This window comes from Bradyrhizobium sp. USDA 3262 (assembly GCF_054060035.1).
Genome location: NZ_JBSSCT010000001.1, coordinates 7,703,919 through 7,757,989, shown reverse-complemented (window position 1 = coordinate 7,757,989; position 54,071 = coordinate 7,703,919). Strand labels below are relative to the sequence as shown.

General features: G+C 65.5%; 57 protein-coding genes, 1 tRNA gene and 1 pseudogene (2 of these 59 cut by a window edge). 30 read left to right on the top strand and 29 right to left on the bottom strand.

The features are described from left to right. Window positions 1-176: the 3' portion of a hypothetical protein gene (locus ACVWYP_RS36665; protein ID WP_304496742.1), read on the top strand. The gene continues 37 nt to the left of window position 1, outside the view; the window shows 176 of its 213 coding nt (coding positions 38-213); the start codon falls outside the window, past its left edge; the stop codon is at window positions 174-176. 112 nt (window positions 177-288) lie between these two features. Continuing rightward, the gene (locus tag ACVWYP_RS36660) at window positions 289-801 is read left to right on the top strand and encodes a lipocalin-like domain-containing protein (RefSeq protein ID WP_304496741.1); all 513 of its coding nucleotides are present in this window, start codon (window positions 289-291) and stop codon (window positions 799-801) included. A gap of 137 nt (window positions 802-938) precedes the next feature. On the opposite strand, the gene ACVWYP_RS36655 is transcribed toward ACVWYP_RS36660, so the two are convergent. From ACVWYP_RS36655 to ACVWYP_RS36640, 4 genes are all read right to left on the bottom strand, one after another. Further along, window positions 939-1,934, bottom strand: a complete 996-nt coding sequence (locus ACVWYP_RS36655; protein WP_304496740.1) for a LysR family transcriptional regulator — start codon at window positions 1,932-1,934, stop codon at window positions 939-941. An 87-nt stretch (window positions 1,935-2,021) separates the two neighbouring features. After that, window positions 2,022-3,053, bottom strand: coding sequence for a MerR family transcriptional regulator (locus ACVWYP_RS36650; protein ID WP_453945894.1), 1,032 nt, complete (start codon window positions 3,051-3,053; stop codon window positions 2,022-2,024). 583 nt (window positions 3,054-3,636) lie between these two features. Continuing rightward, entirely contained in the window at window positions 3,637-4,437 is an 801-nt protein-coding gene (locus ACVWYP_RS36645) for a DUF2927 domain-containing protein (RefSeq protein WP_304496738.1), read from the bottom strand. A 107-nt stretch (window positions 4,438-4,544) separates the two neighbouring features. Further along, window positions 4,545-5,120 (bottom strand): L,D-transpeptidase, encoded by a 576-nt coding sequence (locus tag ACVWYP_RS36640; protein ID WP_035633276.1) that lies wholly within the window; start codon window positions 5,118-5,120, stop codon window positions 4,545-4,547. 140 nt (window positions 5,121-5,260) lie between these two features. Between ACVWYP_RS36640 and ACVWYP_RS36635 the strand changes: the two genes are divergently transcribed. The 3 genes from ACVWYP_RS36635 (at window position 5,261) to ACVWYP_RS36625 (ending at window position 7,705) form a co-directional block, all read left to right on the top strand. Further along, window positions 5,261-5,503: a hypothetical protein gene (locus ACVWYP_RS36635; protein WP_304496737.1), complete on the top strand. Its 243-nt coding sequence runs from the start codon at window positions 5,261-5,263 to the stop codon at window positions 5,501-5,503. Window positions 5,504-5,570: 67 nt separating this feature from the next. Further along, window positions 5,571-7,118: an acetolactate synthase large subunit gene (locus ACVWYP_RS36630; protein ID WP_304496736.1), complete on the top strand. Its 1,548-nt coding sequence runs from the start codon at window positions 5,571-5,573 to the stop codon at window positions 7,116-7,118. Window positions 7,119-7,168: 50 nt separating this feature from the next. Next, window positions 7,169-7,705 carry a hypothetical protein gene (locus ACVWYP_RS36625; RefSeq protein ID WP_304496735.1) on the top strand — a complete coding sequence of 179 codons (537 nt, stop codon included), beginning with the start codon at window positions 7,169-7,171 and terminating at the stop codon, window positions 7,703-7,705. A gap of 438 nt (window positions 7,706-8,143) precedes the next feature. On the opposite strand, the gene ACVWYP_RS36620 is transcribed toward ACVWYP_RS36625, so the two are convergent. Continuing rightward, complete coding sequence (locus ACVWYP_RS36620) at window positions 8,144-8,383, bottom strand: hypothetical protein (protein ID WP_245288896.1); 240 nt, start codon at window positions 8,381-8,383, stop codon at window positions 8,144-8,146. A gap of 180 nt (window positions 8,384-8,563) precedes the next feature. Here ACVWYP_RS36620 and ACVWYP_RS36615 point away from each other — a divergent pair, with 180 nt between their 5' ends. After that, a complete protein-coding gene (locus ACVWYP_RS36615; RefSeq protein ID WP_304496734.1) occupies window positions 8,564-8,704 on the top strand; it encodes a hypothetical protein in 141 nt (46 codons plus the stop codon). A gap of 69 nt (window positions 8,705-8,773) precedes the next feature. Here ACVWYP_RS36615 and ACVWYP_RS36610 read toward each other — a convergent pair whose 3' ends face one another. Then, entirely contained in the window at window positions 8,774-9,145 is a 372-nt protein-coding gene (locus tag ACVWYP_RS36610) for a DUF4118 domain-containing protein (RefSeq protein WP_016843685.1), read from the bottom strand. Between the two features lie 179 nt (window positions 9,146-9,324). On the opposite strand from ACVWYP_RS36610, the gene ACVWYP_RS36605 reads away from it, so the two are divergent. Continuing rightward, window positions 9,325-9,630: a hypothetical protein gene (locus ACVWYP_RS36605; protein WP_304496733.1), complete on the top strand. Its 306-nt coding sequence runs from the start codon at window positions 9,325-9,327 to the stop codon at window positions 9,628-9,630. A 91-nt stretch (window positions 9,631-9,721) separates the two neighbouring features. On the opposite strand, the gene ACVWYP_RS36600 is transcribed toward ACVWYP_RS36605, so the two are convergent. The 3 genes from ACVWYP_RS36600 to ACVWYP_RS36590 all read right to left on the bottom strand — a co-directional run bounded on the left by ACVWYP_RS36600 (window position 9,722) and on the right by ACVWYP_RS36590 (window position 12,036). After that, window positions 9,722-9,796 (bottom strand) — tRNA-Val (locus ACVWYP_RS36600). Between the two features lie 113 nt (window positions 9,797-9,909). Further along, window positions 9,910-11,193 carry a coiled-coil domain-containing protein gene (locus ACVWYP_RS36595; protein ID WP_304496732.1) on the bottom strand — a complete coding sequence of 428 codons (1,284 nt, stop codon included), beginning with the start codon at window positions 11,191-11,193 and terminating at the stop codon, window positions 9,910-9,912. A gap of 237 nt (window positions 11,194-11,430) precedes the next feature. Beyond that, window positions 11,431-12,036, bottom strand: a complete 606-nt coding sequence (locus ACVWYP_RS36590; RefSeq protein WP_016843676.1) for a DUF1134 domain-containing protein — start codon at window positions 12,034-12,036, stop codon at window positions 11,431-11,433. A gap of 153 nt (window positions 12,037-12,189) precedes the next feature. On the opposite strand from ACVWYP_RS36590, the gene ACVWYP_RS36585 reads away from it, so the two are divergent. Then, window positions 12,190-12,654: a YHS domain-containing (seleno)protein gene (locus ACVWYP_RS36585; protein ID WP_028344112.1), complete on the top strand. Its 465-nt coding sequence runs from the start codon at window positions 12,190-12,192 to the stop codon at window positions 12,652-12,654. On the opposite strand, the gene cysQ is transcribed toward ACVWYP_RS36585, so the two are convergent. Continuing rightward, on the bottom strand, window positions 12,655-13,482 hold the full coding sequence (gene cysQ, locus ACVWYP_RS36580; protein ID WP_304496731.1) for a 3'(2'),5'-bisphosphate nucleotidase CysQ: 828 nt from the start codon (window positions 13,480-13,482) through the stop codon (window positions 12,655-12,657). Between the two features lie 155 nt (window positions 13,483-13,637). Between cysQ and chpT the strand changes: the two genes are divergently transcribed. The 6 genes from chpT to ACVWYP_RS36550 all read left to right on the top strand — a co-directional run bounded on the left by chpT (window position 13,638) and on the right by ACVWYP_RS36550 (window position 20,309). After that, window positions 13,638-14,285, top strand: coding sequence for a histidine phosphotransferase ChpT (chpT, locus tag ACVWYP_RS36575; protein WP_304496730.1), 648 nt, complete (start codon window positions 13,638-13,640; stop codon window positions 14,283-14,285). A 202-nt stretch (window positions 14,286-14,487) separates the two neighbouring features. Further along, window positions 14,488-17,196: a hybrid sensor histidine kinase/response regulator gene (locus ACVWYP_RS36570; RefSeq protein ID WP_304496729.1), complete on the top strand. Its 2,709-nt coding sequence runs from the start codon at window positions 14,488-14,490 to the stop codon at window positions 17,194-17,196. Window positions 17,197-17,219: 23 nt separating this feature from the next. After that, window positions 17,220-17,690 carry a chemotaxis protein CheW gene (locus tag ACVWYP_RS36565; protein WP_155262142.1) on the top strand — a complete coding sequence of 157 codons (471 nt, stop codon included), beginning with the start codon at window positions 17,220-17,222 and terminating at the stop codon, window positions 17,688-17,690. Window positions 17,691-17,753: 63 nt separating this feature from the next. Continuing rightward, on the top strand, window positions 17,754-18,119 hold the full coding sequence (locus ACVWYP_RS36560; RefSeq protein ID WP_018273268.1) for a response regulator: 366 nt from the start codon (window positions 17,754-17,756) through the stop codon (window positions 18,117-18,119). Between the two features lie 154 nt (window positions 18,120-18,273). After that, the gene (locus ACVWYP_RS36555) at window positions 18,274-19,440 is read left to right on the top strand and encodes a protein-glutamate methylesterase/protein-glutamine glutaminase (protein WP_304496728.1); all 1,167 of its coding nucleotides are present in this window, start codon (window positions 18,274-18,276) and stop codon (window positions 19,438-19,440) included. Continuing rightward, window positions 19,437-20,309: a CheR family methyltransferase gene (locus ACVWYP_RS36550; protein WP_304496727.1), complete on the top strand. Its 873-nt coding sequence runs from the start codon at window positions 19,437-19,439 to the stop codon at window positions 20,307-20,309. The genes ACVWYP_RS36555 and ACVWYP_RS36550 overlap by 4 nt, the downstream gene beginning before the upstream one ends. A 150-nt stretch (window positions 20,310-20,459) precedes the next feature. Here the strand turns inward: ACVWYP_RS36550 and ACVWYP_RS36545 are convergent, their stop codons facing one another. From ACVWYP_RS36545 to ctrA, 5 genes are all read right to left on the bottom strand, one after another. Then, the gene (locus ACVWYP_RS36545; protein ID WP_304496726.1) at window positions 20,460-21,617 is read right to left on the bottom strand and encodes a glutathionylspermidine synthase family protein; all 1,158 of its coding nucleotides are present in this window, start codon (window positions 21,615-21,617) and stop codon (window positions 20,460-20,462) included. 32 nt (window positions 21,618-21,649) lie between these two features. Beyond that, window positions 21,650-21,871 carry a hypothetical protein gene (locus ACVWYP_RS36540; RefSeq protein WP_304496725.1) on the bottom strand — a complete coding sequence of 74 codons (222 nt, stop codon included), beginning with the start codon at window positions 21,869-21,871 and terminating at the stop codon, window positions 21,650-21,652. Between the two features lie 108 nt (window positions 21,872-21,979). Continuing rightward, complete coding sequence (locus tag ACVWYP_RS36535; RefSeq protein ID WP_304496724.1) at window positions 21,980-22,411, bottom strand: hypothetical protein; 432 nt, start codon at window positions 22,409-22,411, stop codon at window positions 21,980-21,982. A gap of 16 nt (window positions 22,412-22,427) precedes the next feature. Beyond that, on the bottom strand, window positions 22,428-22,832 hold the full coding sequence (locus tag ACVWYP_RS36530) for a DUF350 domain-containing protein (RefSeq protein WP_016848561.1): 405 nt from the start codon (window positions 22,830-22,832) through the stop codon (window positions 22,428-22,430). Between the two features lie 167 nt (window positions 22,833-22,999). Beyond that, window positions 23,000-23,701 carry a response regulator transcription factor CtrA gene (gene ctrA, locus ACVWYP_RS36525; protein ID WP_016848562.1) on the bottom strand — a complete coding sequence of 234 codons (702 nt, stop codon included), beginning with the start codon at window positions 23,699-23,701 and terminating at the stop codon, window positions 23,000-23,002. Between the two features lie 367 nt (window positions 23,702-24,068). Here ctrA and fliI point away from each other — a divergent pair, with 367 nt between their 5' ends. The 4 genes from fliI (at window position 24,069) to ACVWYP_RS36505 (ending at window position 27,644) form a co-directional block, all read left to right on the top strand. Further along, window positions 24,069-25,394 (top strand): flagellar protein export ATPase FliI, encoded by a 1,326-nt coding sequence (gene fliI / locus ACVWYP_RS36520; RefSeq protein ID WP_028341263.1) that lies wholly within the window; start codon window positions 24,069-24,071, stop codon window positions 25,392-25,394. Between the two features lie 108 nt (window positions 25,395-25,502). Further along, window positions 25,503-25,922: a flagellar export protein FliJ gene (gene fliJ, locus ACVWYP_RS36515; RefSeq protein ID WP_016848565.1), complete on the top strand. Its 420-nt coding sequence runs from the start codon at window positions 25,503-25,505 to the stop codon at window positions 25,920-25,922. 201 nt (window positions 25,923-26,123) lie between these two features. Continuing rightward, entirely contained in the window at window positions 26,124-26,669 is a 546-nt protein-coding gene (locus ACVWYP_RS36510) for a sigma-70 family RNA polymerase sigma factor (RefSeq protein WP_038382814.1), read from the top strand. A gap of 3 nt (window positions 26,670-26,672) precedes the next feature. After that, window positions 26,673-27,644 (top strand): anti-sigma factor, encoded by a 972-nt coding sequence (locus tag ACVWYP_RS36505; protein ID WP_304496723.1) that lies wholly within the window; start codon window positions 26,673-26,675, stop codon window positions 27,642-27,644. 204 nt (window positions 27,645-27,848) lie between these two features. Here the strand turns inward: ACVWYP_RS36505 and ACVWYP_RS36500 are convergent, their stop codons facing one another. The 6 genes and pseudogenes from ACVWYP_RS36500 to ACVWYP_RS36475 form a co-directional block, all read right to left on the bottom strand. Next, window positions 27,849-28,049, bottom strand: coding sequence for a hypothetical protein (locus ACVWYP_RS36500; RefSeq protein WP_092090232.1), 201 nt, complete (start codon window positions 28,047-28,049; stop codon window positions 27,849-27,851). Between the two features lie 385 nt (window positions 28,050-28,434). After that, a complete protein-coding gene (gene flhA / locus ACVWYP_RS36495; protein ID WP_304496722.1) occupies window positions 28,435-30,567 on the bottom strand; it encodes a flagellar biosynthesis protein FlhA in 2,133 nt (710 codons plus the stop codon). Between the two features lie 418 nt (window positions 30,568-30,985). Further along, entirely contained in the window at window positions 30,986-31,282 is a 297-nt protein-coding gene (locus ACVWYP_RS36490) for a hypothetical protein (protein ID WP_304496721.1), read from the bottom strand. Between the two features lie 657 nt (window positions 31,283-31,939). Next, window positions 31,940-32,713, bottom strand: a complete 774-nt coding sequence (locus ACVWYP_RS36485; protein WP_304496720.1) for a DUF2182 domain-containing protein — start codon at window positions 32,711-32,713, stop codon at window positions 31,940-31,942. 44 nt (window positions 32,714-32,757) lie between these two features. Further along, complete coding sequence (locus tag ACVWYP_RS36480) at window positions 32,758-33,168, bottom strand: DUF1326 domain-containing protein (protein WP_456684274.1); 411 nt, start codon at window positions 33,166-33,168, stop codon at window positions 32,758-32,760. 94 nt (window positions 33,169-33,262) lie between these two features. Then, window positions 33,263-33,388, bottom strand: a pseudogene (locus ACVWYP_RS36475) (DUF1326 domain-containing protein); the annotation flags it as partial. 266 nt (window positions 33,389-33,654) lie between these two features. Between ACVWYP_RS36475 and ACVWYP_RS36470 the strand changes: the two are divergent. Both ACVWYP_RS36470 and ACVWYP_RS36465 read left to right on the top strand, forming a co-directional pair. Further along, the gene (locus tag ACVWYP_RS36470) at window positions 33,655-34,122 is read left to right on the top strand and encodes a hypothetical protein (protein WP_304496719.1); all 468 of its coding nucleotides are present in this window, start codon (window positions 33,655-33,657) and stop codon (window positions 34,120-34,122) included. A gap of 210 nt (window positions 34,123-34,332) precedes the next feature. After that, the gene (locus ACVWYP_RS36465; protein WP_439711115.1) at window positions 34,333-35,490 is read left to right on the top strand and encodes an MFS transporter; all 1,158 of its coding nucleotides are present in this window, start codon (window positions 34,333-34,335) and stop codon (window positions 35,488-35,490) included. Window positions 35,491-35,497: 7 nt separating this feature from the next. Here the strand turns inward: ACVWYP_RS36465 and ACVWYP_RS36460 are convergent, their stop codons facing one another. Both ACVWYP_RS36460 and ACVWYP_RS36455 read right to left on the bottom strand, forming a co-directional pair. Beyond that, entirely contained in the window at window positions 35,498-35,902 is a 405-nt protein-coding gene (locus tag ACVWYP_RS36460) for a DUF4864 domain-containing protein (protein ID WP_304496717.1), read from the bottom strand. 119 nt (window positions 35,903-36,021) lie between these two features. Further along, the gene (locus tag ACVWYP_RS36455) at window positions 36,022-36,453 is read right to left on the bottom strand and encodes a hypothetical protein (protein WP_051447905.1); all 432 of its coding nucleotides are present in this window, start codon (window positions 36,451-36,453) and stop codon (window positions 36,022-36,024) included. Window positions 36,454-36,592: 139 nt separating this feature from the next. Here ACVWYP_RS36455 and ACVWYP_RS36450 point away from each other — a divergent pair, with 139 nt between their 5' ends. After that, window positions 36,593-37,345, top strand: coding sequence for a helix-turn-helix domain-containing protein (locus tag ACVWYP_RS36450; protein ID WP_439711217.1), 753 nt, complete (start codon window positions 36,593-36,595; stop codon window positions 37,343-37,345). 301 nt (window positions 37,346-37,646) lie between these two features. Here the strand turns inward: ACVWYP_RS36450 and ACVWYP_RS36445 are convergent, their stop codons facing one another. Beyond that, a complete protein-coding gene (locus ACVWYP_RS36445) occupies window positions 37,647-39,179 on the bottom strand; it encodes a lysozyme inhibitor LprI family protein (RefSeq protein ID WP_304496715.1) in 1,533 nt (510 codons plus the stop codon). Between the two features lie 67 nt (window positions 39,180-39,246). Beyond that, window positions 39,247-39,795, bottom strand: a complete 549-nt coding sequence (locus tag ACVWYP_RS36440; RefSeq protein WP_018273259.1) for a cupin domain-containing protein — start codon at window positions 39,793-39,795, stop codon at window positions 39,247-39,249. A gap of 160 nt (window positions 39,796-39,955) precedes the next feature. On the opposite strand from ACVWYP_RS36440, the gene ACVWYP_RS36435 reads away from it, so the two are divergent. The 3 genes from ACVWYP_RS36435 to ACVWYP_RS36425 all read left to right on the top strand — a co-directional run bounded on the left by ACVWYP_RS36435 (window position 39,956) and on the right by ACVWYP_RS36425 (window position 43,258). Further along, complete coding sequence (locus tag ACVWYP_RS36435; RefSeq protein ID WP_304496714.1) at window positions 39,956-41,284, top strand: aspartate aminotransferase family protein; 1,329 nt, start codon at window positions 39,956-39,958, stop codon at window positions 41,282-41,284. A 106-nt stretch (window positions 41,285-41,390) separates the two neighbouring features. After that, window positions 41,391-42,656, top strand: coding sequence for a D-amino acid dehydrogenase (locus tag ACVWYP_RS36430; RefSeq protein WP_304496713.1), 1,266 nt, complete (start codon window positions 41,391-41,393; stop codon window positions 42,654-42,656). Window positions 42,657-42,811: 155 nt separating this feature from the next. Then, window positions 42,812-43,258 carry a GNAT family N-acetyltransferase gene (locus ACVWYP_RS36425; RefSeq protein WP_304496712.1) on the top strand — a complete coding sequence of 149 codons (447 nt, stop codon included), beginning with the start codon at window positions 42,812-42,814 and terminating at the stop codon, window positions 43,256-43,258. Window positions 43,259-43,306: 48 nt separating this feature from the next. Here the strand turns inward: ACVWYP_RS36425 and ACVWYP_RS36420 are convergent, their stop codons facing one another. Both ACVWYP_RS36420 and ACVWYP_RS36415 read right to left on the bottom strand, forming a co-directional pair. After that, window positions 43,307-46,438: a multidrug efflux RND transporter permease subunit gene (locus ACVWYP_RS36420; RefSeq protein ID WP_304496711.1), complete on the bottom strand. Its 3,132-nt coding sequence runs from the start codon at window positions 46,436-46,438 to the stop codon at window positions 43,307-43,309. Between the two features lie 390 nt (window positions 46,439-46,828). Further along, window positions 46,829-47,032, bottom strand: a complete 204-nt coding sequence (locus ACVWYP_RS36415) for a hypothetical protein (RefSeq protein ID WP_038382835.1) — start codon at window positions 47,030-47,032, stop codon at window positions 46,829-46,831. A 158-nt stretch (window positions 47,033-47,190) separates the two neighbouring features. Between ACVWYP_RS36415 and ACVWYP_RS36410 the strand changes: the two genes are divergently transcribed. The 3 genes from ACVWYP_RS36410 to ACVWYP_RS36400 all read left to right on the top strand — a co-directional run bounded on the left by ACVWYP_RS36410 (window position 47,191) and on the right by ACVWYP_RS36400 (window position 48,580). Next, the gene (locus tag ACVWYP_RS36410) at window positions 47,191-47,532 is read left to right on the top strand and encodes a hypothetical protein (protein WP_304496710.1); all 342 of its coding nucleotides are present in this window, start codon (window positions 47,191-47,193) and stop codon (window positions 47,530-47,532) included. Window positions 47,533-47,911: 379 nt separating this feature from the next. After that, a complete protein-coding gene (locus ACVWYP_RS36405; RefSeq protein ID WP_304496709.1) occupies window positions 47,912-48,355 on the top strand; it encodes a hypothetical protein in 444 nt (147 codons plus the stop codon). Between the two features lie 36 nt (window positions 48,356-48,391). Continuing rightward, window positions 48,392-48,580 carry a hypothetical protein gene (locus tag ACVWYP_RS36400; RefSeq protein ID WP_304496708.1) on the top strand — a complete coding sequence of 63 codons (189 nt, stop codon included), beginning with the start codon at window positions 48,392-48,394 and terminating at the stop codon, window positions 48,578-48,580. 44 nt (window positions 48,581-48,624) lie between these two features. Here the strand turns inward: ACVWYP_RS36400 and ACVWYP_RS36395 are convergent, their stop codons facing one another. Next, entirely contained in the window at window positions 48,625-49,269 is a 645-nt protein-coding gene (locus tag ACVWYP_RS36395) for a TetR/AcrR family transcriptional regulator (protein WP_304496707.1), read from the bottom strand. A gap of 153 nt (window positions 49,270-49,422) precedes the next feature. Between ACVWYP_RS36395 and ACVWYP_RS36390 the strand changes: the two genes are divergently transcribed. Genes ACVWYP_RS36390 through ACVWYP_RS36380 form a run of 3 tightly spaced genes read left to right on the top strand, consistent with a single transcriptional unit; the run spans window position 49,423 to window position 53,234 of the window. Further along, window positions 49,423-49,920 carry a (2Fe-2S)-binding protein gene (locus tag ACVWYP_RS36390; RefSeq protein ID WP_304496706.1) on the top strand — a complete coding sequence of 166 codons (498 nt, stop codon included), beginning with the start codon at window positions 49,423-49,425 and terminating at the stop codon, window positions 49,918-49,920. Further along, entirely contained in the window at window positions 49,917-50,963 is a 1,047-nt protein-coding gene (locus ACVWYP_RS36385) for an FAD binding domain-containing protein (RefSeq protein ID WP_304496705.1), read from the top strand. The genes ACVWYP_RS36390 and ACVWYP_RS36385 overlap by 4 nt, the downstream gene beginning before the upstream one ends. A gap of 3 nt (window positions 50,964-50,966) precedes the next feature. Continuing rightward, on the top strand, window positions 50,967-53,234 hold the full coding sequence (locus ACVWYP_RS36380; RefSeq protein WP_304496704.1) for a xanthine dehydrogenase family protein molybdopterin-binding subunit: 2,268 nt from the start codon (window positions 50,967-50,969) through the stop codon (window positions 53,232-53,234). Window positions 53,235-53,435: 201 nt separating this feature from the next. Here the strand turns inward: ACVWYP_RS36380 and ACVWYP_RS36375 are convergent, their stop codons facing one another. After that, window positions 53,436-54,071: the 3' portion of a cupin domain-containing protein gene (locus ACVWYP_RS36375; RefSeq protein WP_304496703.1), read on the bottom strand. It continues 12 nt past the right edge of the window; only the last 636 of its 648 coding nucleotides appear in the window; its start codon lies beyond the right edge, outside the window — the gene reads right to left on this strand; it ends in the stop codon at window positions 53,436-53,438.

Here is a 54,071-nt window from a genome sequence, read left to right as displayed (position 1 = left end):
GCGCCATCTGCGAAGAGATTGGCGAGCGGCTGCGCCACGCCCTGCGCGGCGATTACGCCGATCTGCCGCCAAGGCTGCGCGAGCTGGTCGACGAGCTCGCGCTGCAGGATTGCGAGGCGCCGTCGCTGGTGCCGACAATGGCCGAGATGACGAGGCCGCTGGTCGTCGCGGCCTAGGTCTTGGTTCGTTGATGAGGTGGCATCTTTCGTCACGTCGCCTTTTTGATCCATTGCTGACAATTGGAACGCCGACTAATGTTGCCCGCATTGCCAGAGCAGGGGGCGTCTCATGAACAGACGTTATGCACTTGGACTTTGTGCGGCCGCGTTGATTTCGATTGTAGCATTCCCGAACGATAGTATTTCCCAAAGAAAGTCTCTCAAGGATCAGTTGGTCGGCACTTGGATTTACGTATCCAGCACCGGGACACGTGAGGATGGCGGTGCCGTGGAGCGACCGAAGTTGCAAGGCGCTGTCACCTATACCGCCGATGGCCGCTTCCATTTCATCACTGTGCGCTCCGACGCTCCAAAGTATGTATCAGGCGATTCCGCACGTCCTTCCCCCGAGGAGGCCATGGCTATCGCGTCAGGTGTCGTTGCCTACACCGGAACATACACAGTGGACGAGAGCACTAAAACGATCCACGTCAACATCGAGGCGAGTTCGTTTCCCAACTTGGTCGGAGCGCCAAATCAACGCCGCATCGTGACATCGATCACCGACGATGAATTGAAACTAACAAATCCACGCACGCCGGCCGGCATCACGCTGGAGTTGGTGTTCAAGCGAGCGAAATGACAATCAAAGCGTCCGGCTGTCGCGACCTTTGTCTGCTTCTGGCCCAAAGCCGACCTGCCGCACTCCGTCGCTGCCAGTCTAATCCGCGAGATCGAAGTAAACAGAACCGTTTCCTGATCCGCGCCTCCGTGCGCCGCTCACACGTTCTTCGCGACCTTCCGTGTCCGCGTCGGTCCGGCGCCGGCGATCGCCGGCTTGATATTCCACACCGCGCGCACGCTTGCGAAGGCGTGGGCGATCACCGGCTCCTGGCGGCGAGCGGCGAGGCTGGCGAAGGAGAGATCGCAGGTCAGCTTCACCCTGTCGGCGACCACGAACTGATGCGGCCGCGCCATCCGCGGCGCCAGCACGTTGTCGCGCGCGAGGCTGAGGCAGAGGCCGGATTCGACGAAGTCGATCATCGCCTCTTCCTGGTCGGTGTAGCCGATCCGCTTCGGCAATGCGCCGAGCGGGCGGAAGATGTCGTCGAGCAGCCGCCGGTGGCCGGAGTGCGGCGGTGTCGCCAGCCAGGGCAGCTCGGCGAGCTCGGCCCAGCCCTTGCCCATCACCCGGTCGCGCCAGGCGATCGGTGCGATCACCCGGTAGTCGTAGCAAAGCAGCGGGGCGAGCTGGTAGCGGCCGTCGGCGATGGTCCGTTCGGTGAAGCTGTGATGGGCCAGCTGGTCCTGAGGCGTGGCGTCGACATAGTAGCCGACGTCGAGTTCGCCGCGGCCGATCTGCGCCAGCACGTCGTCGCTCACGCCATGGCGCAGGAAGACTTCGGTGCGCTGCGAGGACATCGCAAGGCTGCGCACGAACGGTCCGAGCCGGGTGAATTCGGGGTCGAGGATGGTGCCGACGCGCAGCGTGCCGCGCTGTGCCTCGTTCAGCGAGTCCGCCATCGCCTTGAAGTCGGAGGCGGCCGCCACCGCCCGGTGCGCCAGCGGCAGCAGCGCGGCGCCGGCCTCGGTCAGGGTGAAGCCGGCAGGGGTGCGGTTGAACAGCTGCAGCCCGGTGCTTTCCTCGAGTGCCTTCAGTTGCAGGCTGACCGCAGGCTGGGTCAGTTTCAGCATCGCCGCTGCGCGCGATACCGTGCCCTCACGGGCAACCGTGATGAAGCAACGCAAGGCCTGGGTACGGGGAAGCTCGATCATCGCGCGTGCTTATAGCACACTTTTCCGGCGCGCATCCGACCTGCGTCGTGCATTGTCATGCGATTATAATACAACCAATGCGAGAAGTCAGGACGGTCGCCACGCGATCGTGCCTTCGGTGCGCGCGCGGACCTCGGGCGAAGCGAGGCAGGTCGCGACCGCTTCATAGCCCGCCGCGCCGGGGACGGGCGTTACGCAGATCGGCCGGCTGTGATTGGCGGGGCACAGGATGATCGCTTCATCGCCGCCGACCGCGTCGAGATCCAGGATCGCGTTGGAGCGGGTCAGGAAGAACAGCGGCCGGGCCTCGGGTCCGCGGCGGCGCAGATGCGCGATGACGGCTTCCTGGCTCGCCGCATCGAGCCCTTGCTCGAGCATGTCGATCACGAGAATCGCGTCGTCGCCGGCCTCGAGCGCCGCGAGCAGGGCGGTCAGCGCCGGCGAGTCCACGGCGCCGTCGGCCAGCAGGGTGGCAAGGCTGGCCGCGACCCTGGCGTTGTGCGCCGGATCGGCATCGAGGCGCGCACGCACGGCCGCGCCGCCATCGGTAGCGCGGTCCAGCCCGACGAAGCTGGCGCCGGGCAGGGCTTCGGCGAGCCGTTGGGCAAGGCGCGTCTTGCCGCTGCCGAGCGGGCCGACGATGTAGTTCAGCCGTTTGATGTCGCGCAGCTCGAAGCGCTCGCCGCCCCACGGCCACGGCAGATCGAACGCGACGCCGATCGCCGGCCGTGTCCGCACCGCACCGATGATGTCACCCGCCGCGGGCATCTTGCCGCCGCCAAGGTCGGCGCGCAGCCGGCGCAGTTTGGCGATGCTGTCGCCGCATTGGCGGATGCGCGCTTCGAGCGCGGCCTCGTGCGCGGCCAGCACGCGGCCGAGGACGACGGCGTCGCCGTTCAGGATCCGCGCCACTTCACCGACGCTGAGGCCGAGCGCGCGCAGCTCGACGATCTCGGCGCCGCGCGCCATCTCGGCCGGACCATAGGCGCGCCATCCCGCCGGCGTGCGGCCGGGTGCAATCAGGCCGCGCTCCTCGTAGAGGCGCAACGCTTTCGCCGAGATGCCGAGCTGCCTTGCAGCTTCGGACGGACTGAGGAAACGGGCGGCAGCAGCATTCATCGAATCACCTCGCGTCGTCTGACCGCGCCTCTATGGAGGCGGCCGCAGGGGCAAGGTCAAGCGGGGAGGACGGCGATTCCGTATCCTGGGCGTGAGCAGCGAGGTGAGCACGCCGGTCAGGCTCACCCGCATGCGCGGGTGATGACGCCGAACCAGCTGTTTGAAGGTGGAATCGAGGACCATCCTCATCGTCGTCCTGGCCTAGTGCGCACTTGCGCACGGGGGCCAGGACCCATTACCCCAAATCTCAATCGTTGCGCGACGCTGGGGCCGCGATCCCGTTCACAATCAAATGCGGTGGTTATGGGTCCTGGCTTTCGCCAGGACGACGATTGGGGAGATCGCACGCTCATGTCGCGAGAATGCGGATGCATGATTCACAAGCGGCGCAACAAATTCAGTGTCGTCCCGGCGCAGGCCGGGACCCATAACCACAGATGCCGATTGTTATGCACCGCTGGAACGACAAGTCCCGTCAACAACATCTGCCGCGGAGTATGGGTCCCGGCCCCCGTGCGCAAGTGCGCACTAGGCCGGGACGACGGCGGTATGTGTCGCGAGCGCCTGCGCCCATCGCCCACCCTCACTCCAGATGGTTCACCTTCGCCACCCAGGCGCGGACGTCGGCGAGGACGGCGGGCAGCACGGCCTTGACCTCCTGCACGGTCATGCCGGGCTTGATGCGGGGGTCGTAGAGCAGGTTGAGCAGATATTGGTCGTAGACGTCGAAATAGCCCATCGAGACGTTGTCGTTGAACATCGTCCAGGGCACGGTGGCGGTGTCGTTGATCGGGCCGAGCGACTGCAACAGCTCCTCATAGGCGCAGTCGAGGAAGACGAAATCGCCGTTGTCGACGGTGAGGATCACGTCGGAATGCTCGATCTCGTAGTTCTCGTTCTTGCGGAAGCCGGACAGGCATTGCGGGTCGAGCGAGGAGCGGATCTCCCTGGCGCGCTCCTGGCCGTAGAAGGTCGCGATCGTGCGGTACAACTCGCGGTCGCGCACCAGCTTGACCACGACATTGGCCGCTTCGCTGTTGTCGGTCATCGCGATGTCGAGATGCTGCACCTTGCCGCGGATGTCGGCGACGACCTTGGCGAGCTGGGCCTTGCGGTCGGCGCGGCTGCCGTCGGCGAACACGCGCACCGGACTGTCGTACTTGCGGATGCGGTCGACCCGCCCGGCGAGATGATATTCGGCGCCGAACGCGGTTTTCAGAAAGCCCTCGACGATCTCGGCGTCGGTGAAGATTTTCTTCTCGTTGCGCTGGCGCGCGGCGATCGCCGGTATCTCGGTGGCGGCCGCGGGCACCGCGGCATCAGCGAGGCAAGCGGCGAGCGTTGCGGCGAGAAGGACGAGGATCGAGGTACGGTGCTGGGGCATTATGACAACGCTGCCGCAAGGTTTGCGGCAGCGCAAGGAGGGATCAAGGGGGCGGGATCAGCGATCTTCCCGAATGGCGGCGCCTGGTTCCGCTGAAATCGACGCGATCAGTTGTTCTTCACCACCACGGTGGTGCCGACCGAGACGCGACCATAGAGGTCGGTGACGTCGTCATTGGTCATGCGGAAGCAGCCCGACGAGACGGCCTGGCCGATCGTCTCCGGCTCGTTCGAGCCGTGGATGCGGTAGAGCGTCGAGCCGAGATACATCGCGCGCGCGCCGAGCGGGTTCTCGATGCCGCCGTTCATGTGGCGCGGCAGATCGGGGCGGCGGCGCAGCATCTGCGACGGCGGCGTCCACGACGGCCATTCCTTCTTTGCGGAGATGCGGTGGACACCGCTCCAGCGGAAGCCGTCGCGGCCAACGCCGATGCCGTAGCGCAGCGCCTGGCCGTTCGCCAGCACCAGATAGAGCCGGCGCTCGGCGGTGTTCACCACGACGGTGCCGGGGGCGTAGTTGGTCGGGTAGTTGACGGTGGTGCGCGGGATCGGGCTTGCGCCGCCGCCGCCGAAGAAGCTCGGGGCTTCGGACTGATAGCCGCGGGAGTCGAAGAACTGGGCGTGGGCCTGGCCGGCACCTGCCAGGATCGTGAGCGCGGCAAACATCAAGGCAATCGGGCGCATGGTCGTCGTCCTCGCGAACAATCAAATATGCAGTCAGAGAGGCCACAATTGCCGGCGTTTCGCAAGCGACGAAGCCGTGACCTCAGGCATTTTCGAACAACACGGTTTAAAAAGGCAACAGATCGGAAGCGATACCTGCATTGTCCGGCCAAGCCTTTGACGAAGCGGCTGAAGAATGGTTGATCTGGAGCGTTTTCGAGCGAAGCGGGTACCGGTTCGCGTCAAGAAAACGCGACCAAACAAAAGCTGGAGCGTTTTCAAGCGAAGTGGGCAGCGGTTCGCGTCAAGAAAACGCGACCAAACAAAAGCTGGAGCGTTTTCAAGCGAAGTGGGCAGCGGTTCGCGTGAAGAAAACGCGACCAAACAAAAGGATACGAGCATGATCCGATTCAATCGGATCGGACCATGCTCTGAGCGACCTCAAGAACATCTCGAAACGGGAGCGAGAGCATGAACGGTGCGGAAAGTCTGGTGCGGACATTGGTCGCAGGCGGCGTGGATGTCTGTTTTACCAATCCCGGCACCTCGGAGATGCATTTCGTCGCGGCGCTGGACAAGGTCCCGGGCATGCGCTGCGTGCTCGGTCTGTTCGAAGGCGTGGTGACCGGTGCGGCCGACGGTTATTTCCGCATGAAGGGAACGCCGGCCTCGACGCTGCTGCATCTCGGGCCCGGCCTCGCCAACGGCCTTGCCAATCTGCACAACGCCAAGAAGGCGCATTCCGGCATCGTCAACATCGTCGGCCAGCATGCCACCTACCACATCGGCTACAATGCGCCGCTGACATCGGACATCGAGGGCCTGGCGCGGCCGATGTCGTCCTGGGTGCGCACCTCGCCGGATGCCAAGTCGGTTGCCGCCGACGGCGCGGCCGCGATCGCCACGGCGAGGAGCGCGCCGCCGCAGATCGCAACCCTGATCCTGCCGGCCGACACCGCCTGGAACGAAGCCGACGGCATCGCCGAGGTGCCCGTGGACACGCAGCGCCCGAGCTACTCGCCGCAGGCGGTCGATACCGCGGCGAAGATCCTGCATGGCGATGCCGCGCATACGCTGCTGCTCGTCACCGGCAGCGCGCTGACCGAGCACGGGCTGGCGCTGGCCGAGCGCATCGCCGGCAAGACCGGCTGCACGGTGATGGGCCAGACCTATCACCCGCGCATGGCGCGCGGCCGCGGCCGCTTCTCGATCAACCGGATTCCCTATGTGATCGAACAGGCGCTGCCGATCCTGAAGAATTTCCGTCACATCGTGCTGGTCGAGGCCAACGATCCCGTGGCGTTCTTCGCCTATCCGAACAAGCCGAGCATGCTGAAGGCGGAAGGCTGCGAGGTGCATCGCATGACCGCCTGGGGCGAGAATTCGGTCGCGGCGCTCGAGGCGCTGGCCAATGCGCTGCATGCGACCGCGCAGGACGTCAAGCCGCAGCAGCACCCGGAACTGGTCAAGCCGACCGGCGCGCTCAACCACGCCTCGATCGCGCAGGCGATCGCGTGCGCGATCCCCGAGAACGCCATCATGGTCGATGAATCCGTCACCACAGGCCGCGGCTTCTTCCCGCCGACGGCGGCGGCCGCGCCGCATGACTGGTTGCAGAACATGGGCGGCTCGATCGGCTTCTCGACCCCGGTGGCGACCGGCGCCGCGGTCGCCTGTCCGGACCGCAAGGTGATCTGCATGGTCGGCGACGGCAGCGCGATGTACACGATCCAGTCGCTGTGGACCCAGGCGCGCGAAGGGCTCAACGTGGTGACCATCGTGTTCGCCAACCGCATCTATCAGATCCTGCGCGGCGAGTTCGACGGCGTCGGCGCCGGCGAGCCGGGCAAGCGGGCGCAGGACATGCTGAAGATCGATCGGCCGACGCTCGACTTCGTCGCGCTCGCGAAGGGTATGGGAGTGCCGGGCAGGGCGGTGACGACGGCCGACGAGTTCAACAAGGCGCTCGCGGAAGCCGTTGCCGAACCGGGACCGCGGCTGATCGAAGTGCAGATGTAGGGGCGCGAGTTCAATAGCCACGGCGGTGGCCAGTCCAGTCGGAGGCGTCGATGCAGACCGAGCTGAACAAGGTGATCGCCGCGGTGGAGGAATTCTATGCGCAGGAGATGTTCCTGCTGGAGCGCGACCTCGGCGAGCGAACGCTCACTCACCGGCTGGCGGTCTATGTCGAGCGGCAATTTTCCGGCTGGCAGGTCGATTGCAACTACGACCGGCTCGGCGAGCGCACGCTGCGGCTGCCGCGCGGCTCGGGGAGCTCGACCGACGACCATCTCGGCAAGTCGATCTATCCCGATATCGTCGTGCATCAGCGCGACATCCCGAACAATCTCCTGGCCATCGAACTGCGCAAGGACAGCAATCACCAGCCGATCGAGCACGATCAGCGCAAGCTGCAGGCGCTGACCGATCCGAATGTCTGGTTCGCCTATGCGATGGGCGTGCTGGTGATCGTCGGACAAGGCGGGGTGAGCTTTACCGAGGTCTATGCCGGCGGTGCCATCGATAGCGCCACTTCGCTCTGGTTTGCCGAGCGGCTACGCGAGAGCGGGCTCGCGAGCGGGCGCGACCATGGCGCTCCGCATTAAGCCTATCGATGAATCTGTCTCCGCGTTGCAGTGATAGCCCGTTTGGATCATGCGTGGCCCCTTCACGCGCGGCACAACAGAAGGTGCGGGAGGTGGAGCAATTACTGGAGCTGGTGGTCAATTTTCAGAACGATCCGATGGCGGTGCGGATTATCAGCTCCGCAACTCTTTCGCTCCCCCTCCCGCACTTCAATTCGCTGGTCCAACTCTCGCTGGTCCAGCTTGCACTGATCCAACTTCCACTGATCCAACTTCCACTGCCCGAGGTGGTCGGCGCACTTGATTGCGACGTGACGGGCCGAGGCAGCATCCGCACCGAGACAGTAAAAAGGCCGCCTTCGGGCGGCCTTTTCCGTGATCGCCAAGTCCGTGCTCGACAAGTCCGTGCTCGACAAGCCCGTGATCGCCAAGTGGATCACCGAGCGCGATTGTTTCTGTTTATTGCTTGGTGGCATCGCTGCCGGTCGGGGCAGCGCCGGTCGCAGCGGCACCGGTCTTGGCGCTCGATTTCTTGGCGGTCTTCTTCGCCTTCTTCTTCGGCGCCTTGGCCGCCTCGCCCTTGGTCGCGGTGTCGCCGCTTTGCGCGGCGGGGGCCGGGCTGCCGCCTGCCTTGTCCTGCGCGAGCGCGGTGGACGAGACGAAGGCAAGGGCGGTGGCGGCGAGGATCAGAGTTCGCATCGGATATTCTCCCAAGTTGGTTTCCGGCGATCCTCAACGGGACAGAATGTCGCAGGGTTCCGCGGCGCCGATCAGCAGTCCGTGAGCTGTGCGTGAACGGCATGGCCGCCGCGAAGCCGGCGGAACCGGGAACCGGGTGCCGCGTTATCCGGCCGGGCAGGAGTTCCGAGGAGAGACGCCATGCGCTGGCGGTCAATGACGGAAACCACCAATACGGTGCTCGACACCGCCCCCGAGGACAGCTTCTACGCGGTGGGCTGGACCATCAGCGGCGTGGCGACATTGGCCACCATCGCCGCGATCTGGATGTTCGGGATCTGAGAGCGAACAAACCACGGCAGGAAGCCGGCGCGCTATCGCCGGCGGCCGGTCGCGGCCTGCGCCGTTCGCTTACTTCCGCAGAATTGCCAGCGCTTCCCGATAGAGCTGCGAGAAGCAGACCAAGAGTGCGCTCGACAGCAGGAACATCGCCAGGCTGTCGTAGTCGTCGGCCGTCGGCCAGGAAAACTCGAAATAGGGCGGCATGAACGCCCACCAGACGATCGGAACCGTGATGATCGTGGCAAAGGCGCCGGCGGGTGCGCCGCCCATCAGGCCGGCGATCAGGATCGCCGGCACGAAGCCCGCGAAATAGAACTGCATGCCGAAGCTCGCGAACATCTCCTGCGTCGCGGTGGCCAGCACCACCGCAAGCAGGGCGACGACGAATGTCGACAAGGACCAAGGCCGCAGCTTCAAAATGTAGTCGTTGCCCTTGCGCATCCAGACTCCCGGCCCCCGCGAGTTCCCGGAAGGTAGCCGAGGAGGCCCGCAAACAAAACCCCGTAGGACTCCGTGGAGCGGCGTTCTGCTCGACACCGTGAAAAGGAACCGTCCCGGTCAAGCCGCCGCCGCATTGTCGCGCTTATTGCATCGCAGCAGGGTGATTGTGGGGCACCGCAATGCTGGAGTTTCTGATTGTCGTCCTCGTCGCCGGGGTCGGTTTCGTATCGGGGTACGGCGTACGCGAGCTGATCTCGCGCCGCCGGCGGCGGTCCGCCCCGCGCGCTCACGTTCGCGCGCCGCATGTTCTCGCCGCCAATGACGACAGCTCCGCCCGCAACTGGTATCGGCCGACCGGCACGCAGCCCTCCGATCACGCCATCCCGCCACCCGATGAACTCGACGGCGCCGTTCGCGACCTGCTCGGCGAACTCAGCCGGCGCACCGCCAACCCGTCACCCGCCCCGCAGCGCCGCCGGCAGTGAGCCGGAAAGGCCGGGTCGCCGCCGCTAACGCGTCGGCTACTTTGCATGGGGTTGTTTTCGACATTTTTGATGAGGTGGTCCCGAAGGGGAATGGTGGACGCACAAGGGATCGAACCTTGGACCTCTCCCGTGTGAAGGGAACGCTCTCCCGCTGAGCTATGCGTCCGGGATGTGACGAGCCAATGGCCGCTGGTCGGCGGCCGGTCGATAGCGGCGCTTCGTCAGAGCGTGCGATTTACGAAGTGCCGGGTAGGGGTGTCAAGCCAAACCCTGCAGGAATCACGCCCCTTGCTGGCGGGCGCGGGAGGCGTGTGACTGCAGCGCCCGGATGCGCTCGGCGAGCGTGCCGCCGCCCTCGGGCATCCCGTTGCCCGGCGAGGCGCCGTTGGCGGGCTTGGCCGCCGCCTTGGCCGGCACCGTCGGCTCCGCCGCCAGCATGGCCTCGATCGCTGAATTCGGGCCCTCGAGCTGGATCGCGAGCTTGGCCACCTCGGCGGCGATGTCGTTGATGCGCTCGCGCAGCAGCGCATTCTCCATCCGCTCGGTCGCCCAGGAGCTCTCGGCCTGCTGCTGGATCGCGTTGATGTCGCGCTGCAGCTTGCCGCGCTCGTCGCTAACGGTGCGCAGCTGCTCCTCGACTTGAGCCTTCTCCTGGCGCAGCCTGTCGAGCGCGGAGGATTTGCCGCCGCCCACTGCTGCGATCTCCTCGCGCAGCTCCTGCACCGTCCGCTCCGCGGCGGCGTTGGCCTGCTTCAACTGGCCGTTCTCGAATTCGCGCTCGGCCAGCAGCTTGCCCTGGGTCGCAAGCCGCGTCTCGAGGTCGTTGACCCGGTTGCCGAGCATCTCGGCTTCCTTGACCTGGGCGACCAGCTGGCGGTCGAGATCGGTGACGCGCTGGCTCAGATTCTCGACCCGGCCGCGCGCGTCGGTGAGATCGCGCGTCGCGGTTTCCGACTGGCTGCGCTCCTGGGCGAGGCGGGCTTCGGTTGCCGCGAATTCCCTGGCGGCATCGCCGACCCGGTTCTTCAGCTCCTCGACCTGGGTCCGCACCGCGACCAGTTCGATCTGGCGGCTGTCGGCGGTCATCGCGCGGTCGTTGAGCTCGGCGTTGATCTTGCCGAGCTCGCCCTGCTTGTCGGTCAGCGCCTGCTCGGCGTTGCGCAACAGCTCGGTCTTGGCCGAGAACTCTTCCTCGGTGGCGCGAAGCTGCTCCTTCATCGCCTTCTCGCGCGCTTCCAGCGCGAAGATCGCGGCGTTCTTCTCGCCGAGCTCGATCTTCATGCGGTTGATCGCATCGGTCTTCTTGCCGAGCTCGGCGAGCTGGCTCGTGGTCTTGCTCTTGAGCTGGTCGACGCTCATCTCGAGCCGGCGGGCCGACATGGCGAATTCGGCGCGGAGCTGGTCCTTGTCGGCCTGGATCTCGGCCATCGACAGCGGGGTGGCCGCCTCCATGCGGCGCGTGGTCAGCCGCACCGCCCGGTTGTGCACCAGTGGAACGATCATCAGGCCGCACAGCATCGAGATCAGGAAACCGATCGCCGCGTACATGATCGGCTCGATCATGAAAGGTCACTCCAAGAAAAGAAGGAATTTGTTAATCACAATGCCACGGCGGGCCGGCCAAAGGCCAGCCCGATTGCCGCGTTAACCTGAATTGCCAACCGCGCCGGAGCGCCGGCCTCATCGCCCGATCAGGGCTGCGACCTCGAGCGTCGTTCCGATTGAGTCGGAACGAGGCTCTGGATTCTGTCTTGACGCGCTTTCGTGATGCGAACCGGCGTCCACTTCGCTGGAAACGCTCTAGAACGGGTTCCAGGTCGCGCGCGGGGTGAATTTGAGATAGCCGACGCTGGCGCCGAGCCGCAAGCCGATGCCCGAGCGAATCGGGACCAGCACGATGTTGTTGGCGGTCAGCGCCGTCATGCCGAAGCCGCCGACGATATAGGCCGAGCCGTCGATGCCGACGAAGCGCTGATAGATCGCCTGGGTCGAGGGCAGGTTGTAGACCAGCGTCATGGTCCTCGCGCCGTCGCCGCCCCAGTCGAAGCCGACCGAGGGACCCTGCCAGTAGACCCTGAGGTCGCCGGCGTTCTTGGTGTAGAGCGTGCCTTCGCCATAGCGCAGCCCGGCCACAAAGGCGCCGGAGCCTTCCTCGCCGAGCACATAGCCATTGGGCAGGCCCCACTGGCTGACCGCGCGCTCGATGACCGAGGCGAGTCCGCGCGAGACATTCCCGAAGAACTTGTGTCCGGCATTGACCAGTTCGTCGGGCCCGTAAGTATACGGGGTCGGTTCACGCTGTGGCGGCGGATATTGCGGTGGCGGGCCCTGCTGCGCGGACGCCCCTGCGCTCCAGCACATCAGCGCGGCAAACGCGACCGCGGCAAGGCGTGATGCGAAAGTCATTAAGAACCCCTGCTATCGAAATCCGGGCGCTGCCCCTTAACCTGATGCCAACAGGCACGGCTCTAGGTTGCGCCCGGTGTCCCCTCGACTCGGATGTTATCGGTATCAACTATGACGGCACAACGGCAGGAAAGATATGGATCGTGCCGGGGGATGGCGTTTTTCGGCCTGTTGGCGGGCATTTTGGCGGCCATCTGGCCGTCCTTGCCTGTTCAGGCCACCACAACCGAGCGCGTGGTGACGAACCGCTACTCCGGACTGGCGATCGAGGGATTCGATCCCGTTGCCTATTTCACCGACGCCGCCGCCACCCAGGGGCGGCCGGAATTCGAGGCCGCGGAGAGCGGCGTGGTCTGGCGTTTCCGCAACGAGGGCAACCGCGCCTCGTTCGTGGCGCATCCTGAAATCTATGGCCCGCAATTCGGCGGTTACGATCCGACCGATCTGGTGCGGGGCGTCACCTGCGCGGGCAATCCGCGATTCTGGGCCGTGGTCGGGAACAGGCTTTACCTGTTCAACCGGGAACGCAGCCGCGACGCGTTCGCCGCCGATCCCGCGCGCTTTTTGAAGGAAGCCGCGGCGCGTTGGCCGGAGCTGGAAGACAATCTCGCGCAGTGATCACGGCGCCGCGGCCGGGTCGCCCCAGGCAATGAATTCCGGCACCAGAAAGTCTTCGCGGCCGAGCCCGAAATGCAATGGGCTGCCGTTCGAATCGGTGACCTTGCCGCCGGCCGCAACGACGACCGCGTGACCGGCCGCCACATCCCACTCCGATGTCGGCGACAGGCGGGGATAGATGTCGACTTCGCCCTCGGCGACGCGGCCGAATTTGACGGCCGAGCCCAGCACGGCGCGGACCGCGCCGCCGCGCTCATCGATGAAGGCTTCAGTGCGTGCATCGCCATGCGAGCGGCTCACTGCCACCGTCCATGGCGCCCCGCGCGGCGGGCAGGGGCGGGTCTTGATCGGCACTGCCTGCGAAACCGCGCCGCCCTGCAGCGTCAACCGCTCCGCGCCCTTGCCGACGATGCCGCGCCAGATCAGGCCGAGCGCTGGTGCGCCGACGATGCCGAGCAGCGGCACGCCTTGCGTAACCAGCGCCACATTGACGGTGAATTCATTGCGTCCGGCGACGAACTCCTTGGTGCCGTCGAGCGGATCGATCAGGAAGAAACTGTCCCTATAGGGGGGCGTCGCCAGATGGACGCGCTCCTCCGACAGCAGCGACACCTGCGGCGCGAGCCGCGTCAGGCCTTCGACGATGATGTGGTCGGCGGCGAGATCGGCCTCGGTGACCGGCGACCCGTCGCCCTTGCCGGCAACATTCATCGTCGAACGATTGACCGCAAGGATCGCCTCGCCGGCGCGGATCACCAGCTCGGTCAGTGATTCGAGCAGTGTGGCGGCGGCCTCGCAGCCGATCAGGGACGGCTGTGCCTTATTCATGTGCGGGTCTCATATCAGCGGGTCGCATATCCTGTTTGTGTTCCCTTATCAGTCCCGCCGCAAGCTGGCAGCATCCGTCTGCGCGGTGTATCAAGCCGACAGGCATGCGTGATTCGCACTCCTCGGTCGGCGTGCGGCTTTCCAGGAAACAATTGATGTCTGGCACTTCGTCTCCCGGTCCCGCTCCCGATGCGCTCGAACTCGCGGCGCTGTTGTGCTCGCGGGTCTGTCACGATCTCATCAGTCCGGTCGGCGCGATCGTCAATGGGCTTGAGGTCCTTGACGACAACCCCAAGCCCGAAGACCGCGACTTCGCGCTCGATCTGATTCGCAAGAGCGCCAAGACCGCTTCGGCGCGGTTGCAGTTCTGCCGGCTGGCGTTCGGCGCGGCCGGTTCCTCCGGCGCGCAGATCGACCTCGGCGATGCCCAGAACATGGCGAAGGGGCATATCGAGGACGGCAAGGTGACGCTGACCTGGAATTTGCCGCGGCTGCTCCTGCCCAAGAACCGGGTCAAGCTGCTGTTGAACATGCTGGTCATCGCGCAGCAGACGATCCCGCGCGGCGGCACGCTCACCATCGATCCGGTCGGCGAGGGGGAGACGATGAGCTTCCGCATCCTGGCCGCGGGCCTCAATGCGCGGGTGCCGCAGAACATCGTCGACCTGCTCAATGCAAGCTCGTCGAACACGGTTGATGCACATGCCGTGCAGCCGCATTACACGCGCCTGCTGGCTGAAGCCTGCGGGTTGAAAGTGACGCTGACGCTCGACGGCGACAAGGTCGTTATCGCAGCGTCCTGAACGCGGCTGCGGGAACATCATTAAGCAAAGGTTACGACCGGCCGCGCGATTCGATCGCGCGGCCTTATCTATTTGTTGATCCCGTTCTTTTCCAATTACTCAACCAAACTTAAACGCTTTGCGGAGAAGCTGACCCAAGTTCCGGCCGGCGCGTCGATGTCGCGCGCCGCAGCGTTTTCGGCGTTTTTCGAAGGTTGGTTTCATGGACGATCTGTTGCGCGAGTTCCTGACGGAGAGCAGCGAGAGCCTGGATACGGTCGACAACCAGCTGGTGCAGTTCGAGCAGGACCCGAACAACGCGAAGATCCTGGATAATATTTTCCGCCTGGTGCACACCATCAAGGGCACCTGCGGCTTCCTCGGGCTGCCGCGGCTCGAGGCGCTGGCGCATGCCGGCGAGACCTTGATGGGCAAATTCCGCGACGGCATGCCGGTGAAGGCGGAAGCCGTGACGCTGATCCTGTCCTCGATCGACCGCATCAAGGAGATCCTCGGCGGCCTTGAGGCGACCGAGGCCGAGCCTGAAGGCAACGACCGCGATCTGATCGATCAGCTCGAGGCCATGGTCGAGCACGGCATGGCGGCAATGGCTGCTGCTGAAGAAGATGTGCCGGTCGTTGAGGCCCCGTCGGTGCAGGCTGACATGACCGAGGGCACGCTGGTGGTGCAGACGCTGGAGCGTCCGCTGCGTCCGGGCGAGGTCTCGCTCGACGAGCTCGAGCGCGCCTTCCGCGAGACCGAGATTGAAGTCGCCGCACCGGCGCCGGCTGCCAAGCCCGCTGCTGCGCCCGCCGCCGAGCCGGCTGAAGCCGCCAGGAAGCCGGCCCGCAAGGCCGCCGGTGAAGATGTCCAGGAAGGCGACAAGATCGCCAACCAGTCGATCCGGGTCAATGTCGACACCCTCGAACACCTGATGACCATGGTCTCCGAGCTGGTGCTGACCCGCAACCAGCTGCTGGAGATCTCAAGGCGCAACGAGGACACCGAGTTCAAGGTGCCGCTGCAGCGGCTCTCCAACGTCACCGCCGAGCTGCAGGAAGGCGTCATGAAGACGCGGATGCAGCCGATCGGCAATGCCTGGCAGAAGCTGCCGCGCATCGTCCGCGACCTCTCCGGCGAACTCGGCAAGCAGATCGAGCTCGAGATGCACGGCGCCGACACCGAGCTCGACCGCCAGGTGCTCGACCTGATCAAGGACCCGCTGACGCACATGGTGCGCAACTCCGCCGATCACGGGCTGGAGACCACCGCCGAGCGGGTCGCGGCCGGCAAGCCGGAGCAGGGCACCATTCGCCTCTCCGCCTATCACGAAGGCGGCCACATCATCATCTGCATCGCCGACAATGGCCGCGGGCTCAACACCGAGCGGATCAAGGCCAAGGCGCTCCAGAACGGTCTCGTCACCGAGGCCGAGCTCGAGAAGATGACCGAGGCCCAGATCCACAAGTTCATCTTCGCGCCGGGCTTCTCGACCGCGGCGCAGGTGACCTCGGTGTCCGGCCGCGGCGTCGGCATGGACGTGGTGCGCACCAATATCGACCAGATCGGCGGCACCATCGACATCAAGAGCGTGGCCGGCGAGGGCGCCTCGGTCACCATCAAGATCCCGCTGACCCTTGCGATCGTCTCCGCGCTGATCGTGGAAGCCGGCGGCGACCGTTTTGCGATTCCCCAATTGTCTGTCGTCGAGCTGGTGCGGGCCCGCGCCAACTCCGAGCACCGCATCGAGCGCATCAAGGACACCGCGGTCTTGCGGCTGCGCAACAAGCTGCTGCCGCTGATCCACCTCAAGAAGCTCTTGAAGATCGACGACGGCGCGACCACGTCAGATGCCGAGAACGGCTTCATCGTGGTCACGCAAGTCGGCAGCCAGACCTTCGGCATCGTGGTCGACGGCGTGTTCCACACCGAGGAGATCGTGGTCAAGCCGATGTCGACCAAGCTGCGGCACATCGACATGTTCTCCGGCAACACCATTTTGGGCGATGGCGCCGTCATCATGATCATCGACCCCAACGGCATCGCCAAGGCCCTCGGCGCGTCCGGCTCCTCGGCCCATGACCTCGCCGACGACAATGCCGCGGCACATGCCGCGAGCGGCGAGCAGCTGACCTCGCTGTTGGTGTTCCGCGCCGGCTCCTCGCAGCCCAAGGCGGTGCCGCTCGGCCTCGTCACCCGGCTGGAAGAGATCGCAACCGACAAGATCGAGCTCTCGAACGGCCGCTACATGGTGCAGTACCGCGAGCAGCTGATGCCGCTGGTGCAGATGGCCGGCGTCGAGGTGCAGTCGCAGGGCTCGCAGCCGATCCTGGTGTTCGCCGACGACGGCCGCTCGATGGGGCTCGTGGTCGACGAGATCATCGACATCGTCGAGGAGCGGCTCAACATCGAGGTCGCGGGTTCGCAGGACGGCATCCTCGGCTCGGCCGTGATCAAGGGCCAGGCCACCGAGGTGATCGACGTCGGCCACTTCCTGCCGATGGCGTTCGCCGACTGGTTCTCGCGCAAGGAGATGCGCCCGTCGGCCTCGGCGCAGTCGGTGCTGCTGGTCGATGACTCGGCGTTCTTCCGCAACATGCTGGCGCCGGTCTTGAAGGCCGCCGGCTACAAGGTCAGGACCGCGGGCGGCGCGCAGGAAGGCCTCGCCGCGCTGCGCTCGGGGCAAAGCTTCGACGTCGTGCTGACCGACATCGAGATGCCCGAGATGAACGGCTTCGAGTTCGCCGAGAACATCCGAAGCGACCACAACTTCAACCAGCTGCCGATCATCGCGCTGTCGGCGATGGTGTCGCCGGCGGCGATCGAGCGCGGCCGGCAGGCCGGCTTCCACGACTATGTCGCCAAGTTTGACCGTCCCGGGCTGATCGCGGCGCTGAAAGAGCAGACCGCCGAGCTGCGCCGCGCGGCCTGACACGGGATAAAGGACAGAGACCGATGACCAGCAAGACCGAGACCAGCGAAGGCGCGATGGCCGAATACGTCACTGCGGTGATCGGCGGGCAGCTGTTCGGGCTGCCGATCTCGCGGGTGCAGGACGTGTTCATGCCGGAGCGGCTGACGCGGGTGCCGCTGGCCTCCAGCGAGATCGCCGGGGTGCTCAATCTGCGCGGCCGCATCGTCACCGTGGTCGACATGCGCGCCCGGCTCGGGCTGCCGAAGGCCGACGACGGTAAGCCTCCGATGGCGGTCGGCGTCGACCAGCGCGGCGAATCCTATGGCCTGCTGATCGACCAGATCGGCGAGGTGCTGCGGCTGCCCGACGACAGCCGCGAGGACAACCCGGTCAACCTCGATCCCCGCATGGCCAAGCTCGCCGGCGGCGTCCATCGCCTCGACGGCCAGCTCATGGTCGTCCTCGATGTCGATCGCGTGCTCGAACTGGTGCCCGACGCCAAAGCGGCGTGAACAGGGCCGCCCGAACTGAAGAACTGAAACATCCCACCGGGGATGAGGAAGTAGAGGTCGCAGATGAGAACCTGTCTTGTTGTCGATGACTCAAGCGTCATTCGCAAGGTCGCCCGCCGGATCCTGGAAGGGCTCGACTTCCAGATCGTCGAGGCCGAGGACGGCGCCAAGGCGCTCGAAGCCTGCAAGCGCGCGATGCCGGAAGCGGTGCTGCTCGACTGGAACATGCCTGTCATGGACGGCTACGAGTTTCTCGGCAATCTCCGCCGCATGCCCGGCGGCGATCAGCCCAAGGTCGTGTTCTGCACCACCGAGAATGACGTCGCGCATATCGCACGCGCGCTGCATGCCGGTGCCAACGAGTACATCATGAAGCCGTTCGACCGGGACATCGTCACTGCGAAGTTCCAGGAAGTCGGACTGATTTAGAGCATGATCCGGAAAAGTGGGAACCGGTTTTCCCTGCGACAAACGCGAAGCGTTTGCGCGGAGATCATGCTGACTTAGATTCTTCGTTCGATCCGGCGGCAGAAGCCTTCGGCTCAACGGTTGTTGTGCGTCGTGTTGCGTCGCTGGTGAAGCCATGAGTGTTGCGTTGACAAGTACTGCGGTCCCGACATCGACCCGTTCCGACAAGGTGCGGGTGATGGTGGTCGACGATTCCGTGGTGATCCGCGGGATGATCTCGCGCTGGATCGGCGCCGAGCCCGACATGGAGGTCGTCGCCTCGCTGCGCACCGGCCTCGACGCCGTCAACCAGCTCGAGCGCATCAACCCCGACGTCGCGGTGCTCGATATCGAAATGCCCGATCTCGACGGCATCTCGGCGCTGCCGCAGCTCCTGGCGAAGAAGCGCGATCTCGTCGTCATCATGGCCTCCACGCTGACCCGCCGCAACGCGGAGATCAGCCTGAAGGCGCTCTCGCTCGGAGCGTCCGACTACATTCCGAAGCCGGAAAGCACGCGCGAGGCCACCGCCGCGGAAACCTTCCGCCACGACCTGATCCAGAAGATCCGTCATCTCGGCGCCAAGGCGCGCCGCAGTCCGGTGCACACGACGGCAAGTCCGCCGCTTGCGCCCGGTCATGACAGACCGCGTCCGTTGATTCCCGCTGCCGCGCATACGGCGCCGACCCAGGTCACGCGCCGTTCGTTCGGCCTGCTGCCGCCCAAGGTGCTGCTGATCGGCTCGTCGACCGGCGGACCGCAGGCGCTGATGACGCTGGTCGCCGAGATCGGTCCGGTGATCGATCGCTTCCCGGTGCTGATCACCCAGCACATGCCGCCGACCTTCACGACCATTCTCGCCGAGCATCTGGCGCGCACCAGCAAGCGGCCGGCGCATGAGGGGATCGACGGCGAGAGTATCAAGCCGGGCCAGATCTATCTGGCGCCGGGCGGGCGCCACATGCGCATCGCGCGCCACGGCGTCGATGCCACGATCGCGCTCGACGACGGGCCGCCGGTCAATTTCTGCAAGCCCGCGGTGGATCCGATGTTCACCTCCGCGATCGACGTCTGGCAGGGCAGCATCATGTCGGTGATCCTGACCGGCATGGGCTCCGACGGCATGCGCGGCGGCAAGGACATCGTCGCCGCCGGCGGCAGCGTGATCGCCCAGGACGAAGCAACCAGCGTGGTGTGGGGCATGCCCGGTGCCGCGGTCAATGCCGGCATCTGCGCCGCGGTGCTGCCGCTCAATCAGATCGCACCGAAGCTTGTTCGGGTATTTGCGGGAGACCGTTCGTGACGCCGCTGGACTACGAGTATCTGCGTAAGCTGCTGAAAGAGCGTTCCGGCCTCGATCTCTCGGCCGACAAGCAATATCTCGTCGAGAGCCGCCTGCTGCCCTTGGCGCGCCGGTCGAACCTCGCCGGGATTCCCGAGCTGGTGCAGCGGATGAGGGGCGGCGCCGAACTGCTGACGTCCGAGGTGGTCGAAGCGATGACCACCAACGAGACCTTCTTCTTCCGCGACAAGATCCCGTTCGACCATCTGAAGGAAGCGGTGCTGCCCGCACTCGCGCAGGCGCGCGCGGCGCGCCGCAGCTTGCGTATCTGGTGCGCGGCGTCGTCGACCGGGCAGGAGCCCTATTCGATCGCGATGCTGCTGAAGGAGATGACAGCGCTGTTTGCCGGCTGGCGCATCGAGATCATCGCGACCGACCTGTCGCAGGCGGTGCTCGAAAAGGCCAAGGCCGGCCTGTTCAGCCAGTTCGAGGTGCAGCGCGGCCTGCCGATCCAGCTACTGGTCAAGTATTTCGTGCAGAAGGGCGAGCTCTGGCAGCTGAACGCCGATATCCGCGGCATGGTGCAGCACCGCCAGCTCAATCTGCTGCAGGACGTCTCGCATCTCGGCACCTTCGACGTGATCTTCTGCCGCAACGTGCTGATCTATTTCGATCAGCAGACCAAGGCCGGCATCTTCGGCAAGGTGGCCCGGATGCTCGAGCCTGACGGCGTGCTCGCGCTTGGCGCGGCGGAATCCGTGGTCGGCATCACCAATCTGTTCAGGCCCTATCCCGACCGGCGCGGGCTGTATCAGCCGAACACTGCGCCAGTCGCGCGCGCCGGCGCCGCGCTGCATGTGCTGAAGGCGGTCGCGTCCGCCGCGCGGTGAGGCGAGACATCTCGCTTTAACTCCGTCACCTGAGGAGCCGCGAAGCGGCGTCTCGAAGGGTCGACGGCCACCAGCGGGGCCGTGCATCCTTCGAGACGCGCTGCGCGCTCCTCAGGATGACGGGGTTAAAAGCGCAACCGCGTCGACGCGCTACAAAATCGCGTGCGGCAGGAAGCGCGAGGTGTTGCCGGTGATCGGATTTTCGTCTTCTCGAATCGAGAGACCGCAGGGCGTGCCGTCGACCAGCCAGCTGCCGAGTACCGGATACTGCCCGGAAAAATTCGGCAGCGGCGCGAGTGCCTGGCGGATGAAGCCTTCGGCGCCGTAGGGGCCTTGCTCGGCGACCAGCGTGACGCCGGCGCTGACCAGCTCGACATTGGCGCCCTCGCGCGAATAGATCGGCTTGCGCACGAACGACGTGCCGAGCTGGGCGGCCTGCGGGTCGTCCTCGAAATAGGCCGGCAGCAGATTGGGGTGGTTCGGGAACATCTCCCAGAGCAGCGGCAGGATGCCCTTGTTGGAGAGGGTCGCCTTCCACGGCGGCTCGATCCACTGCGTCGGCGCGGTCGAGAGGTTCTTGCCGAACGCGTCGTGGAACATCCATTCCCATGGATAGAGCTTGAACGCGAGCGCGATCGGGCGTTCGTCGAGGTCGACGAACTGACCGTCGTCGCGCAGTCCGACCTCTTCGATGTCGAGCAGCGTGGTTTTCAGCCCGGCCTGCGCCGCGGTGTCCTCGAGATAGGCGAGCGTGCCGGCGTCCTCGGGATTTCCGGTCAGTCCGGTGAGATGTAGCGGGTGGGTCGCGCCGATCCTCTTCCAGGCCTCGATCAGCCGGTCGTGGATCGAGTTGAACTGGTCGGCGCGCTTCGGGATGATGTTGCGTTGGATCGCCTGCTCGAGCCAGGTCCATTGAAACACCGCGGCCTCGAAGATCGAGGTCGGCGTGTCGGCATTGTATTCGAGCAGCTTGGCCGGGCCGCGGCCGTCGAAGGTGAGATCGAGCCGGCCGTACAGGCTCGGATTCCTGCGGCGCCAGCTTGCCGCGATCAGATCCCAGAACGCCTCCGGTATCTTCAGCCGGCGCAGATAGCGCTCATCCCTGACCGTGCGTCCGGCGAGCTCGAGACACATCGCGTCGATCTCGCCGGTCGGCGCCTCGATCGAGCGCTCGATCTCGTCCAGCGTGAAGGCGTAATAGGCGCGCTCGTCCCAGTAGCGTTCGCCGTCGATGGTGTGGAAGGTGAAGCCGGCATTCTCGGCAGTCGTCCGCCAATCGTCGCGTTCGGGACATGCGATGCGTTGCATGAGGGAAACCGCGCTCGCTCGTCAGCCTGGTGTCAGCTTCCGCCATGCGACGGATCGTCGTCGCCGTAGCGGGCGATGGTGCGCGGCGCGCCGCCGAAGCCGCCGGAGGGCGACCGTTCCGCGGACTTTCGCTTCGCGTCGTGTCCTGCGTGGTGATGGTGGCTGCGGGCATGGCTTGTCGTCAGGCCGATCGACGCTGCGCCGATCGCGATACTTCCCATCAATTTCAGCCATACGCGGCGCGAGCGTTTCATGGACGCAATCCCTGCCTTGCCGTCTGCGGAGCCATGGCGAGTTTCCATCAGCTGCGCTCGCCGGGCAAGCGAAAGCGGGATGACATAGCGATGACACGGCAACATGCATCAGCCACCGCTGAAGCCGAACGCATGCGCGAATGAACCGAAGCCGCCGCGGCTCACCGACGAGCGTGACGATGAGCTCGAGGAAGAGGAGGAGCCGCTCGACGAGGAGCTGCTGTAGAAGCTGCTGCGTGACGAGCCGCCGCTGCCGCCCGATCCGGACGACGAACTGCGCGCCGTGCAGTCGACGCCGGGTTGTGGCGGCACCGGTGTGGCGACGCCCGGTGCGGTGACGCCCGGCGGCGTCGGCGGCACCGGCTGGCAATTCGGCCGCGGCATCAGCGCGTAGGCGCTGCCGCCGACCGCGAGCGTGCCCATCAAGAGCAGCGCGACGTGGTTGGAGCGCTTGGACGGCGGATCCGGCCGCGGCGGCGTCGGCACCGCCGGCACGACCGGTCGCCGTTTGCCGAAGTCCGGGTTCGGTTTGCGCGCCATGGCTTGGCTCAACGGCTCAGTAGATCATGCAGGCCGCGTTCAGCGCGCCTGCGGCCAGCGAGGACAGCCCGAGCCAGATCGCCGGCGCCATTTCGCCGGAGGCGATCCGCGCCGACAGATTCGGCACCGGGATCTTCACGATGTAATAGACGATGATCTGCACGATCAGCGCGATGATGCTCCAGATCAGGCAGTCCACCACATTGGCGGAGTGGGCGATGGCGCTGACCACCGGCAGCACGAAGCCGAGCAGGCTTAAGCCCAGCGCAATCGCCGCTGCCGGATCGTTGTCGCGGATCAGCTGGAATTCGTCATGCGGCGTGACGCGCGTGTAGACGAAGAGGTAGGCGACCACGGCGATCAGCGCCGTGCAGAAATAGACCAGGAACGCCGGCAGGCCGGCGAGGGATTGCAGGATCATGTCGGGGCGGTCCGGGAGTTCGTCGGGATTCGCGCGAGGCAGGATTGCACGTTCCCTTGGTCGGCGCATGCCGACAGCCGGTTCAATCCCAAACAAAAACCCCGCCATTTGCGGCGGGGTTCAGGTCGAAAGGAGCGAACCTTGCGGTTCTCTGCGGGCCCAGAAGGTCAGGCGGGAATGCGTTCGTCGGCCTCGTGCGGCTCGCGCAGCACATAGCCGCGGCCCCACACGGTCTCGATGAAGTTGCGGCCTTCGGAGGCGTTGGCGAGCTTCTTGCGGAGCTTGCAGATGAAGACGTCGATGATTTTCAGCTCCGGCTCGTCCATGCCGCCGTAGAGATGGTTGAGGAACATTTCCTTGGTGAGGGTGGTGCCCTTGCGGAGCGAGAGCAGCTCCAGCATCTGGTATTCCTTGCCGGTCAGGTGCACGCGCTGGCCGCCGACCTCGACCGTCTTGGTGTCGAGGTTGACGACGAGATCGCCGGTCTGGATGACCGACTGGGCGTGACCCTTGGAGCGGCGCACGATCGCGTGGATGCGGGCGACCAGTTCGTCCTTGTGGAAGGGTTTGGTCATGTAGTCGTCGGCGCCGACGCCGAGACCCTTGACCTTGTCCTCGATGCCGGCGAGGCCGGAGAGGATCAGAATGGGAGTTTTGATCTTCGACACCCGGAGCTGCTTGAGCACGTCGTAGCCGGACATGTCGGGCAGGTTGAGGTCGAGAAGGATGATGTCGTAGTCGTAAAGCTTGCCGAGATCGACGCCCTCTTCGCCGAGGTCCGTCGTGTAGACGTTGAAACTCTCGGACTTGAGCATCAATTCGATCGACTGCGCGACGGCGCTGTCATCTTCAATCAGCAAAACGCGCATGCCAGTCCCCTATAGTCGCCGCTCCGGGCGTCAGGTCGGCCGCACTTGCGGCACTCACAAAACGCCTTTGAACAACTGATTCGGATCCTGACGAGATATGGTTAACAAAAACTGATTCCTCGACGCAAGCTCTAACCGTGCAATTTTTGTCGAATCGCCCTAAGATATTGCGTAGAAGAAGCTTTTCCTAACCGCGCTCGTTCAGTTTCCACATTAAGAGGCGGGCCTAACCGACTCTCGCGACTCGCCCTTCTTCTGATGGGCAAGCGACCTCAGTCACCAAAGACAGTGACGCAATGATTAATGATGCGGGTAAACACGAAGTTAAGCGGCCGGAGCAAAATCGTGGAAACTTAAGGTTTTCGCAATGAAGGCGCTCGCGGAGCAGATCGGCGACATCGACGGCGTCAATATTTATGGCCGCGTGGTCGGTGTCCGCGGGCTGATGGTCGAGATCGCAGGCCCCATTCACGCGATGTCGGTCGGCGCCCGCATCGTGATCGACGTCGGCGCGGGCCGCTTCATCCCGGCCGAGGTGATCGGCTTCTCCGGCGAGAACGCGGTGGTGATGCCGTTCGGCGGACTCGATGGCGTGAGGCGCGGCTGCCGCGCGGTGATCGCCAATGCGGCGAGCCAGGTTCGGCCGTCGCCGGCCTGGCTCGGCCGCGTCGTCAACGCGATGGGTGAGCCGATCGACGGCAAGGGCCCGCTGGTGCAGGGCGCCTCGCCGATGTCCTACCGCAACTCGCCGCCGCCGGCGCATTCGCGCAAGCGGGTCGGCCCGCCGCTCGATCTCGGCGTGCGCGGTCTCAATACCTTCCTGACCTGCTGTCGCGGCCAGCGGCTCGGCATCTTCGCCGGCTCCGGCGTCGGCAAGTCGGTGCTGCTGTCGATGCTGGCGCGCAATGTCGATGCCGCGATCTCGGTGATCGGGCTGATCGGCGAACGCGGCCGCGAGGTGCAGGAATTCCTCCAGGAGGATCTCGGCGAGGAGGGGCTGGCGCGCTCGGTCGTGGTGGTCGCGACCTCGGACGAGCCGGCGCTGATGCGGCGCCAGGCGGCGTATCTGACGCTCGCCATCGCGGAGTATTTCCGCGACGAGGAACAGGATGTGCTGTGCCTGATGGACTCGGTGACGCGCTTTGCGATGGCGCAGCGCGAGATCGGCCTCTCGGCGGGCGAGCCGCCGACCGCCAAGGGCTACACGCCGACCGTGTTCACCGAACTGCCGAAGCTGCTCGAGCGGGCAGGGCCGGGCACTGGCGACGGCACCATCACCGCGATCTTCACCGTGCTGGTCGACGGCGACGATCACAATGAGCCGATCGCGGATGCGGTGCGCGGCATCCTCGACGGTCATATCGTGATGCAGCGGGCGATCGCCGAGCGCGGCCGCTATCCGGCGGTCAACATCCTCAAGTCGGTCTCGCGCACCATGCCGCGGTCGGCCGACCCCGACTTCCTGCCCTACATCAACAAGGCGCGGCAGGTGATGGCGACCTATGCCGACATGGAGGAATTGATCCGGCTCGGGGCCTACCGGCCGGGTTCCAGCGCGGAGGTCGACGAGGCGATCCGGCTGCATGAGCCGCTCGAGGCCTACCTGCGTCAGGCCAAGGACGAATCCACCAGCCTTCCCGACGGCTACCGGCAACTGGCTCAAATCCTGTCGGGTTTGGAAACGGAACGCTAACTTTGTCAGGCCATCATCGCCGGCACACCATAGCTATGCCGGCGGGGCCCAGCGGGGAGCCGGCTCTGTCCCGCGTTCAGATTTGGGACTTCTGGGGAGTATGAGTCGATGAAGTCACGTGAAACGCTGATTCGCCTGAAGAAATTTCAGGTCGACGAAAAGCGCCGTCGGGTTACCCAGATCGAAGGCATGATCGCCGACTTCCAGCGCATGTCGGTCGAGCTCGAGCGCGAGATCCAGACCGAGCAGGAGCGCGCCGGGATCAACGACCCCACGCACTTCGCCTATCCGACCTATGCCAAGGCCGCGATCCAGCGCCGCGAGAACCTGACCCGTTCGGCCGACGAACTGCGCGCCCAGCTCGACGATGCCAAGGCGCTGCTGTCGGAGGCATTCGAGGAATTGAAGAAGGTCGAGCTGCTCGACGAGCGCGACCAGGCGCGCGAACGCGCGGAGGAGAGCGCTCGCGAACAAGCCGACATGGATTCGATCGGCCTGATGCGGGCCCGTCTCGGCGTCATCGCCTGAACCCTCGCTCCCTCCGCTGACCAGATTGAGAGCCCGGGCCGATCGCCCGGGCTTTTTGCTGGGCGCTGTCCACAAGCCGGCGACCTGTCGGCCATTTGGCGGATCGTGGTGTCCCAAAATATGCTACCACCGGTCCGGACGGGATGATCGGCGGCACGGTGGCAATGACGCGATGGGGGATCGAGGCTTGGAGGGCGCAAAGTGCTGACGCCGGCTGAGCTGGTCTGGCTGATCGCCGCCGTCGCCAAGGGGGATGAGGCCGCCTTTGAGCGGCTGTACGCCGCGACCCGCGCGAAACTCTTCGGCGTCGTGCTCCGTATCTTGCGGCGACAGGATCTCGCCGAGGAGGTCCTCCAGGAGGCTTACGTCAAGATCTGGAACAGCGCCGGGCAGTTCAACCCAGCCCTGTCTTCCCCGATCACGTGGATGACGTCGATCGCGCGCAACCGCGCCATCGACGTGGTGCGCAAGCGCGGCGAGGCATCGCTGGAAGACGAGCCGGCCGCGATGGAGGTCGCCGCCGACTCGCCCGATCCGCTGGCGCGACGGGAAATGACGGAAGAGTTGAAGCGGTTGCTGGAGTGCGTCGGTCGTCTGGAGCCGGATCGTCAGAAGCTCGTGCTGCTCGCCTATTACAACGGCTGGAGCCGCGAGCAGCTCGCCGCAAAGTTCGAGACACCGGTGAACACGGTGAAGACCTGGCTGCGCCGCAGCCTGATGGATATCCGGGAGTGTCTTGGACTCTGATTGATGGCCTATAGCGAAGACCATATCGCGCTCGCCGCGGAATATGCGCTCGGTACGCTCGATGCCGAGGAGCGCGCGCAGGTCGAGACCATGATGGCCGTCGACAGCGAGTTCGCAGCGCTGGTGCAGGCCTGGCAGTTCAGGCTCGGTCCGCTGAATCAGATGGTCGGCCTGGTCGAGCCGCGTCCGGTGGTCTGGGACAACATCAAGGCGGCGATCGGCCACGCGAGCGCGCCGCAGGCGCCGCTGGTGCTGCCGGAGACGCCGGCCACGACAGTGACGCCGCCGCCTTCGCCAATCACGGACGATCCTGAATTCGGCTCGGCGTTCGATCCGGACGAGCCCCAGCCGCCGTCCGAGATCCGCAGGCTGCCCGAGGCCCGACAGCCACGGGTCATCTTCGACGAACGCAACGTGACCGCGCTTACGGGCCGCGTGAAGCGCTGGCGCGGTATCGCCTCGGCCGCGACCGCGATCGCGGCCGCCCTGCTGGCGACGCTCGGCCTGCAGATTTACAAGCCCGACGCCTTGCCGAATGCGATGAGGCCAAAGCCGCGCATCCAGACCGTCGAGGTGAAGACGCCGGCGCCGGCATTGACGCCGTCGGCGCAGTATGTCGCGCTGTTGCAAGGGCAGAATGGCGGGCCGGCCTTCATCCTGACGATCGACGGTGCGACCAAGAATTTTACCGTCCGCAAGGTCGGCGCCGCGTCGGAGCCCGGCAGGAGTTTTGAGCTCTGGCTGATCTCCGACAAGCTGCCGCAGCCGCGCTCGCTCGGCGTGATCGGCGCTGATGATTTCACCGCGCGTCCGGTGCTGTCGGGCTATGACGCCGACGTGATCAACGGCGCCACCTATGCGGTGACCGTCGAGCAGGCCGGCGGTTCGCCGAACGGCCAGCCGACCTCGGCGCCGATCTTCACCGGCAAGCTGATCGAGACCGTGCCGGGCACGTCGGGTTCGGCGCCGCGATAATTTGCGCCTGCTGCAGCAACTGAATCCAGGTGCTCGCAATGACGTGGATGAGACGTCGCGTCGGGCACCCGAAAAAAAAGAAAACGCCCGTGGGGAGCGGGCGTTTTCGATAGTCAACTTGGGGGTAGTTGGGGGTCTTAAATATCCACGCAGCGACTTTGGGGGGCTGTAAAGAACACTACGTGAATTCGTGAAACTCTCCTGTTAGCGGACCAGCGAGTTGCTGGTGCTGGTGATCGCGACGGGCTTGCCGGCCTTCATGACCCGCGCCGTCTGCGTGTATCCCTCATCCGACGAATTATGTGCCGCGATGCCAAAGCCCGCGACCAGGATACCGGCGAACAACGCCACGACCACAATCTTCAGGTGCGTCATACGATCGGCGCTGTAGATCGAGTGGTTCATGGAAGTCTCCTGCCGCCTTCCTGCTCTCAGTAAATCTGTCGGTTCGGTCTGTTGTCCGGTTCAACGTCTCGTGCCCCGCTAACGTAGGATTTGCCGATTCCGTTCCCTAGAGGTCATCACAAGGCCGTGACGAGACGTGATCGGGCGCGATCAAAAATGACCCTCTGGTAATCTAAAATGCATTAAATCTATTTAATATCAGTGTCTTGACCAAGTGCTGGAATGCTGCATCCCAGATAGGGCCGTTCCGGCCTGTTCCGCATAAATCAGTTGCCTGTGGCGAGAAAACACAGACGAAAACGCAAATGATTTGCGGCCGCTAGCGCGTTTTCGCGCGAAGTGGACGCCCGGCTCGCCTACGGAAAACGCTTCCGAACAAGAGGTCCTAAACGCTGCCGACCGTCTTCAGCCGGGCGCGGGGATGGATCTCGGCTTGCGACAACACGGTGGTCTGCGAGCGGAACCGTTCCACCAGTGAGCGAACGAACGGCCGGATCGCGGCCGACGTCACCAGGACCGGCGCCTCGCCCTCGCGCGCCGCCTGCTCGAAGGCGTTGCGCACGGCGGTCATGAACTCCGACAGTTTCGAGGGCTGCATCGCCAGGCTGCGGTCGTCGCCCTGGCCGACGATCGACTCGGCAAACGCCTGCTCCCAGCGCGCCGACAGCGCGATCAGCGGCAAATAGCCGTTCGGCGAGGTGTTTTGCGCGCAGATCTGGCGGGCCAGTCGGGCACGAACGTGCTCGACCATGGTGGCCGGATTGCGCGAGAACGCCAGCGCGTCGGCGATGCCCTCGAGGATGGTCGAGAGATCGCGGATCGAGATGCGCTCGGCGAGCAGCAATTGCAGCACGCGCTGGATGCCCGACACGGTGACCTGGCCGGGCACGATGTCCTTGATCAGCTCGCCTTGCTCCTTCGGCAGGTCCTTCAAGAGCTTCTGCACCTCGCCGTAGGACAACAGGTCCGCCATGTTGGTCTTGAGCAGCTCGGTCAGATGCGTCGACAGCACCGTGGCGGCGTCGACCACGGTGTAGCCTTTCAGCGCGGCCTCTTCCTTCAGGCCGGCGTCGACCCAGGTCGCCGGCAGGCCGAAGGTCGGCTCGATGGTGTGGATGCCGGGCAGTTGCACCTGGTTGCCGGCGGGGTCCATGACCATGAACTGGCTCGGCCAGATCTTGCCGGTGCCGGCGTCGACTTCCTTGATCTTGATGACGTAGCTGTTGGCTTCGAGCTGGACGTTGTCGAGGATGCGCACCGCCGGCATCACGAAACCCATCTCGATGGCAAGCGAGCGGCGCAGCGCCTTGATCTGCTCGGTCAGGCGGTCGGTACCGTCGGGGCCGTTGACCAGCGGCAGCAGCGCGTAGCCGAGCTCGATCTTGAGGTCGTCGATCTTCAGCGCGGCGGCGATCGGCTCCTCCGCGGCTGCAGCGGCGGCGGCCGCGGCTGCAGCCGGGGCGGCGGCTGCCGCCGTTTCGGCCGCCTTCGCAGCCCGCTTCTGCTTGCGTGCATTCCAGGCCAGCACCGCGGCGCCGGAGCCCAGCGCCAGGAACGGCAGCGTCGGAATGCCAGGCAGCAGCGCCAGCACCAGCATCACGCCGGCCGACATGCCGAGCGCCTGCGGATAGCCCGAGAGTTGGCGCATCAGCGCCTTGTCGGCGGCGCCGGTGATGCCGGCCTTGGAGACGAGGAGGCCCGCGGCGGTCGAGACGATCAGCGCGGGCACCTGGGTGACGAGGCCGTCGCCGACCGTCAGCACGGTGTAGGTGCGGGCGGCTTCGCTGAAGGAGAGGCCCTGCTGGGCGACGCCAATGATGATGCCGCCGACGATGTTGATGCCGACGATCAGGAGGCCGGCAATGGCATCGCCGCGGACGAATTTCGAGGCACCGTCCATCGCGCCGAAGAAGCCGCTCTCGTCTTCCAGCGCCTTGCGGCGCTCCTTGGCGGCCTTCTCGTCGATCAGGCCGGCGGAGAGGTCGGCATCGATCGCCATCTGCTTGCCGGGCATCGAGTCCAGCTGAAAGCGCGCCGCGACTTCGGCGATGCGGCCCGAGCCTTTGGTGATGACCACGAAATTCACGATCACCAGGATCGCGAACACGATGATGCCGATCACGAAGTTGCCGCCCATCACGAAGTTGCCGAACGCCTCGATGACGTGGCCGGCGGCCGCCGTGCCCTCATGGCCGTGGCTCAGGATCAGCCGGGTCGAGGCCATGTTCAGCGACAGCCGCAGCATGGTCGAGATCAGCAGGATGGTCGGAAACGACGAGAATTCCAGCGGCGCCTGGATGAACAGCGAGGTCATCAGGATCAGGATCGAGACCGTGATCGAGACCGCCAGGAAAAGGTCGAGCACGATCGAGGGCAGCGGCAGGATCAGCACCACCAGGATGGTGAGGACGCCGATCGCCAGCGCGATATCGCCGCGCTTTAAGATGTCGCCGATCTCGCCGAGGCTCGGCAATCCGCTCTTGCCTGCCGTGCCCTGACCTGCCGTGATGTCGACCATGGTAGCCGCTCTCCCCCGCGACTGGCGGCTGCGGCCGCCAAGCGTCTGCGCGACGGCCGCAGGGCCGCCGTTCCGAAAGTGAGGCACCGCGCTGGCGTTCACGGGGATCTCCGCCCGTTAGACGCGTTCGACGACACTCGACTTCACTCGGCAATTCTTGCCGGGTGTATGGTTAGCAAAGGGTTAATAAGTGCTTTCGCGCGACCGCACGGGTCGTCGCAGGCGCCGGGCATGGGGGATTCGCGGCCGGGAGCAGGGGTGAGAGGGCCTCGCGGTCAAGATGCGCCGCAAGCGGCGCTCCTTATCATGAGGGTCCAGACCGGGATCTTGCCCCGCAACAAGGCGTCATCCTGAGGAGCCCGCCAAAGGCGGGCGTCTCGAAGGATGGCCACGGATAACGCCGCCGGCCTTGCGGCTTCTATCTGAGCGCACCGAGCACGACGCCCGATGCGGCGATGATGCCGAGCATGATGACGCTGGCGCGCCACAAGAACTGCTGCCGGGCGGCGCGCCGGTCGTGGAAGGCCAGCCAGTCGTGGACAAAGCCCGCGGGGATGTCGAACACCACCGCCGACTTGTTGCGATGGTGGGTCTCATGCTCGCAATACATCGTCCGGACCGTCGGCACGCCCAGCCGCTCGAGCTCGCAATGCCACTCCCAGGCATGCTTGCCGTTGGTCCAGCGATTTTCGAAAGGGACCACGTGTGATTTCATGACGAGCCTCCTGGCCCACCCTGAACCTCACGCGACAAGTCTAGCCGATTTCATGGGCTGGCGCGAGATTGACGCCGCACCGGGGCTCGTGCCCGTGCGGCGCGATGGCGGTAACTCGTCCGGGCGCCATGGAGCGTCCCCGGCGGCCCTGCGCCGGGTCCGCCCGGCGGTGCAGGGGCCCGCTTTAGGCGGGCTCAGTCCAACTGCGCCAATGCGTCGGTTGAACATGGACGTGGTCGTTTGAACCAACGACCCAGTCGGCGCCGTCCTTGTGGCAGGGGAACACGAGCGCATGGACCATTCCATCATAGTCCAGGACACAGACTTCAAGATCCCGGTCTGCTGGCGCAGTTGAAACGGGTAGCCATTCTGCGGGCAAGGTATGCATGATGTACCCTCCGATGAAATGCATGCGGTTCTCTCGGCGCGACGGCCGGGGGCGTGGGGCATCTGGCTTGACGCCAGCACGCGAGCGTCTGTCGCTCGTCAGTTCCGTCACAAGCAGCGCTGCCGGCCTGCGACGCACAATCCACCGTCCGAACGATCTTGGCACGGATGACGAATGGCAAGTGTGAACCAGCTCGCACTGCTTTCAATCTTCTTCGACAGGATGATCGCCGTCGCGCGATCGATATTCCTACACGTCCGGACACTTTCTCAAGTCGTATGCGCGAGCACGATCAGTCCCGCCACAATCAACGCGGCGCCGGCGGCATAGCTGAGGCGGTGGCCGACCGGGAGCAGCTTCTCGCAGGCGACGTAGACGGTGATGCCGACGATCCAGAGCAGGTTCATCACGCCGCCGACGAACAGCAATGCCATCAGGAACCAGCAGCAGCCGAGGCAGTAAAGGCCGTGCCGCAGCCCCATGCGCAGCGCACCGGCCGTGCCCGGTCGCCAGTGCCGGCTCAGGAACAGCACCGGGCTCTGGCAGTAGCGCAGGCAGGCGCGCTTGAGCGGCGTGAACTGGTAGAGCCCGGCCAGCAGCAGGACGCCGCTGGCGAGCGTCGCGCTGGTAGCAGCCATCGCCATCGACAAGAGGCCGGCGAGGTCGAGTTGCCATTGCGCCAGCGTCGCGGCGAGGCTAAAGCCGGCCCAGATCACGAGATAGCCGCACAGGAAGATCGAGGCCTCAGCGAGGGGAGAGGGCGTTGCCGATTGCTTGCGCTTCAGGGCGGCGAACAGCAGCACCATCGGCGCGGCGCTCGAGATCATCATGGCGACCATCATCGTCAACCACATGACGAACACCAGCACGGCATAGGAAGGCGTCCATGGCGTCGGATCCATCGGCATATCAGCCATGCTCATGTCGATGCCGGCGCCGGCCAGGAGATAGGCCCAGGCCAGCGCCATCACCGCGGCGATGCCGCCTGCAAAGATCAGGCGGTCATGCCGCAGGACGTTTTCGAGCGCCGATGTCTCGCTCATGGTGGGATCCCAGCAGCCGAACGGCCGAACCGCGCCCGGCTGTGTCAGGCCGCGACGCCGTCCGGCGTCTGCACGACGTTGGCGAGCGAGCTGTGCGAGCCCTTGGTCTCGTACTTGATCGCCCCGGTCGAGCGGATGTTGGAGGAGGCCACCTCGGCCCCCCTGTGCTCGAACCCCTCCGGCATCACGACCTGGATGCGATGCGGCGTGCCGGTGACAGGATTCTTGATCGGCTCGACCTCGGTCTCCAGCACGCCCTTGGCGACGAGCTTGGCGACGCGCCCGTTCTTGTCGAAGGAGAACTCGATCGGCACGAACACCGGATCATGGATCTTGGTCACGATCAGGCTGAAGATCTGGAACAGCGTGCCTTCGGCCGAATTCTTGCCGGACAGGATGTTGAACAGCGCTTCGCGCTGTTCCGCCGTGGCGCGCTCGTCGATGATCGGCTGCATCTGCCCGTTGCCCTCGTGCAGCGCGCGCGGGAAAGTCGACGGTTGCCGCGAACACCAGGCCGTCGAGCTTGGTGCTGCCGAAATGCCCCTTGGTGATCCGCATGCCGACCATGCCTTTGCAGGAACCATGCGTCGGCAGCGCATTGAAATCGCAGGGGCAGCCAAATGCACAATTGCAGTTCTTGATCCATTCGCCTTCGAGACGCCAGTCAGAAGCCATGGCAAACCTCCATATGACTGTCGGTGATCAATGCAGGCGCTTCAGAATGCCTTCCGCTTCAAAAAAAACCGGATCAGTTCAAGTAGGCCGGGATCATAGCAGCAACCGGTCCGGCGGTACAGGAAGCGCTGACGCCCGATCGCCCAAACATCGCCGCGGCGGCGCACGGAGGCGCCGATCGGGGAGGGAGGACGGACCGGGATTGAACGTCCAAGCCTCGACGTCAGACGAAATACCGAGCAAGTCGCTTCGTGTCGGGGGATTCCATGACAAGCCAAGGAGACCGTGCGGCGGCAACGACCGGCAAACCCTGGATTGGTGGTTTCGGGGCTGTCGCGGCTGTCACCCTTTCCGTCGCGACGGGTGCTGCCGCAAAGCCTCCGGGCCAGGACGCCGCCATGATGCGCATGCTGGCGTGCGACGGCGAAGGCGTCAGGATGGAGGTCTATCTACCGCTATCGGTTGCATTGGCAGGCCAAGGCCTGCGCGCCGGCCAGACGGTGATCGGCTACTACGCGCTCGACCTGACCGAGGCCAACAAGGGCAAGCCGCTTGAGCCGGTTCGCGTCACGATGAGCGCGGACAAGAAGACGGTGACCGTCGACCAGTACACAAGGGGACTGCCGCCGACACAGATTCCGGTGCGCGGGGGCACGGTCGATTTCGATCAGCGGTTTGCGAAACGCGCCAAATGCGGCCCGTTCCAATCGCAGGACCCGAAATTCGGGAATTGATGCGACGCTAGCCGCGCGAATCCGCCGCGGAGCGTGCCGTTTCAAGGGGCGGCGTCCCCTTGCTGGCGCATGCCTAATCTCTCGGCAATGTGGCTTGACCCGGAGGCAAATGCCGACGAAGTTCCGCCTGCCGTGGTAATTTCTTCTGAATTTTCCCCTGAAGTCGCTACGTTCATTCCCGACTCGCGCCGGGCATGGCTGCGCCTTGTCGTGGCCGTGGTGATCGGCTCGCTCGGCAGCGTCGGCATGTGGTCGGTCGTGGTGGCGCTGCCCGTGGTGCAGACCGACTTCGGTGCGACCCGCGGAACGGCCTCGCTCGCCTTTACCATGGTGATGCTCGGCTTCGGCCTCGGCCAGGTCGTGACCGGAAAGATCAGCGACCGTTACGGCATCGTCGCGGCGATCGGCGCCGGGATCGGCATCCTCGGCCTCGGCTATGTCGGCGCCGGCTACGCGCCGTCGATCTGGGCCTTCATCCTGCTGCATTTTGCCATCGGCCTGTCGTCGGCCGCGACCTTCGGCCCGTTGATGGCGGAGGCATCGCACTGGTTCGAGCGCTACCGCGGTCTCGCGGTCGCGATCGCCGCGAGCGGCAATTACGTCGGCGGTACGGTGTGGCCGCCGCTGGTCAATTTCGGCATGCAGAGTGTCGGCTGGCGTACCACCCATATTGCAATCGGCATCTTCACCGCGATCGCGATGCTGCTGGCACTCATGGTGCTGCGGGTGTTGATGGGCGCGGCGACCAGGCGCAGCCATGTCAACGCGGCACCGCCGCGGGTCGACCTCAAGCTTTCCACCAACGCGCTGACCGCGATCCTGTCGCTCGCGTCGATTTCCTGCTGCGTGGCAATGTCGATGCCGCAGGTCCATATCGTCGCCTATTGCGGCGATCTCGGCTACGGCGTGGCGCGCGGCGCCGAGATGCTGTCGCTGATGCTGGGCTTCGGCATCATCAGCCGGATCGGTTCAGGCTTCCTCGCCGACCGCATCGGCGGCATCCGCACGCTCCTGATCGGCGCGGTCGCGCAGGGTGCGGCGCTGCTGTTCTATCTGTTCTTCGACAGCCTGACCTCGCTCTACATCATCTCGGCGATGTTCGGCCTGTTTCAGGGCGGCATCGTGCCGAGCTACGCGATCATCGTGCGCGAGGCGATGCCGGCGTCGGAGGCCGCGACGCGGATCGGCATCGTGATCTTCGCCTCGGTGTTCGGCATGTCCTTTGGCGGCTGGATCTCGGGTGTGATCTTCGACGCCACCGGCTCCTACGCCGCCGCCTTCGCCAACGGCCTCGCCTGGAACCTGCTCAATGTCAGCATCATCCTGCTGCTCATGATGCGGGCGCGGCAGCGGCTGGCGCTGGCGTAATTCGCGATCACACCGACTGGCCGGCCTTGAGCAATGAGCAGCCGGTGATCTTCAGGCTGCCGTCGGCCTGCCGCTCCAGCGTGTAGAGCGCCTCCCATGCCTCGCCATTGGCGTCGACGATATGGACGCGCTGCGCGATCCGGTCGCCGTCGCTGCGCGCCTCGCCGAACTCGAAGCTTCTGTGCCGATAGACCGGCGCGTATTGGTTCTGCACCATCGACATGAAGATGTCGGCTTGCGGAAAGATCTGCCGGATCGCGGGCGCGGCATGCGAATAGGCCGCCGCGGCGTCGTCGCGGCCGAACGCCTGCTCCTGCGCGCGGATCACGGCCTGCGCGGCGCCGACGTCGTCGGCCGCTGCGGGAACGAGCGAGCCGAGCAGAATAGCGACGAACATCAGGATGATGCGCATGCGGTGGCACCGTCGACAGTCGGACCTTCCAGCGCCGCAAGGCTACTCCCGCACGACCACGGCGGCAACGGAGCAGGGCGCCTTCGGCGGCTGGCTCCGAACGATCGAGCGGCGCGATGTCAGTTGACGCGCCGACGGTGCCGCAGCGCCTCGGCAGTCGGGCATCCGGCGTGCCGCGCATGACGCGTTGCGAACGGCTGCTCGATGGTGACGATCTGGCAACCGTATTGCGCCGAAACCTCGGCGATGACGTTCGACACCGCGTCGTCGATCCGCGAGCCGGGCAGATGCGCGACGATCAGGTCGCCGATGCTGAGCCGCTTGCGGACGCGCAGGTCGTTGTCGATGCGGTAACTGAACAGGGCATGGATTACGCCGCGGCGATCGCGGATCGCGATCAGCCCGGTATCGGGCGAACTGCCGCGGCAGCGCCGGCGCACGAACCGCAGCCACTGATCCGTGGTAATACTGGCGTCATGCATGAACACCAGCGGATAGGCCACGATCGCATGCTGATGGTCGATCGGAAGTGCCTGGAATTGCTCGTTCATCGCCGGATTCCCAGATGATGGCGAAACTGCTGGGGAAAGCGCGGCGCAGCATTGATCTGCATCAATGCCGTTGGCGGTTGATCCAGATCAAATCGGGGTTGATAGTGTGAAGCACCTAACCATGCGGACCCTCGAAGCCATGAGCATTGCCGAGCCACTGCAGGATTCGTGTGCCGGCGCGACGCGTTCCGACTGCAGGCACGGCCACGCCACGAATGGCTGCGAGGACTGCAAGGTCAGGTTGTTCAGCGTCTGCGCTGCGCTGGAGCCGTCCGAACTCGAGGAGCTCGACCGGATCAGCCAGGCAAAGCTGGTTCCGGCGCGAACGACGCTGTTCGAGCAGAGTGCGCCGGCGGGGAGCGTGTTCAATGTCACCGACGGCGTCGTGCGGCTCTACAAATCATTGCCCGACGGCCGCCGTCAGATCGTGGGTTTCGCGCTGCCGGGCGACTTCCTCGGACTTGCGCTGCAGGACCGCTACGGCGTCACCGCGGAGGCGGTCAACGAGGTCGCGGTTTGCCGTTTCGTGCGATCGGCGTTCCTCGCCTATGTCGACGGCAAGCCGCATCTACTGCGCCGCCTGCATGAGTTCGCGGGGCACGAGTTGAGCCTGGCGCAGGACCAGATGTTGCTGCTCGGACGGCGCAGTGCCGAGGAAAAGATCGCTGCATTCTTGCTCAACATGCAGGCGCGATACGCCCGGATCGGAAGCGTGTCCGTCACCGTGCCGCTGCCGATGAGCCGGCAGGACATCGCCGACTATCTCGGTCTCACCATCGAGACGGTGAGCCGTACGCTGACCCGCCTTGCGCGCGAGAAGGCGGTGTTGATCGTGCCCGATGGCGTGCGGCTGCTCGACCTCGAACGGCTCAAGTTGAGCGGCGCGAGCTGACGCTCCGGCGTCGGCTTTTGATCCAGCACAAGGCGATACGCGCGCAGGCGCGTTAGGTCTCTGCATCATATGCAGGAGACGACCCATGCCTCTCGACACCATCCTCGTCATGATCGCGGTCACAGCAATGTTCGCCACCATTGCCGCCGTTATTGCGTGGGGCGACCGGCAGACGCGCGATCTGTGATACTGTCGTGTGATCAGAGCCTTTTCGTTCCGATTGAATCGGAACGGGTCTCTGGATTGTTGCCTTGACGCGTTTTCGTCACGCGAACCGGTATCCTCTTCGCCTGACGACGCTCTATCTGATCGAGCCCTTGAAATTATCGATGTCCGGCGAGAGCCGGGCGGGAAACAGCCGCGCGGTCGAGGAATTGTCGAGCCGGCGCTTGCATTTCGCTTCGTCGGCGTCCTTGTTCTCGGCGCCGCCCTTGTTCGAGTAGCGCTTCTTCGCGAACAAATCGTCCTGCCGGTTGACGATCAGCATGGCGTGATCGCGCTCGAGCGTGTCCGGGTTCTTGCGCTGCTCGTCGGAGCGGAACGTGCCGCCGACGATCTTGCCCGTCATCTCGTAGTCGCAGCCGGCCTTCCAGTCGCTCTGGTCCCACTTCCATCCGGTCGTCTTCACGGCGCCGTTGCTCTCGGTGGTGATCTTGATGATGGCGTTATGGGCGAGCCAGATGCCGGCAAGCCCGTCGCGCTTGTCGTCAAAGCCGTCGAGCAGCGCCAGGCGTTCGCGCTGTAATCCGTCGACGTGGTCGCGGGCATCGACGGTGAAGTGAACCTGGGAGCTCTGCTTGTTCCAGGCCGGGTGCAGGAATTCAGGATATTGCTGCGCCTGGCTCTTCACCCAGCTGCGCTGGTCGTCGATCAGCGCGCGCCGCGTCGCCTCGTCGAGGTGCGGCTGCAACGCCTTCCAGGCGCGGTTCAGCCGCCGGTCGTTGTCGGCCAGATCAGGATCGGCGCAGATTTCCTCGTCCGTCGCCGTCTCCGGCCTGGTGCAGTCGAAGGTCGGGACGACGAAGGCGGTGTCCGCACTGTCGGATGCCGTATCCTTGCCGGCGGCAAAATAGCTGCCGGTGACCTGCCACATCGACGAGCAGTCGGCGAGGCCGTCCCATTCCTCGTCGTCGATGGTGCCGACGATCCGCAAGGTCTCGCCCTGGCGGCGGAGTTTTAGTGACGGCGGCTTGGCGGGAGCGGCCGCTGCGTCGGCTTTCGGCTTGTCGGCCGCTGTGTCCGTATTGACTGCCACGGTGCCGGCGAGCCAGCCACTCCCCGAAGGCTTCAGGTCGGCGGTGAGCTTGCAGCTTCGCCGCCGGTCGCCGCCATAGTCGCCGCGCAGATCGGCGGCGAGGCGATAGGCGCCGCCGTCGGCCGGCGTCAGCGTGAGGCTGCCGAAGGCATTGACCCAGTTGCCGGCGAAGCCGGAACGGCCGGATGCCATTCCCTCAAGCGCGGCGGCGCGGCGCCGCAGGGCTTGCGCAAAACTCTCCTTCAATTCGTCCGCGTCGCTATCGGCCAGCACCTCGGCGGCGTCGATGATCATCTCGTTGAACCAGGCCTGGTCGCGCTTCAAGAGCGGCTTGATGTTCGCCGGCATCTTGCCGAGCGCCGCGTCGAACGCCCGGTCGATCTGCGTCACCAGCCTGTCGGTGCCGGCCTTCCTGCAGTCCGCGGTCCTGATCGTGCTGTCGCCGCTATCGCCGCACAGCCTGATCGCGGTCGGCGCGCTGCTCGACGCCCGCAGATCATCGTCCATCGCAACGGACGGGCCGGACGCAAGGACCGCGATGGCCGCGACGGCGGCCGCAAGCCGTGGAGAGCAAGGCATCGACGTCACCCGCGCGGCCGCGCCATGCGGCCCCTGCGGCTTGGGTCGCCCGCCGCGCGCGCCGGGTTCAAAATGTCGGCGGCGTGCAGGCGGAGATCACCTCGCACGGCTTGGCGCCGATGCAGCGGAAGCGGTGCGGGCGGCGGCTTTCGAAGTAATAGGCGTCGCCGGCGTTGAGCACCCGCCGCTCGTCGTCGACCGTGACCTCGAGCCGGCCCGAGACCACGATGCCGCCTTCCTCGCCCTCATGCACCAGCGGCACCCGGCCGGTGTCGCTGCCGGGCTCGTAGCGCTCTTTGAGGATCTGCAACGCCCGGCCGAACAGACTGTCGCCGATTTGCAGGTAGGAGATCGGCTTCTTGCCGATCTCGGTCAGCTCGTCGGCGCGATAGAACGCCTTGCGCGGCCGCTCCGGCTCGATCGCGAAGAATTCGGCGAGCCCCATCGGAATCCCGTCGAGGATGCGCTTGAGGGCGCCGACCGACGGGTTCATCTGGTTGGATTCGATCAGCGAAATCGTCGAATTGGTCACGCCGGAGCGCTTGGCGAGCTCGCGCTGCGACAGCTTGTGCCGCGCGCGGATGAATCGAAGCCGACCGCCGATGTCGACGCTCATGACAGTTCCTTTGGCAAATCCCTGTTGCAGGTGTTGCGGATCGAACAAATCTTGGCAGAGCGCCTCAACAAGATCAATGGCTTGCGGTGCGGCAGAAAAGGACTTGTTGAGTGCCTGGAAGAGTGGTCCGACTAGCATCAGTCAGCAATGGAGCGCCGCCGTGACCGTTCATCAGATTCCGAACACCATCAAGACCGACTCGTTCTGGATGCCATTCACGGCCAATCGGCAGTTCAAGAAGGCGCCGCGGCTGTTCTCCTCCGCCAAGGGCATGTACTACACCTCGGTCGACGGCCGGCAGGTGATCGACGGCTCCGCCGGTCTGTGGTGCGTCAACGCCGGCCACGGCCGCCCGCAGATCGCGGCCGCTGTCGAGCGGCAGCTGTCGACGCTGGACTTCGCGCCCTCGTTCAACATGGGCCACCCACTGGCGTTCGATTTCGCCGAGCGGCTCGCCGAGATCGCCCCGAAGGGGCTGGATCGCGTCTTCTTCACCAATTCGGGGTCTGAATCGGTCGATACCGCGCTGAAGATCGCGCTGGCCTATCACCGCGCCGCCGGCCAGCCGACCCGCACCCGTTTGATCGGCCGCGAGCGCGGCTATCACGGCGTCGGCTTCGGCGGCATGTCGGTCGGCGGCATGGTCGCCAACCGACGCCAGTTCGCGACCCATCTGCCCGGCGTCGACCACATCCGTCATACTCATGATCTCGCCCGCAACGCCTTCGCCAAGGACCAGCCGGAGCACGGTGCCGAGCTCGCCGACGATGTCGAGCGGATGGTGGCGCTGCATGGCGCCGACACCATCGCGGCCGTGATCGTCGAGCCGGTGCCGGGTTCGACCGCGGTGCTGCCGGCGCCGAAGGGCTATCTGCAGCGGCTGCGCGAGCTCTGCACCAAGCACGGCATCCTCCTGATCTTCGACGAGGTCATCACCGGCTTCGGCCGCCTCGGCACCCCGTTCGCCGCCAACTTCTACGGCGTGACGCCCGACATGATGACGACCGCGAAGGGCATCACCAACGGCACCGTGCCGTGCGGCGCGGTGTTCACCAACCGCCAGATCCACGACGGGCTGATGGTTGGCCCGGACAACGCCATGGAGCTGTTCCACGGCTACACCTATTCGGCGCATCCGGTGGCCTGCGCGGCGGGTCTTGCCACGCTCGACATCTACAAGGACGAAGCTCTGCTGACCCGCGGCGCCTCGCTCGCCGACTACTGGCGCGATGCCCTGCATTCGCTGAAGGGCCTGCCGAACGTGGTCGACATCCGCAACCAGGGCCTGATGGGCGCGGTCGAAGTCGCGCCGCGCGATGGTGCCGTCGGCGCGCGCGGCTACGACATCATGGTCGATTGCTTCAACCGCGGCCTCTACTTCCGTATGAGCGGTGACTCGCTGGCGTTGTCGCCGCCCCTGATCGTCGAGAAGTCGCACATCGACGACATCGTCTCGATCCTCGGCGACTCCATCAAGCGCGTGGCCTGATAATTGCTAGCTATATCTTAGCTGGCTCTACAAATTGCTGTCGCCGTTGCGGAGCAGAGTGGTTTCGCAGCGGCGATTGCGTTTTCGCTGCAGGATGTGAGGAAAAGTGAAGGTCCTTGTTCTCGGCAGTGGCGTGATCGGCGTCACCTCCGCCTATTACCTTGCGCGCGCCGGCCACGAGGTGACGGTGATCGACCGTCAGCCGAAGCCCGCGCTGGAAACCTCCTTTGCCAATGCCGGAGAAGTGTCGCCGGGATACTCATCGCCCTGGGCCGGCCCCGGCGTGCCGGTCAAGGCGGTGAAATGGCTGTTGATGAAGCACGGTCCGCTGGTGATCCGCCCCAAGCTCGATCCCGTGATGTGGCTCTGGCTCTTGAAGATGCTGCGCAACTGCACGACGGCGCGCTACGCGGTGAACAAGAGCCGGATGATCCCGATCGCGGAATACAGCCGCGACTGCCTGCAGGCGCTGCGCAGCGAGATCGGCATCCGCTATGACGAGCGTGCGCGCGGCACGCTGCAGCTGTTTCGCGAGCAGGCCCAGCTCGATCACACCGGCGACGATATCGCGGTGCTGAAGCAGTACGGCGTGCCGTTCGAGGTGCTGGGCCGCGAGGGCTGCATCGCCGCCGAGCCCGCGCTGGCCGGCGTGAAGGAAAAGTTCGCCGGCGGGCTGCGGCTGCCGTATGACGAGACCGGCGACTGCCACATGTTCACGCAGGCCTTGGCGCTGGAAGCCGAGAAGCTCGGCGTGCGCTTCAAGTTCAATGTCGGCATCGACGGGCTGAATGCGGACACGACCCGGATCACCGGCGTCGCGACCAGCGCCGGAATGATGACGGCGGATGCCTATGTGCTGGCGCTCGGCAGCTATTCGCCGATCCTGCTGCGGCCGCTCGGCATCTCGCTGCCGGTCTATCCGGTCAAGGGCTATTCGATCACCGTTCCGATCAAGGACGCGTCCGGCGCGCCTGAATCGACCGTGATGGACGAGAGCTACAAGGTCGCGATCACGCGGCTCGGCGATCGCATCCGCGTCGGCGGCACCGCCGAGATCTCGGGCTATTCGACCAAACTCTACGCCGCGCGGCGCGCGACGCTGGATCACTCGCTGACCGACCTGTTTCCGCGCGGCGGCGACCTGCCCAAGGCCACCTTCTGGTGCGGGCTGCGCCCGATGACGCCGGACGGCCCGCCGGTGATCGGCGCCACGCGCTTTGCCAATCTCCACCTCAACACCGGCCACGGCACGCTGGGCTGGACGATGGCCTGCGGCTCCGGCCGGGTGCTGGCCGACATGCTCTCCGGCAAGCAGCCCGAGATCGACACCAAGGAGCTGTCGATCAAACGCTACGATGTCAGGTTCGGCTAGCTCGTTTCGAGCGAAGTTTCGTAGCCCGGATGAGCGCAAGCGATATCCGGGTCTTTATCCCGCATGTCGCTTTCGCTCATGCGGGCTACGCGGCTTCGGTTCTGATTCAATCAGAACCGAGAATGCTCTAGCGACTTGATCGAAGGAACGCGCCAATGCCGATGCAGCGGATGCCTACCGAATACGAGATATCAGCCGATCCGCACCGCCTGGACGTCGAGGTCATTCACACGTTTCTGGCGAAGGATAGCTATTGGGCGCGGGGCATTCCGAGATCGACCGTGCAGCGGGCGATCGAGAATTCGCTCTGCTTTGGCGTCTATCATGGCGCCGCACAGGTTGGCTTTGCGCGCATCGTCACCGACAGGTCGACCTTCGCATTGCTTGCCGACGTGTTCATCCTCGGGGCGCATCGCGGCAAGGGGCTGTCCAAATGGCTGATGCGTTGCGTTGTCGAGCATGAAGACCTGCAGGGCCTGAGGCGCTTCCTGCTCGCAACCTCGGATGCCCATGGATTGTATCGTCAATTCGGGTTCGAGGCGCTCGGCAACCCGTCGCGCTTCATGGAGATCGTCCGGCCGGATATCTACCGCTCGGCTTGACCGCCTCGCCAGGGCGGTCGCGATCGCGGGGTCGAGGCCGCTCCGGGGCTATTCGGCGGCGTTCTTCACGGGCGGTTCGACATCGTTGTCTCGCTTCGTTGCCGTCCAGTTCGACAGCGCATTCGAGAATCGGTCGAGATAGAGATACACGACCGGCGTCGTGAACAACGTGAGCGCCTGGCTCACGATCAGGCCGCCGACCATCGCATAGCCGAGCGGTTGACGGATTTCCGATCCCGTTCCGGTGCCCAGCATCAGCGGGACGCCGCCGAGCAGCGCCGCCATCGTCGTCATCATGATCGGGCGGAAGCGCAGCAGGGCCGCTTTCCGGATCGATTCACGCGGCGACAGATGCTCCTCGCGTTCGGCGGCGATCGCGAAGTCGACCATCATGATGCCGTTCTTCTTCACGATCCCGATCAGGAGGATGATGCCGATCAGCGCGATCAGGCTGAAATCGAACCCGAACGCCATCAGGATCGCCAGCGCGCCGACCCCGGCCGATGGCAGCGTGGACAGGATCGTCAGCGGATGGATGTAGCTTTCATAGAGCACGCCGAGGATCAGGTAGACCACGACCAGCGCGGCCAGGATCAGCAGCGGCACCGAGCTCAGTGATTGCTGGAAGGCCTGCGCGGTGCCCTGGAAACTCGAGCTGAGCGTGGCTGGAGCACCGAGATCGGCGACGGCGTTCTGGATCGCATCGGTGGCCTGGCCGAGCGCCACCCCTTGCGCGAGGTTGAAGCTGATCGTGGTCGCAGGAAACTGTCCCTGGTGCGCGATCGCGAGCGGGCGCACCGGAATCGTGGTCCACTTGCAGAACACGGAGAGCGGCACCTCGTCCCCCGTGGTCGGCGACTTGATGTAGAGCTTGTTGAGCGTGTCGAGCTTGCCCTGCAATTCGGGGAGAATCTCCAGGATGACGTGATAGCTGTTGAGCTGGGTGAAGTATTGGGTCACCTGGCGCTGGCCGAACGCGTCGTACAGCGTGTCGTCGATCAGTTGCGGCTGGATGCCGAAGCGCGACGCGGTGTCGCGATCGATGGTCAGCGTCAGCGTCGTTCCCTCGGTCTGCTGGTCGGTGGCGACGTCGCGCAGTTCCGGCAGCGTCTTCATCCTGGCCAGAATCTTCGGCGCCCATTCGTTCAGCTCGTCGAGCTTGGCGTCCTGCAGCGTGTATTCGAACTGCGTCCGCGTCGCGCGGCCGCCCAGCCGGACGTCCTGGGACGCCTGCATGTAGAGGCGTGCTCCCTCGACCGCCTCGAGCTTCGGCCGCAGCCGCGCGATGATCTGCTGCGCGCTCGCGTCGCGCTCCTCGCGCGGCTTCAGCGTGATGTACATGCGACCCGAATTCAGCGCGGTGCCGCCACCGCCGATGAACTCGGCCATGCTCTCCACCGCGGGATCGGCCCGAACGATCCTGCTGAGTTCTTCCTGATGCCGCTCCATGTCGGCGAAAGAGATATCCTGGGCCATCTCCGACACGGCGTTGAGGAAGCCGTTGTCCTGTTGCGGGAAGAATCCCTTCGGAATGATCACGAACAGATAGACCGACAGAGCGAGCGTCGCGAAGAAAATGCAGAGCGTGGTCCGGCTCCAGCTCAGCGCCAGGTCGAGGCCCCGTTGATAGCCACGCAGCATCCTGTCGAATGCCGCCTCGCTCCATAGGTAGAGCCGACCGTGTCTGGTTTCGCCACGCGCGCGCAGGAAGCGCGATGCCATCATCGGCGTCAGCGTCAGCGACACCACCAGGGAGACGAAGATCGCCATCGCCAGGGTCACCGCAAACTCGCGGAACAGCCGGCCGATTACGCCACCCATCAGCAGCAGCGGGATCAGCACCGCGACCAATGAAATGCTGATCGACAGGATCGTAAACCCGATCTCGCCGGCGCCCTGCAGCGCCGCGGCGAGCGGCCGCGCGCCCTGCTCGACGTATCGCGTGATGTTTTCCAGCATCACGATGGCGTCGTCGACCACGAAGCCGACGGCGATCGTCAGCGCCATCAGCGAAAGGTTGTCGAGCGTGTAGCCGAACACCCACATCAGCGCGCAGGCGCCGAGCAGCGCGAGCGGCACGGTCACGGCGGGAATCACCGTGGCCCAGAAGCTGCGCAGGAACAGGAAGATCACCATGACGACCAGAACGATGGTGATGAGCAGCGTGATCTGCACGTCCTCGACCGCGGCGCGGATGGTCAATGTTCGGTCGCTGATGATCTTGATCTTGATGGCGGGTGGAATGGCGGCAACCAGCCTTGGAAGCTGCTCCTTGATCCTGTCGACCGTTCCGATCACGTTGGCGCCGGGTTGCTTGAAGATGACGAGGAACACACCGCGTTTGCCGTCCGCCCAGGCGACCCGCTTCATGTCCTCCGGCCCGGCGACGGCCTGGCCGATGTCGCGAATCCGCAACGGGCCGCCGTTGCGATAGGCGATGATCACGTCATTCCAGTCCTTGGCATCCAGCAGCTGATCGTTGGCGTAGATCGTGTAGGCACGGCTCGTGCCGTCGATGTTGCCCTTCGGGCTGTCAACCGTCGTGATCGCGATCTGGCTGCGGATATCTTCCAGCGAGAGCCCCTTGGCGACCAGCTTGGCGGGATCGATCTGCACGCGAATCGAAGGCTTCTGCTGCCCGCCGATGAACACCTGGGCGACGCCCGAAATCTGACTGATCTGCTGCCCGAGCTGGGCGTCGACCGCATCGCTCACGGTGATGAGCGGCAGGGTGTCCGAGGTCGCCGAGAGCAGCAGGATCGGCGAGTCCGCCGGGTTGACCTTGCGATAGGTCGGCGGCGTCGGCAGGTTCTTGGGCAACTGACCGCCTGCGGCATTGATCGCCGCCTGAATGTCGTTGGCGGCGCCGTCGATGCTGCGGTTCAGATCAAACTGAATGGTGACTGCGGTCGACCCGAGCGAACTCGTCGAGGTCATCTGGGCAATGCCCGGAATCTGCGCGAATTGCCGCTCCAGCGGCTGCGCAACCGAGGAAGCCATGGTTTCGGGGCTGGCGCCGGGCAGACTTGCGGAGATCTGGATGGTCGGAAAGTCGACTTGCGGCAGCGGCGCAACCGGCAGCAGTGGGTAGGCGACCATGCCGACGAACAGAATGCCGGCCATCAGCAGCGAGGTGCCGATCGGGTAGCGGATAAACCGAGATGAAATGCTCTCGTTCATTTCTGCGATCCAAATGAACGGCAGGCGCATCTTTTCCCGATGGTCGGGAGTCGTCCTCGAAAGCTCGAGCGCGAACGCGCGTTTTCCTCGCCATGGCCAGTCGGCAGATCGCGGAGTTTGCCTCCGCGTCTACCTGTTTTTTGCCAGCATAATCATTCCGGAGCACGGCGCGCGAATGGAAACGTCGGATCGCGCATTCGACGTTCGTTCAATGGCCGGAATTCGCGTGTCGTTATCGCCGTTTGGGAAGCGTCAAAGATGTCCCTGGCGTGGAATATATCGTGGGACGACATATTATTGCGCGCCCGGTTGGCTCGACGCCACCAGGTGCGTCATGATCATTCACGCACGGCTTCGGGCTGTTCGGTGCAACTTGCTCGTGCAACGGTCCTAGGCGATGTCGAACTCGTCCTGCATCGCCGTGACGGTGGCGCGAAGCTCTCTTTCCTTTGCCTCATCCAGCGCGGTCTCGCGCGTGCCGCCGAGATCCCAGCTCGGCGTATAGCCCTTGAGCCGGATCAGCTTCAGGCCTGTGACACCGGACCGTCTTTCCAGTTCGGCCGTGATCTCGTGCTGCATCTGAAGTGTCTTCATGCGGGGAGCACCTCCCGGACGTTCGTTCTCCGGCCTAACAAGGCCGGCCAGTTCAAGTTCCTCGCGCCGCGCGGAACGCCGCTCCATCCCGCGGCGATGGCTTAGGAACGCCCGCCTTGCGGAACACGTTGCTCGTCCGAACCAGGAAAGGATTTCACATGAAGAAACTGGCAACGATCGGTCTCGCTGCGGCGATGATGCTGTCGACTTCGTTCGCCTTCGCGCAGGGTGGCGGGGGCGGCGGCGCCGCTGGCGGATCGGCGGGCGGCGCGAGCGCGGGGACGGGCAGTTCGGATACGGGAACCGGTACCGGAGGCACCACCGGCATGGGCCAGGGCTCGGGAATGAGCAATCCGCCCGGCAGCACGACCGGCAACATGAACAACCCGGGCACCTCGACGCCGAATTACTCGACCGACCCCAACAACAACTCGGCGACAGGGACCGGGACGTCGAACCTGCCCGGCAACAACAGCGGAACGCGGACCAATCCGCGATGATCGCGAAAGCCCCGCCTGGTGCGGGACTTTTTTGCAGGCCCGAGCCACGAAAAGCCCGGCACAATGGCCGGGCTGAATCGCAAATATGAACAGATATGTATGTACCAGGCTTGGCAATGCGGCGATCTAACCGAATGCCGATCTGATCGTCTGTGCACTTTAGCACACTGGCGCGGCCTCCTTGTTCAACTCACGCCTCGTCATCGGCCGCCGCCATCGCATCCGGCCGCGGGCTTATGCGGCTCATATGCCGCGGAGCCTGCGGCGCTCTCGAATTCATATCCCGCCCTGAAGATATTGATCCCGATGCAAGCGCTCCCGCGGACGCCAGGCCGAGGCTCGGCCGGACGCGCGTGAGCGAACGGGAACAGGTGATGTCATGTCTTCGCTTCAGATTGCTACCGGCGACCGGATCATCGAGCCGATGATCGCGCTTGCCGGCTGCACGACGCAACAGCGTATCGTCGTGGCCGGCATGCGGAGCATGGAATTGATGTTCGAACTGCAGCGGCGCGGCTATGCGCGCGCGGCGGCGTCGGGCAATTGCGGCCGCCCGGCCGGTCAGTACGACGTTGCGCTGGTCGATTGGCGGCGGCGTACGCTTCTCGCGCTCGAGCCGGCGCTGGACTGGTTGACGAATGTCCTCAGCGCCCGCGCGGTGCTGGTGGTGTGGGTCGATGCACAGAAGGCCCCGGCCAACCAAAGCCTGCGGGCGTCGCTGGAGCGGCGCGGCTTCGTCGTCGAGCAGGGCATCGTGCATCAATGCGGCTGCGCGCTGTCGGCGCGGCGGTCGCAAGCCCATCCGCTGCAGCTGGCGGCGTGACGCGCTGAACGCGGCTTATCGCGAAGGGAAACCGCCATGTCCAAGGTGCGACGCGCCGTGATCCGCGAATGGATGTTGCTGGTGCGCGAGAAGCGGCAATCCAGCGAGCAGGCGGCCGCCTTTGCAAGAGCGGCGCTGCAGCGGCACGACCTGCCGCGCAGCAGCCGGCGAACGCCGCACGCGATCATTATGCGTTGGCTGCTGCCACGGACCGGACGTCCTTGAGCGGCTGTCGCCGCTTCGCTCACCGCGGGCTACGATGGCTACGGTCAGCGCGACGGCTTTGGGTTGGCTTTCTTCGCAGGCTTTGCCGTTGTGCCGACCGGCTGCACCCGCAAGCCGTCCACGAATACATCCAACAGCCTGAGCGCGGTGGTCTGCCAGCCGGGCTGGTCGTGCATGTAGCACATGCCGATCAGCGCGCGCAGCACGTCCTCGGCGCTGATGTCGTTGCGGATCGCGCCGGCAGCGACCGCGCGCGCGAGCAGGGTGCCGATCGCCTTGGTCAGGCGGTCGAACGAATAGGCATGCAATTCGGTCGAGCCGTGCGCGACCAGCGCCAGTGCCGCGACCATGCCCTTCTTGGTGGCGACGAATTCCACATTCGCGCGCAGCCAGCGCCGTAGCGCCTCGACCGGCTCGGGCGCGCATTGCAGTTGCTCGGCAAGGTCGCCGAGTTGCTCGACCTCGCGGCGATAGACCGCCTCATAGAGCGCCTCGCGGGTCGGGAAGTGGCGATACAGCGTGCCGATGCCGACGCCGGCATGGCGCGCCACCGCCTCGAGGCTCGCCTCGCTGCCGCCGGCCGAGAACACGGCCTTGGCCGCTTCCAGCACGCGCTCGCGATTGCGCACGGCGTCGGCGCGTGGCTTGCGTGCAATTTCTGGTGATCGACCGGCCATTAGTTTTTTCATCGGCTTTTTCTTTTCACCCTCCCTTGTAAACGGAGGATGCCTCCGTATATGGCGACCAGCACCGGGCCTGACAAGGCGCGCCGATCCTGCATCGGCGGCCACGGGCTTCCGTTGCCTCGATTCAACCCGACCATACACGGATCGGAGCCCTGCATGAATCTCCCACTCAGTCTCACCATCAACGGTGTCCGCCGGGAAATTGTCCTCGACGACCCCCGCCTGACCCTGCTCGACCTGTTGCGCGAGCGCCTCGATCTCACCGGCACCAAGAAGGGATGCGACCGCGGCCAGTGCGGCGCGTGCACCGTCCTGGTCGACGGCCGCCGCATCAATTCCTGCCTCGCGCTTGCCGTCAGCCACGACGGCGCCGAGATCACAACCATCGAAGGCATCGCGCGCGGCGACCAGCTGCATCCGGTGCAGGCCGCCTTCATCGCCCATGACGGCTTCCAGTGCGGCTTCTGCACGCCGGGCCAGATCATGAGCGGCATCGGCCTGATCCAGGAAGGTCAGGCCGGCGACGATCCGGAGCGCGTGCGCGAATGCATGAGCGGCAATCTGTGCCGCTGCGGGGCCTATCAAGGAATCACCGAGGCCGTGCTCGAGGCGCAGGCCGACATCAACGCGACCAAGCAGAGGCGCTCCGCATGATGAACTTCGATTATGTCAGGCCGGCCAGCGTCGCGGACGCGATCGCGGCGGCATCCGAAAAGGGCGCGAGCTATCTCGCCTCCGGCACCAATCTGCTCGATCTGATGAAGGGCGGCGTCAGTCGGCCGAGCCTTCTCGTCGACGTCACGCGTCTGCCGGGGCTCGACCGCATCGAGCATCTGGCCGACGGCGGCCTGCGGATCGGCGCGCTGGTGCGCAATGCCGATCTCGCGCATGACACCGGGTTCGCGCGCAACTATCCGGCGGTCGCCGAGGCGTTGCTGTCGGGCGCGTCCGCCCAGCTGCGCAATGCTGCGACCGTCGGCGGCAATCTGATGCAGCGAACGCGCTGCGCCTATTTCTACGACGCGGGCAGCGCCTGCAACCGGCGCTGGCCGGGCGCCGGCTGCGACGCCCTGAAGGGCGAGAACCGCCTGCACGCGGTGCTTGGCTGGAGCGAGGGCTGCATCGCGACCCATCCGTCGGATTTCTGCGTGCCGCTGGTCGCGTTCGACGCCGTCGTCGAGATCGAGGGCAAGACCGGCCGGCGCGAGCTGCCGCTCGAGGCGCTGCACCGTCTGCCGGGCGAGACGCCGGAGCGCGAGACCGCGCTGGAGCGCGGCGACCTGATCGTCGCGCTGCGGCTGCCAGCCGAAGCGCAAGGCTTCTCCGGGCATGCCCGCTACATCAAGGTGCGCGAGCGCACGTCCTATGCGTTCGCCGTGGTCTCGGCTGCGGCCGGCTTGCGCATCGAGGATGGAAAAATCCGCGAGGCGCGGCTTGCGCTCGGCGGCGTCGCGGCAAAGCCGTGGCGGGCGCGCGAGGCCGAACAGGTGCTCGCGGGCGCCGCGCCGGATGCGGCTAGCTATCGCGAGGCAGCGCGCGCGGCGCTCGCGGGCGCAAAACCGTCCGGCGACAACGCCTTCAAGATCGAGCTCGCGCAGCGCATCGTCGTGCGCGCGCTCACCCTTGCTGCCGCAGGCACGCCGGATCGCATTCCCGCGCTGCCGGGCTCTCCCTTCTCATCCGTTGCAGGAGCGTAACGCATGACGGCTGAACTCAATCTGACCCGCGACCCCGCCCACCTCAGGCACGGCTCGAATATCGGCCAGCCGCTGACCCGCACCGACGGCACGCTGAAGGTGACCGGCAAGGCCCGCTATGCCGCCGACAATCATCCGCCCGGCATGGTCTATGCCGTGATCGCGACCAGCTGCATCGCGCGCGGCCGCGTCACCGCGCTCGACGTCGCCGCCGCCAGGCGCCACCCCGGCGTCATCGACGTGATGACGCCGGCGCACAAGCCGGAGCTCGCGGAGGACCCGGACGCCAAGGGCAATCCGTTCGCCTTCCGCATGGAGCTCCTGCAGAGCGACGAGGTGCGCTACGCCAACCAGGCGATCGCGGTCGTGATCGCCGAGACGCTGGAGGCCGCCACGGAAGGCGCCGCACTGCTCTCGCCGCGCTACCAGGTCGAGATCGCGCGTGTCGGCCTCGACGCCGGCGAAGCCTATGCGCCGCCGGTGGTCGGCATCGGCAATCCCGCCGAGGTCCGCCATGGCGATATCGATGCGGGCCTTGCCGCGGCATCGAAGCGGATCGACGCAACTTACGAGACGCCGGCGCAGTATCACAACGCGATGGAGCCGCACGCGATCGTCGCGGTGTGGGACGGCGATCGCCTGTTCCTCGATACGCCGAGCCAGGGCATGGCGATGGCGCAGATGCGGATCGGCGGCCTGTTCGGCATTCCGCCCGGCAACATCCACATCAACAGCCCGTTCCTGGGCGGCGGCTTCGGCTCCAAGGGCCTGGTCTCCGGGCCGCAGGTGCTCGGCATCATGGCGGCGAAGCTGGTCGGGCGTCCGGTCAAGCTGGTGCTGCGGCGGAGCCAGATGTACGGCCCGGTCGGCCATCGTCCGCAGACCCGCCAGCGCATCCGGATCGGCACTGGTGACGACGGCCTGCTGACCGCGCTCGATCACGAGGCGCGCGTCACGACGTCGAGCTTCGACGATTTCTACGAGCCGGCGGCCGACGCCTCGCATACGCTCTATGCGAGCCCGGCGATCCGCACCGCGCATGAGGCGGTACGTGTCGACACCGGCACGCCGCTGTTCATGCGCGCGCCGGGCGAGGCCACCGGATCAATCGCGCTGGAAAGCGCGATCGACGAGGCGGCGTTCGCCTGCGGCATCGATCCCCTGGAATTCCGGCTGAAGAACTACGCCGAGGTCGAGCCGACCACCGGCAAGCCGTTTTCCTCCAAGGCGCTGCGGCAGTGCTACGCCAAGGCCGCCGAACGTTTCGGCTGGGCAGGGCGTCAGCTACAGCCAAGGCAGATGCGCGACGAGAACGGCTTTCTGGTCGGATGGGGCATGGGCACCGCGACCTTCCCGGCGCTGATGTTCCAGGGCAATGCGCGCGCCGTGATCCGCGCCGACGGACGCGGCGTGATGGAGAGCGGCGCGCATGACATGGGGCAGGGCGCCTGGACTGCGCTCACGCAGATCTCGGCCGACGCGCTCGCGCTCGACCTCGAGCAGATCTCGTTCCTGTCGGGCACGTCGGACCTGCCGGATGCCGGCATCGCCGGCGGCTCGGCGCACACTGCAACGGTCGGTGCTGCGATCCACAATGCCGGTGCGGCTGTGATCGCAAAACTCGCCGAGCTTGCGACCTCCGATGAGCGCTCGCCGCTGTTCGGCGCCGGCAATGCCGGCGTGGTGGCGCGGGCCGGGCGGCTCCATCGCCGCGACGATGACGCGCGCAGCGAAAGCTACGCCGAGATCCTGGCGCGCGCCGGCGTTGCCGAGGTCGAGGCCTCCGGCACGGGTGCGGCCGATCCGGCGGCGCAATCGCAATATGCGATGCATGCGCATGGCGCTGTCTTTGCCGAGGTGAAGGTCGATCCGGATCTCGGCCAGATCCGCGCCACGCGGCTGGTCGGCGCGTTCGCCGCAGGGCGCATCATCAATCCGTTGATGGTGCAGAGCCAGCTGCGCGGCGGCATGATCTGGGGCCTTTCCTTCGCGCTGCACGAGGAGGCGGTGATGGACAAGAGGTCCGGCCGCATCCTGAACGCGAACCTTGCCGAGTATCATGTGCCCGTGAATGCCGACGTGCCGCCGATGGAGGTGATCACGGTCGACGAGCACGATCCCCATGTGAACCCGCTCGGCATCAAGGGCGTCGGTGAGATCGGCATCACCGGCAGCGCAGGCGCCGTCGCCAACGCCGTCTTCCACGCCACCGGCATCCGCGTGCGGAAATTCCCGGTCAAGATCGAGGAAGTGGTGATGGGGCTGAGGTGATGCGTCTTGACGTGAGGGCTCCGTAATAGCAAGTGTCGTCCCGGCGAAAGCCGGGACCCATAACCACAGGGTCGTGTTGTTTTAAGAAGGCTACGGCCCCAGCGTCGCGCAATAACTCCCATTAGTGGTAATGGGTCCCGGCCTTCGCCGGGACGACGCAGGATGGCCTTCGCCGGGACGACGAGTGGAGAGAGCGGTGCCTCACCCCGCCGCCGTCACGCAGTTCACCCACAGCACCACGGCTTTCGCGTCGCGCGCCGGGTTGGAAAAGCGGTGCGGGCGGCGGCTGGCGAAGCGGAAACTGTCGCCCTGCTTCAGCGTCCAGGTCTCGGTGTCCACCGTCAGCGTCATCTCGCCCTGGAGCACGAGGCCGGCCTCTTCGCCGTCATGCGTATAGAACTCGTCGCCGGTGTTGCCGCCGGGCTCGAGATGCACCAGGAACAGATTGAGCCGGCTCTCGCTGCCGGCGGGGCTTAGCAACTGCTTTGAGATCCCGGTGCGCCACAGCTTCAGCTCGGCGCGCTGCACCTCGCGGGTCACGACGCCGCTGGCGCCGTCATCCTTCGGCGTCGCGCCGAACAGCGCGGCGATGCCGACGCCGAGCACGTCGGCCAGTGTCGCCAGCACGCGCAGCGAGGGCGACGACAGGCCGCGCTCGATCTGGCTGATGAAGCCGATCGACAGATCGGTGCGTGCGGCAACCACCTCCAGCGACATCTCCTTGCTGCGGCGCAGGTCGCGGATGCGGCGTCCGACCGCGAGATCCATCGCGGGCTCGGCCGGCTTGCTGGCCGGCTTTCTGGCGGCGCGGCGTGCCGTTGCGGGCTTCGCTGCCGC

What these genes read in the sequence shown, in the direction of transcription:
- ACVWYP_RS36595 (WP_304496732.1), bottom strand. Translation starts at nt 11,193, where the DNA reads ATGATCGAGCCGATCATGTACGCGGCGATCGGTTTCCTGATCTCGATG.
- ACVWYP_RS36455 (WP_051447905.1), bottom strand. Translation starts at nt 36,453, where the DNA reads ATGAACGAGCAATTCCAGGCACTTCCGATCGACCATCAGCATGCGATC.
- ACVWYP_RS36640 (WP_035633276.1), bottom strand. Translation starts at nt 5,120, where the DNA reads ATGCGCCCGATTGCCTTGATGTTTGCCGCGCTCACGATCCTGGCAGGT.
- ACVWYP_RS36415 (WP_038382835.1), bottom strand. Translation starts at nt 47,032, where the DNA reads ATGAAGACACTTCAGATGCAGCACGAGATCACGGCCGAACTGGAAAGA.
- ACVWYP_RS36625 (WP_304496735.1), top strand. Translation starts at nt 7,169, where the DNA reads ATGCAGACCGAGCTGAACAAGGTGATCGCCGCGGTGGAGGAATTCTAT.
- ACVWYP_RS36605 (WP_304496733.1), top strand. Translation starts at nt 9,325, where the DNA reads ATGCTGGAGTTTCTGATTGTCGTCCTCGTCGCCGGGGTCGGTTTCGTA.
- ACVWYP_RS36400 (WP_304496708.1), top strand. Translation starts at nt 48,392, where the DNA reads ATGTCCAAGGTGCGACGCGCCGTGATCCGCGAATGGATGTTGCTGGTG.
- ACVWYP_RS36535 (WP_304496724.1), bottom strand. Translation starts at nt 22,411, where the DNA reads ATGGCGCGCAAACCGAACCCGGACTTCGGCAAACGGCGACCGGTCGTG.
- chpT (WP_304496730.1), top strand. Translation starts at nt 13,638, where the DNA reads ATGTCTGGCACTTCGTCTCCCGGTCCCGCTCCCGATGCGCTCGAACTC.
- ACVWYP_RS36395 (WP_304496707.1), bottom strand. Translation starts at nt 49,269, where the DNA reads ATGAAAAAACTAATGGCCGGTCGATCACCAGAAATTGCACGCAAGCCA.
- ACVWYP_RS36630 (WP_304496736.1), top strand. Translation starts at nt 5,571, where the DNA reads ATGAACGGTGCGGAAAGTCTGGTGCGGACATTGGTCGCAGGCGGCGTG.
- ACVWYP_RS36390 (WP_304496706.1), top strand. Translation starts at nt 49,423, where the DNA reads ATGAATCTCCCACTCAGTCTCACCATCAACGGTGTCCGCCGGGAAATT.
- ACVWYP_RS36645 (WP_304496738.1), bottom strand. Translation starts at nt 4,437, where the DNA reads ATGCCCCAGCACCGTACCTCGATCCTCGTCCTTCTCGCCGCAACGCTC.
- ACVWYP_RS36560 (WP_018273268.1), top strand. Translation starts at nt 17,754, where the DNA reads ATGAGAACCTGTCTTGTTGTCGATGACTCAAGCGTCATTCGCAAGGTC.
- ACVWYP_RS36485 (WP_304496720.1), bottom strand. Translation starts at nt 32,713, where the DNA reads ATGAGCGAGACATCGGCGCTCGAAAACGTCCTGCGGCATGACCGCCTG.
- ACVWYP_RS36590 (WP_016843676.1), bottom strand. Translation starts at nt 12,036, where the DNA reads ATGACTTTCGCATCACGCCTTGCCGCGGTCGCGTTTGCCGCGCTGATG.
- ACVWYP_RS36660 (WP_304496741.1), top strand. Translation starts at nt 289, where the DNA reads ATGAACAGACGTTATGCACTTGGACTTTGTGCGGCCGCGTTGATTTCG.
- ACVWYP_RS36410 (WP_304496710.1), top strand. Translation starts at nt 47,191, where the DNA reads ATGAAGAAACTGGCAACGATCGGTCTCGCTGCGGCGATGATGCTGTCG.
- ACVWYP_RS36385 (WP_304496705.1), top strand. Translation starts at nt 49,917, where the DNA reads ATGATGAACTTCGATTATGTCAGGCCGGCCAGCGTCGCGGACGCGATC.
- ACVWYP_RS36565 (WP_155262142.1), top strand. Translation starts at nt 17,220, where the DNA reads ATGACCAGCAAGACCGAGACCAGCGAAGGCGCGATGGCCGAATACGTC.
- ACVWYP_RS36460 (WP_304496717.1), bottom strand. Translation starts at nt 35,902, where the DNA reads ATGCGCATCATCCTGATGTTCGTCGCTATTCTGCTCGGCTCGCTCGTT.
- ACVWYP_RS36585 (WP_028344112.1), top strand. Translation starts at nt 12,190, where the DNA reads ATGGCGTTTTTCGGCCTGTTGGCGGGCATTTTGGCGGCCATCTGGCCG.
- ACVWYP_RS36505 (WP_304496723.1), top strand. Translation starts at nt 26,673, where the DNA reads ATGGCCTATAGCGAAGACCATATCGCGCTCGCCGCGGAATATGCGCTC.
- cysQ (WP_304496731.1), bottom strand. Translation starts at nt 13,482, where the DNA reads ATGAATAAGGCACAGCCGTCCCTGATCGGCTGCGAGGCCGCCGCCACA.
- ACVWYP_RS36655 (WP_304496740.1), bottom strand. Translation starts at nt 1,934, where the DNA reads ATGATCGAGCTTCCCCGTACCCAGGCCTTGCGTTGCTTCATCACGGTT.
- ACVWYP_RS36470 (WP_304496719.1), top strand. Translation starts at nt 33,655, where the DNA reads ATGACAAGCCAAGGAGACCGTGCGGCGGCAACGACCGGCAAACCCTGG.
- ACVWYP_RS36380 (WP_304496704.1), top strand. Translation starts at nt 50,967, where the DNA reads ATGACGGCTGAACTCAATCTGACCCGCGACCCCGCCCACCTCAGGCAC.
- ACVWYP_RS36445 (WP_304496715.1), bottom strand. Translation starts at nt 39,179, where the DNA reads ATGCCTTGCTCTCCACGGCTTGCGGCCGCCGTCGCGGCCATCGCGGTC.
- ctrA (WP_016848562.1), bottom strand. Translation starts at nt 23,701, where the DNA reads ATGCGCGTTTTGCTGATTGAAGATGACAGCGCCGTCGCGCAGTCGATC.
- ACVWYP_RS36570 (WP_304496729.1), top strand. Translation starts at nt 14,488, where the DNA reads ATGGACGATCTGTTGCGCGAGTTCCTGACGGAGAGCAGCGAGAGCCTG.
- ACVWYP_RS36425 (WP_304496712.1), top strand. Translation starts at nt 42,812, where the DNA reads ATGCCGATGCAGCGGATGCCTACCGAATACGAGATATCAGCCGATCCG.
- ACVWYP_RS36490 (WP_304496721.1), bottom strand. Translation starts at nt 31,282, where the DNA reads ATGAAATCACACGTGGTCCCTTTCGAAAATCGCTGGACCAACGGCAAG.
- ACVWYP_RS36545 (WP_304496726.1), bottom strand. Translation starts at nt 21,617, where the DNA reads ATGCAACGCATCGCATGTCCCGAACGCGACGATTGGCGGACGACTGCC.
- fliJ (WP_016848565.1), top strand. Translation starts at nt 25,503, where the DNA reads ATGAAGTCACGTGAAACGCTGATTCGCCTGAAGAAATTTCAGGTCGAC.
- ACVWYP_RS36620 (WP_245288896.1), bottom strand. Translation starts at nt 8,383, where the DNA reads ATGCGAACTCTGATCCTCGCCGCCACCGCCCTTGCCTTCGTCTCGTCC.
- ACVWYP_RS36405 (WP_304496709.1), top strand. Translation starts at nt 47,912, where the DNA reads ATGTCTTCGCTTCAGATTGCTACCGGCGACCGGATCATCGAGCCGATG.
- ACVWYP_RS36530 (WP_016848561.1), bottom strand. Translation starts at nt 22,832, where the DNA reads ATGATCCTGCAATCCCTCGCCGGCCTGCCGGCGTTCCTGGTCTATTTC.
- ACVWYP_RS36610 (WP_016843685.1), bottom strand. Translation starts at nt 9,145, where the DNA reads ATGCGCAAGGGCAACGACTACATTTTGAAGCTGCGGCCTTGGTCCTTG.
- ACVWYP_RS36440 (WP_018273259.1), bottom strand. Translation starts at nt 39,795, where the DNA reads ATGAGCGTCGACATCGGCGGTCGGCTTCGATTCATCCGCGCGCGGCAC.
- ACVWYP_RS36555 (WP_304496728.1), top strand. Translation starts at nt 18,274, where the DNA reads ATGAGTGTTGCGTTGACAAGTACTGCGGTCCCGACATCGACCCGTTCC.
- ACVWYP_RS36420 (WP_304496711.1), bottom strand. Translation starts at nt 46,438, where the DNA reads ATGAACGAGAGCATTTCATCTCGGTTTATCCGCTACCCGATCGGCACC.
- ACVWYP_RS36540 (WP_304496725.1), bottom strand. Translation starts at nt 21,871, where the DNA reads ATGAAACGCTCGCGCCGCGTATGGCTGAAATTGATGGGAAGTATCGCG.
- ACVWYP_RS36500 (WP_092090232.1), bottom strand. Translation starts at nt 28,049, where the DNA reads ATGAACCACTCGATCTACAGCGCCGATCGTATGACGCACCTGAAGATT.
- fliI (WP_028341263.1), top strand. Translation starts at nt 24,069, where the DNA reads ATGAAGGCGCTCGCGGAGCAGATCGGCGACATCGACGGCGTCAATATT.
- ACVWYP_RS36650 (WP_453945894.1), bottom strand. Translation starts at nt 3,053, where the DNA reads ATGAATGCTGCTGCCGCCCGTTTCCTCAGTCCGTCCGAAGCTGCAAGG.
- ACVWYP_RS36615 (WP_304496734.1), top strand. Translation starts at nt 8,564, where the DNA reads ATGCGCTGGCGGTCAATGACGGAAACCACCAATACGGTGCTCGACACC.
- ACVWYP_RS36480 (WP_456684274.1), bottom strand. Translation starts at nt 33,168, where the DNA reads ATGCAGCCGATCATCGACGAGCGCGCCACGGCGGAACAGCGCGAAGCG.
- ACVWYP_RS36450 (WP_439711217.1), top strand. Translation starts at nt 36,593, where the DNA reads ATGAGCATTGCCGAGCCACTGCAGGATTCGTGTGCCGGCGCGACGCGT.
- flhA (WP_304496722.1), bottom strand. Translation starts at nt 30,567, where the DNA reads ATGGTCGACATCACGGCAGGTCAGGGCACGGCAGGCAAGAGCGGATTG.